Raw genomic sequence first — 54721 nt, 5'->3', positions numbered from 1 at the left:
AGGTAGCGGCGGAACAACCGTTCAAGCTGGCGGGTGGACATCCCGACATCCTGTGCAAGCACCGATGGGCTGATGGGTTCTTCTATGTTGGTCTCCATCATCTGGATCACAAGGCTCAGCTTCGGGTGCCGCACGCCGATGCGGGTCGGCACGGACAAACGCTGGGTGTCCTGATCTGTCCGGATCGAGGAGTAAATCAACTGATCCGCAACCGAATTGGCAAGCTCTTCGCCATGATCCTCAGCAACCAGTTTCAGCATCAGGTCAATTGACGATGTCCCGCCCGCTGTGGTCAAACGGTTGCCGTCCACCACAAACACCGATTTGGTCAGTTCCACGTCTTCGAATTCTTCGGAAAAACTGTCCTGGTTCTCCCAATGGATCGTCGCCTTCTTGCCGTCGAGCAGCCCCGCACGGGCCAGTGTATAGGCGGCAGTGCACAAACCGCCCATGACCAGCCCCTTGCGCGCCTCCCGGCGCAGCCATCCCAGCACTTTTTTGGTAGTGGCGGCCTGCACATCGATCCCGCTGCACACAAGCACAGTGTCGTCGCGGCTCAATTCGCTCAGATCATCGTCGAGTTGAAAGATCGTTCCCGCAGAACAGGCCGCACTTTCACCACCTTCCCCGACAACCTGCCAGGTATACAGCTCACGCCCGCCCATACGGTTGGCAATACGCAAGGCTTCAATGGCCGTGGCGAAACACAGCAAAGAGAACTGATCAAGCAAGACAAAGACAAAGCGCCGGGGCTTTTCTGTGTCCGGATGGATACGTGTGGCGGAGCGCACGTCGGACATGGCCGGGTCCTTCGGGATTCATTCGTTTCCGGACCGAGAACACCCGTCTGATATGGTCCGCACGAAAATCTTTGCGCCTGTCGTTCAGCGAGGTCAATACCCTGTCATTCATGTCTGGCCTTGCCTGCATTGGTTTTGTATAGAAAAGGTCTTTGATAGCGCTGACATAGCGTTCCTGGGACCGGAGAGAAGACGATGAGCGATTGGACAAAATCAAGCTGGCGTAACAAACCACGAATCCAGATGCCTGATTATCCAGATACAGCCGCCCTCAACGCGGTTGAGGCACAGCTGTCGCGCTTTCCACTGCTGGTCTTTGCGGGCGAAGCGCAGCGGTTGAAAAACCACCTTGGCGCCGCCGCGCGCGGGGAGGCGTTTTTGCTGCAGGGGGGCGACTGCGCGGAGAGCTTTGAGCAGTTCAGCTCTGACATGATCCGCGACACCTTCAAGGTGATGTTGCAGATGGCCATCGTGCTGACCCACGGTGCCAAGGTGCCGGTGATCAAACTGGGCCGGATGGCCGGTCAGTTTGCCAAACCGCGCTCCGCCCCGACAGAGGTGGTCGATGGTGTGGAATTGCCCAGCTACCGGGGTGACATCATCAACGAGCTGGATTTCACCGCCAAGGCGCGCATTCCGGATCCTGAAAAGATGCTGCGTGCCTACACACAGGCCGCCGCCACGTTGAACCTGATCCGCGCGTTCTCTACCGGTGGCTATGCCGATGTGCATCAGGTGCACGGCTGGACGCTGGGCTTTACCGACAATGAAAAAGCCGACAAGTACCGCGAGATTGCCAACCGGATTTCCGACACGCTGGATTTCATGGCTGCTGCTGGCGTGACATCCGATACCGCGCATACGCTGCAATCGGTTGAATTCTACACCAGCCACGAATCGCTGTTGCTGGAGTATGAAGAGGCATTGTGCCGCCAGGATTCTCTGTCGCAGCAATGGATTGCCGGGTCAGGCCATATGATCTGGATCGGCGACAGGACCCGTCAGCCCGAGGGTGCCCATGTGGAATTCGCGCGCGGCGTGATGAACCCCATTGGCCTGAAATGTGGTCCCAGCATGACCGCCGATGACCTCAAGAAACTGATGAAAACCCTGAACCCCAACAATGAGCAGGGCCGTCTGACCCTGATCGCCCGGTTCGGTGCCGGATCGGTTGGGGAGCATCTGCCGCGTCTCATCAAGGCGGTCAAAGAAGAAGGTGCGGAGGTCGTCTGGACCTGCGATCCGATGCACGGCAACACGGTCAAGTCTTCAAGCGGCTACAAGACCCGGCCGTTTGATTCCGTGCTGCGCGAAGTGCGGGAATTCTTTGGCGTGCACGCGGCAGAGGGCACCGTGCCCGGCGGTGTGCATTTTGAGATGACCGGGCAGGATGTGACCGAATGCACCGGTGGCCTGCGGGATGTGTCGGATGAGAACCTCAGCGACCGGTATCACACCGCCTGTGATCCGCGCCTGAACGCCAGCCAATCGCTGGAGCTTGCGTTCCTTGTGGCCGAAGAACTGTCCAGCCGCAGGGATGCGGTTGCGGCCAAAGCTGCAGGCTGACCGGCCATCATACTGCATAAAGAAACCCCGCCAAGCATTTGCTTTGGCGGGGTTTTCTTTGGCTACGACTTGTCAGATTTCACAAGGCGCAAATAGGGGGGACGGGGCTTTTTGGCTTTACCGTCAAATGCGACAGCGGGGGCTTCGAAACCGGGTACTTTCGCCTCTACGGGCCGGGGTGGCAGCGGCGCGCGGAGCGTGGGATCATCCACCGGCAGGCTTGCCTCAGGGGGGAGCAGCGTGCGCAGGTTCTGTTCTTGCAGTCCAAAGCGACGCGGCGCTTCGCCGATGTCGCCTTTGCTGACCAGACACCCCAGCGCGCGGCTGACGTCTCCCAGATCGCTTTTCAGCGGCATCAGCAGCATCCGCGCTTCCAGGGAGGGGCGTCCCGCAGCGCCGCCGGAGTCCAACCGTAGGGTAGACACACCCGGCCCCTGAAACACCTCTTCCAGCAGATTTGACACCGTCCGGCGGTCATCTGGCAGAAAGAATGTGGTGAGCGGCATCCCACGGACTTCCATCCCCATCAGTTCGGTCAGATGGCTGCCCGCAACCCGCAAACGGGCGATGCCGGGCGCGATGCGTTCAAGGATAAAGGCGTATTCGAGAGCGGCTTCGATCCCGCGGGGATCGACTTCGGACCGTTTGGGTATCAACCGCGTACCGCGCAGGGCTTCCCAATAGGCCTCGACCTGGGAAATTACCGCATAGCCCGGTTCTGGTTGATACTGGGTCATTGAAATCACATTCTGCGCCTTATCGGGGTGATTGTCCATGAAGCTTCCCTCTTCTCCTTCCCGCCATGCTCCTTTGGACCGCAAAGGCCCACCACAGTCGCAAGGCCCGCGCACACACGCTGTTACCGTTACCAAAGTATTAATAGCCGAACCGGGCAGTGACGGGGGTGATATGTGAAGATGTGGTTAATCGCACAGCGGCCTGCGGGGTTGCTCCTGTGCGGGCTTGGTCCTATGCCAGAGTGGACTGCGCAACGGAGCTCCAAATGATCAGATCCATGACAGGTTTTGCCTCTGCCACCGGCAGCAGCGCGCCCCATAGCTGGAGCTGGGAACTGCGCAGCGTCAATGGCAAGGGGTTGGACATCCGCGTGCGCGCGCCCGACTGGATCGACGGGCTGGAAGCAGGCCTGCGCAAGCGCATCGGGACGGCTGCCGCGCGGGGCAATATCACCTGCAACCTGCGGCTCAGCCGGGAGGACAGCACAGCGGCGATGACGGTAAACGCGGCCCAGCTGCAAAGCGTGTTGTCCGCGCTCAGCCGGATTGAGACCGAAGCCATGGATGCAGGCGTATCGCTTGCGCCCTCCAAAGCCTCTGACATCGTGGCGCTGCGCGGCGTGCTGGAGCAAAGCGTCACGCAGGATGATGGGGCGGCATTGGCCAAGGTCCTGTTGAGCGACTTTGAAGCGGTGGTTCAGGATTTCGACGCCATGCGCGCCAGTGAGGGTGCAGCATTGGTGGAGATGCTGGGCGGGCAGCTTGACGAGGTCGAACAGCTCACCGCCGAAGCCGCCACGCTGGCAGAGGCCCGCAAGGACGAGATGGCCGCGACCCTGCGCAGCAATCTGGCGCGGGTTCTGGACAACGTCGATGGTGTGGACGAAAGCCGCATCGCACAGGAACTGGCGCTGCTGGCGGTCAAAGCGGATGTGACCGAAGAGATCGACCGCCTTGGTGCCCATGTTACTGCCGCGCGCGACCTGATCGCCCAGGGGGGGCCGATTGGCCGAAAATTCGATTTTCTCATGCAGGAGTTCAACAGGGAGGCCAATACCCTGTGCTCCAAAGCGCAAAACAGCGCGCTGACGGCCGTGGGCCTTGCGCTGAAAGCGCTGATCGACCAGATGCGCGAACAGGTACAGAATGTGGAGTAGGGGATGAGCGCGAAGACAACAGACCGACGGGGGCTGCTGATCATCCTCAGTTCCCCCTCGGGTGCCGGCAAATCCACGCTGGCGCGGCGTTTGCGGGAATGGGACAGCGATCTGAAGTTTTCCGTCTCTGCCACCACCCGCGCGCCGCGGGACGGCGAAGTGGACGGGGCGGATTACCATTTCCTTGAGGAAAGCGCGTTCAAATCCATGGTCAATGACGGCGATATGCTGGAACACGCCCATGTCTTTGGCAATTTCTACGGCTCTCCTCGGGGTCCGGTGCAGGCGGCGATTGAGGATGGCAATGACGTGCTGTTCGACATTGACTGGCAGGGCGCGCAGCAGATCCGCAACTCCGCGCTGGGGCAGCACACGCTGTCGATCTTCCTTCTGCCACCGTCAATTTCTGAACTGCACCGGCGGCTGGTGAGCCGTGGCAAGGACGATGCAGAGACCATCGCACGCCGGATGCAGAAAAGCTGGGATGAGATAAGCCATTGGGATGGCTATGATTTTGTGCTGATCAACGACAATCTGGATGAGACGGAAACGCAGTTGCGCTCCATCATCACGGCGACGCGGCTCAGACGCAGCCAACAGCCGGGATTGAACGATCATGTACGCGGCCTGCAAACTGAATTTGAGGATCTGTCATGACACTTTACGCCCTTGGGGATCTCTCCCCCCAGATCGACCCGGACGCATGGGTTGCGCCAGATGCGAATGTGATCGGCAACGTGCGGCTGGGCAAAGGCGCATCGGTCTGGTTCTGCGCGACCCTGCGCGGCGATAATGAGCTGATTGATGTGGGTGCGGGCAGCAATGTGCAGGAAAACTGCGTGTTTCACACCGACATGGGCTTCCCGCTGAGCATCGGCGTGAACTGCACCATTGGCCACAAAGTCATGCTGCATGGCTGCACGATCGGGGACAATACGCTGATTGGGATGGGTGCGACCATCCTGAATGGCGCAAAAATTGGCAAGAATTGCCTCATCGGGGCAGGGGCTTTGATCACCGAAAACAAGGAGATACCCGATGGATCGCTGGTCATGGGCGCGCCGGGCAAAGTGGTGCGCACGCTCGATGCGCAGGCGATTGCCATGCTGACCGCCAGCGCGCTGCACTACACGGAAAACGCCGCACGGTTCGCGCGTGACCTGAAAGCTCTCTGAGCGGTGCCAAACGTTCCTGTCCTGCCTGATGTGCTGGCGGCCCTGCCGTTTCCCACTGTCGGCATTGATCGGGCCGAGCGTATTGTCGCGCTGAATGCCGCTGCCGAAGACCTGCTGGGCGATGGCGCTTTGGGCCGTCACTTCATCACTGTTCTGCGCCAGCCTGCCTTGGTGGAAGCGGTGGAGCAGTGCCTTGCCGACCGTATGCCCCGCACCGCGCGTTTTGTCGCCGGAGAGGTTGAGGCAGAGGTCAACTATGACGTCAGCCTGCGCAAGATCGAAGGAACCGGCGTGCTGCTGATGAGCTTTCAGGACGTCACACATATGACGCAGGCAGGCCAGATGCGCCGGGACTTCGTGGCCAATGTCAGCCATGAATTGCGCACCCCGCTGACCTCGCTCATGGGGTTCATTGAAACCCTCAGCGGACCCGCCCGCGACGATGCGGCTGCCCGCGACCGGTTTCTGGAGATCATGTCGGGGGAGGCGGGGCGGATGAACCGTCTGGTGGGCGATCTGTTGTCGCTCAGCCGGGTGGAGGCGGAAGAACGGGTCAAACCGACCGACCGTGTCGATCTGACAGAGGTGTTGCAGCGGACGTTGCGCAATCTCAACCCGCTTGCGGTGGAAAGCGACGTCACGCTGGTGCCGGAGTTCGGGGAGACACCGCTGATGTTGCTGGGTGATGCCGATCAGCTGTTGCAGGTCTTCACCAATCTGGTGGAGAACGCGATCAAATACGGCGGCGCGGGCAAAGCCGTTGAAATCATAAGCGAAACCAGTCTGCGCGACCCGGCGCTGCGCGGCCCTGCTGTACGGATCACCGTGCGCGACCATGGGCCGGGGATCGACCCGATGCACCTGCCGCGCCTCACCGAACGGTTCTACCGTGCCGACAGCCACCGCAGCCGGGCGTTGGGAGGCACCGGATTGGGGCTGGCGATTGTGAAACACATTCTCAACCGGCACCGGGGCCGGATGAAGATCGCCTCTGATCTGGGGCAGGGCGCTGCGTTTTCGGTGATTCTGCCGCTGGATCAGGATCCCGGTTGAGGCATAGCCCGGAGAGCACGCTCAGGTTGCAGAAAACTGCGTGTTTCTAGACAAATTTTGGCAAACATCCGCTGTGTCACAAAACTGTAACGTAGCTGTCACAAAAGCTCAGCACGGGCTGCCTAGACGGGCGGCAGGATCACCATGGGGGTGATCTTCTGACCAATTTGACAGGAGACATCATGTCCTTGACCAAACTGACCACATCCGCGCTGGCCATTGCGGCCCTTTCTGCCACCACCGCTGCCGCACGTGATCAGGTGCAGGTTGCAGGCTCCTCCACTGTGCTGCCCTACGCCTCTATCGTGGCGGAAGCCTTCGGCGAAAACTTCGACTTTCCGACACCGGTTGTAGAATCGGGCGGCTCCTCTGCCGGTCTCAAGCGGTTCTGCGAAGGTGTGGGCGAAAACACCATCGACGTGGCGAACGCCTCGCGCAAGATCAAGGACAGCGAAGTCGCGGTCTGCGCCGAAAACGGTGTGACCGATATCATCGAAGTGCGCATCGGCTATGATGGCATCGTCTTTGCCTCCGATATCAACGGAAACACCTTTGAATTCACACCCGTGGATTGGTACCGCGCCGTGTCCGACAAGGTTGTTGTCGACGGCGCGCTTGTCGATAACCCCTACACCACATGGGATCAGGTCAACCCTGCGTTCCCCGCGCAGCCCATTCAGGCGTATGTACCCGGCACCAAGCACGGCACGCGCGAAGTCTTTGAAGACAAGGTGATCCTGGCCGGTTGCGAAGAGACAGGCGATTTCGAGGTGATCAAAGCCGCCATGGGCGACGACAAGAAAGCCGCAGAGAAAGCCTGCATCGCGCTGCGCACCGATGGCAAATCCGTGGACATCGACGGTGACTACACCGAAACGCTGGCCCGCATCGACAGCAACAAGGACGGCATCGGCGTCTTTGGTCTGGCGTTTTATGAAAACAACACCGACAAGCTGCAAGTGGCGACCATGTCCGGCATCGTCCCCTCGACCGAGAGCATTGCAACCGGCGAATACCCTGTGTCCCGCCCGCTGTATTTCTACGTCAAGAAAGCGCACATCGGCGTGATCCCCGGCCTGAAGGAATACGCTGAATTCTTTGTTGCAGATGAGATCGCGGGCCCCGATGGCCCTCTGGCGGAATACGGTCTGGTTTCTGATCCAGAGCTGGCCGACACCCAGGGTGTTGTCGCGGACGAAGCGGTTCTGGGCGGTGGTTCCTGAACCCGCAGGTTTGATTTGAAACGGACAGGGGCGCTTCGGCGGCCCTGTTTGCCTGAAAGACGGCACAGCAAAGGACGGGTTGATCTGCGCCACGCGCAGTCAGATCGGGGGATACGTGGGCAGTTTATTGAACGCAGGATCGGTTGGCTTTGTGGTCATCGCGGTACTGGTGTTGACGGCGGCGGGCTTTGTGCTGGTACGGGGCCGGGCGGTGGCTTCGGTCTCCGGCGATGCGCGGCGGTTGCACTCCCTCCCGAACTACTACGGATATTTCGCGGGCATGATGGTCGCAGTTCCGGCACTGTTGCTCACCGCCTTGTGGATGCTGATCCAGCCGATGGTGATCCAGAACACGGTGATCGACCTCATCCCCGCTGATATGGTGGCCGAAGGGTCATCGGTGAACCTGGTGATGAGCGATGTGCGCCGGGTTGCGGATGGGCTGGATGTGGCAGTGGCGCAAGGTGCAATGACGGCCGATGCGGCGGCTGCGCTGGAGGCAGACCAGACCGATGTGCGCGCTTTGCTGGCGGATGTCGGTGTGGCGCTTGGCTCTGATGTGGCCGCTCCGGTGTTGGAGGCCGCGCAGAAATACCGCGTGATGACAGCGCGAGGGACGGGCACCATGGCATTTGTGGTGCTGGCCCTCGCCATACTGGGTCTGATCGCGGCGATGTGGATGAGCACCGGCAACTTCCGCGCACGCAACATGGTCGAACGGGGTGTGCTGGTGCTGCTGATGCTTGCCGCCTCGCTCGCGATTCTCACGACCGTGGGCATCGTGCTGTCGATGCTGTTTGAATCGATGAACTTCTTCCGCATGCACCCCTGGACGGATTTCTTCTTTGGCGGCAAATGGGCACCGAATTTTCGCGGGGACAGTGATCTGTCGATCCTGCCGCTCCTGTGGGGCACAATGTATATCTCGGTCATCGCGCTGCTGGTCGCGGTGCCCATCGGATTGTTTTCCGCGATCTACCTCAGTGAATATGCCTCCAGCAGTGTGCGGTCCTTTGCCAAGCCGCTGCTGGAGATCCTCGCCGGTATTCCCACCATCGTTTACGGGCTCTTTGCCCTGCTGACCGTGGGGCCGTTTCTGGTGAACGTCTTTGGTCGTGGCGACAATGGATTGCTGGGTGTGGAATGGATGAGCGGCGCCACAGCGGTACTGACTGCCGGGCTGGTGATGGGCATCATGCTGATCCCCTTCGTGTCTTCGCTGTCAGACGATATCATCAACGCGGTGCCGCAATCCCTGCGCGATGGGTCTTTCGGGCTGGGCGCCACGCATTCAGAAACCGTGCGCCAAGTCGTCCTGCCTGCCGCATTGCCCGGCATCGTGGGTGCGATCCTGCTGGCGGCGTCGCGCGCCATTGGGGAGACGATGATCGTGGTGCTGGGGGCAGGGGCCATTGCACGCTTCTCTGCCAACCCGCTGGAGGCGATGACCACGATCACCACCCGCATCGTCAGCCAGCTGACCGGAGACACCAACTTTGCCTCGCCTGAGACCTTGGTGGCCTTTGCGCTGGGTCTGACGCTGTTTGTCCTGACCTTGGGGCTGAATGTGCTGGCGCTCTACATCGTGCGCAAATATCGGGAGCAGTACGAATGACCGACATGCCGATTGAAAATGCAGGCGCAGCTCCGGCCCCCCGCAAGGGATCGCTGCTGGAACAGGACGCCCGCACCCGCAAGCGCAACCGGGCAGAGGCGCGGTTCAAAGCCTACGGCATCCTCGCCATTGCGATGGGGCTGCTGATGCTGGTGATACTGCTGACCACCATCGTCGGGCGGGGCACAGGCGCATTTCAGCAGACTTTTCTGACTGTTGAAGTCGAACTGCTGGAAGAGAAACTGGACAAAAAGGGCAACCGCGATCTGGCGGACATCAAGAAGGTGTCCACCTTTGGCTATGCCCCGCTGATGCGCGCGGCACTGGAAGCCAAGGTGGCGGAGATCGGGTTCGAGACCGACCTCAAGTCAAAGGAAATGGCAGCACTCCTGTCAAAGAGCGCTGCCGCTGATCTGCGCAACTTCGTGCTGGAAAACCCTGATATGATTGGGGAAACGGTCGAGTTCAAGTTCCTCGCCCAAAGCCGTGTGGATGGGTATCTCAAAGAGCGGGTCACCCGCGCCTCCATCGCCAATGACAAGAACATCTCTGCCGCCCAGCTCGATCTGGTGGACGCACTGGTGGCCGAAGGCAGCCTGCAAAAGCAATTCAATCTGGCGTTTATCACGGGTGCCGATGCCTCGGATCAGCGGCCCGAAGCGGCGGGCATGGGCGTGTCGATGATCGGATCTCTTTTCATGATGCTGGTGGTGCTGGTGCTGGCTCTGCCGATTGGGGTGGCGGCCTCGATCTATCTGGAAGAATTTGCGCCGAAGAACTGGATCACGGATATCATTGAGGTGAACATTGCCAATCTAGCGGCCGTGCCCTCCATCGTGTTCGGCATTCTGGGTCTGGCGGTGTTTATCAACTACATGCACCTGCCCAACTCCGCGCCGCTGGTGGGTGGGCTGGTGCTGACGCTGATGACGCTGCCGACGATCATCATCTCCACCCGCGCGTCGTTGAAAGCCGTGCCGCCGTCGATCCGCGATGCGGCACTGGGGGTAGGGGCCTCCAAAATGCAGTCGGTGTTCCATCACGTGCTGCCGCTGGCCGCACCTGGCATTTTGACCGGCACGATCATCGGTCTGGCACAGGCTCTTGGGGAAACCGCACCTTTGCTGCTGATCGGTATGGTCGGCTTCATCGCCTCCAACGCGCCGGAGACGATTGGCGAGGGGCTGATGTCACCCAACTCCGCCATGCCTGCGCAGATTTACGAATGGGCCAAACGGGCCGACCCTGCGTTTTACGAACGCGCCTGGGGTGGTATCATTATCCTGTTGGTTTTCCTCATCACCATGAACGCCATCGCCGTCATGCTGCGGCGTCGCTTTGAACGCCGCTGGTAGGAGAGAGACAATGAAAGACGCTGTGAGCTGGGAGAACGACGTGACGACGAACACCGTGAAAATTGCGGCCCGCGATGTGCAGGTCCACTATGGCGACACCCATGCCATCAAAGACGTCAACGTCGATATCGAAGACAAGACAGTGACGGCGTTCATCGGCCCGTCAGGCTGTGGCAAATCCACTTTTCTGCGCTGTATCAACAGGATGAACGACACAATTGATGTGTGCCGCGTGACCGGTGACATCCGCATCGACGGTGAAGACATCTATGACCGCAAGGTCGATCCGGTCCAACTGCGCGCCAAGGTGGGCATGGTGTTTCAAAAGCCCAATCCGTTTCCGAAATCCATCTATGACAACGTCGCTTATGGCCCGCGTATCCACGGGCTTGCGCGCAACAAGGCCGATCTGGACGACATCGTGGAACGCGCCCTGAAGCGTGGCGCGATCTGGGACGAAGTCAAAGACCGACTGCAGGCACCGGGCACCGGGCTGTCGGGTGGCCAGCAACAACGTCTGTGCATCGCGCGTGCCGTGGCCACCGAACCCGAGGTCCTGCTGATGGACGAACCATGCTCCGCCCTTGATCCCATCGCGACCGCTCAGGTGGAGGAACTCATCGACGAACTGCGCCAGAACTACTCCGTCGTGATCGTCACACACTCCATGCAGCAGGCCGCGCGCGTGAGCCAGCGCACGGCATTTTTCCACCTCGGCAATCTGGTGGAATTTGGCGATACCGACAAGATTTTCACCGCCCCCGAAGACCCACGGACTGAAAGCTATATCACTGGCCGGATTGGATAAATCATGAACGACCAACACATTGCATCCGCTTTTGACCGCGACCTGGAGAGCGTGCAGGCCCAGATCATGAAGATGGGCGGTATGATCGAAGACGCCATCCGCATGGCTGCTGAATCGCTGGAAACCCGCGATGAGGAACTGGCGGAGAAAGTGCGGGCAGGGGACAAGGCCATTGACGACCTTGAGAACCTGATCAATGAACGCGCCGCACGCATCATCGCCTTGCGCGCGCCCACGGCCATCGATCTGCGCCTGATCCTGAGCGTGATCAAGATCAGTGCAAGCCTGGAACGTATTGGCGACTATGCGAAAAACATGGCCAAACGGACGGGTGTGCTGTCTCAGATGCAGCCCGTCAGCGACAGCGCCGGCTCCATCCGCCGCATGGCACGCACGGTCGAAGGGATGTTGAAAGATGCGCTCGACGCCTACATCCAGCGTGACGCGGAACTGGCGATGGACATCATCAACCGAGACGAAGATGTGGACCAGATGTACAATGCCCTGTTCCGTGAATTCCTGACCTTCATGCTGGAAGATCCGCGTAACATCACCGCCTGTATGCACCTGCATTTCATCGCCAAAAACACCGAACGCATGGGCGATCTGGTGACCTCGATTGCCGAGCAGGTGGTCTATCTGGTGACCGGCCAACACCCCGAAGAAGATCGGCCGAAGGCTGACAAAACATCATACGTATCAAAGGCTTGAAACGTCATGTCGATCACCCAACCAACGGTTTTGCTGGTCGAGGATGAACCGGCCCAACGCGAAGTTCTGGCCTATAATCTGGAAGCCGAAGGCATGGCCGTCCAGCGCGCGGAAAACGGCGAAGAAGCGATCCTTCTGGTGGCAGAGAGCACGCCGGATCTTGTGATCCTCGACTGGATGATGCCGCTGATGAGCGGGATTGAAGTCTGTCGTCAGCTCAAGACGCGCGAAGACACGAAACATATTCCCATTATTATGTTATCTGCACGTTCCGAAGAAGTGGACACCGTGCGGGGGCTTGAAACGGGTGCGGACGACTACATCGTCAAGCCGTACTCGATGCGGGAACTGATGGCGCGGGTGCGCACACAGCTGCGCCGGACACGGCCTGCGGCATCCGGCAAGGCGCTGACATTCGGTGACATCACACTCGACCCGGAGCGGCACCGTGTAAAACGCGGTGATGCGGAACTGAAGCTTGGCCCAACAGAGTACCGTTTGCTGGTCACGATGCTGGAGAAACCCGGCCGGGTGCTGAGCCGCGACCAATTGCTCGACCACGTCTGGGGCCGCGACATCTATGTGGATACGCGGACGGTGGACGTGCACATCGCGCGGTTGCGCAAGGCGTTGACGAAGTACGGTGGGGATGATCCGATCCGCACGGTGCGCGGCGCAGGGTACGCGCTGGGTTAACCAGCAGGGCCAGACTGCGATCTGCGTGCCAGTCACGTCCAGATACGGGCTGGATGCGGTTATCGGGGGCGTGAGTGTACGTTTTAGTTACATAATACTGATTATAAGATGTGCGGATACCCAAAATCCCAATGCGCCCCTCACGTCACCTCCCGCCAATTTACTGGACATAATCCCTCAGCCACTTGTATCTATGCGCATCCAAACGCGTGCAATTTATGTCCTCTATTCTGATTCTTAACGGTCCAAACCTCAACCTGCTGGGCACCCGGCAGCCCGAAGTCTATGGATCTACCACGCTGGCTGACATCGAAGAGATGTGCAGCGCCCATGCGGCGCGGCTTGGGGTTGAGGTCAGCTTTGCCCAATCGAACCACGAAGGTGTGCTGATCGACCACATCCACAGCGCCAAAGGCACCCATGGCGGGATCATCCTGAATGCCGGTGCCTATACCCATACCTCCATCGCGCTGATGGACGCCGTGGCAAGCGTGGAACTGCCGATGGTCGAAGTTCACTTGAGCAATATCCACGCCCGTGAGAGCTTTCGTCACACGTCCTACATCAGTCGCGTGGCGATCGGACAGGTTTGTGGCTTTGGGGCACGGGGGTATCTGATGGCAATGGACGCACTGGCAGAACGGCTTGCAGCGCCATGAGCCTGCGCGGATACCTTCAGCAAATTGCCCGCTGCCCTACTCTGGAGGAGCTCTGGGAGCACCATGTCGAGAAGATGGACAGCTACGGGTTTGACCGATTGTTCTATGGCTTCACCCGCTACCGGTCCGGCACATCGCTGGGAGATCCCGAAGACTTCGTGATCCTGACCAATCACAGCCGCGCCTACACGGACGAATTTCTGGGTGGCGGCATGTATTATCACGCGCCGATGGTCCGCTGGGCCTTGCAGCATGATGGTGCCTGTAGCTGGACCGTGTTGAACGACATGATGCAGCAAAGTGCGATCACCCCGGCTGAGGAACGTGTGCTTGAATTCAACCGTCAGTTGGATGTGACCGCCGGGTATACGGTCAGCTTCAAGTCGATCTCCGCCCGCTCCAAAGGGGCGATTGCCCTGACTGCGCGGCCTGGGCTGTCTCAGAAAGACGTGGATGATATCTGGTCAGAGCATGGTGCGGACATCCAGTTGATGAACGAAATCGCGCATCTGAAAATCCTCACCCTGCCCTACAGCAACCCCGGCCGCGCCTTGACCAAAAGGCAGCGAGAGGCGCTGGAATGGGTTGGCGATGGCAAGACCATGCAGGACATTGCGGTTCTGATGGGCCTGACCTCTGCCACGGTGGAAAAACACCTGCGGCTGGCCCGCGAAGCGTTGAGCGTTGAGACAACGGCACAGGCGGTTCTGAAAGCCTCTTTTGCCAATCAGATGTTTGTTCTGGACGCCTAAAAAACGTCATATCTGACGTTTACGCGCCAAAGCTCCCCTTGAAAAATTCCAAAGGTAAGGAATCCCTGACTATCCGTTCAGTCACAGATGACGCAAGGTTACGGTGTTCCTGATGAACGGTTTGACCGCAGGAACAAAGGCCTGCAAACCCTTGGAATATCAAGGCTCTTTGTTGGTCCCGGACCCGGCGCGCGTATTTTTCCGCAGCGTCGGCCGGAGCGTTTAGACGCCCTGCTCCGATGTGAGAGCATCCCGTAAGACGGGGCGTATGGGCGGGCCCATCCGGGGGGTTCGGGTCCGCCCATTTTCGTCTTAACAAGTGTCCGCATGTGGCGGAAACGGAAACGGGGCGCACTGGAGGGCGCCCCGTTTCTATTCAGTGATGGAGAGGGCCGTTTAGCCCTGGGCTGCTTTCGCAACTTCGGCAGCGAAGTCTTCCTTGATCACTTCGATGCCTTCGCCCACTTCGAGGCGCACGAAACCGGTGATGGTCGCACCCGCTTCTTTGGCCGCGTCGCCCACGGTGACGTCAGGGTTCACCACAAAAGCCTGGTTCAGCAGGGTCACTTCGGACATGTACTTCTTCATCCGGCCCACGATCATCTTTTCGATCACCGCTTCGGGCTTGCCGCTTTCGCGGGCGATGTCCATCTGGACCTGCTTTTCCTTCTCAACCACAGCCGGGTCGAGATCGTCTTCGGACAGGGAGGCAGGGTTTACGGCGGCGATGTGCATCGCGATCTGCTTGCCAAGACCTTCGTCGCCACCGGTCATGGCGACCAGCACGCCGATCTTGCCCATATCTGGTGCAGCGGCATTGTGGACATAAGAGACGACGGTCTCGCCTTCGATTGCCGCCATCCGGCGCACGGACATGTTCTCACCAATCTTGGCAATCTTTTCGGTCAAAACAGCTTCAACAGTCTTGCCGTCCATCTCAGACAAAAGAAGCGCATCCACGTCAGCAGCGTTCATCGCAACTTTTGCGATCCCAGCAACCATTGTCTGAAACTCAGCGTTCTTACCGACAAAGTCAGTTTCAGAGTTTACTTCAACGGCCACACCCTTGCGGCCAGATACTGCAACAGCCACAAGACCTTCTGCCGCCGTGCGGCCGGATTTCTTCGCCGCTTTCGCCAGGCCCTTGGTGCGCAGCCAATCAACGGCGGCTTCCATGTCGCCGTCGTTTTCGGTCAACGCCTTCTTGGCGTCCATCATGCCTGCGCCTGTGCTGTCGCGCAGCTCTTTAACCATGGATGCTGTAATCGCCATCTCACGTGCTCCTTTTATCAGTAGTCAGAGGGCCCCTGCCCTTGAATAGATCAACCGCGGCAGGACCTGCCTGCCCCCGGTCTCAATCGCGTTTCAATCGCGTACCGGCGATCAGCCTTCGGCTTTTTCAGCCGCTGCTTCTTCCACAGGTGCCGCTTCAGCGGGTGCTGCTGCGTCTTCTGCGGCTTCCGCCAGTGCTTCTTCAACCGGGGCTTCTTCCATCGCGCCCAGATCAACACCTGCCGCGCCCAGCTGAGCGGACATGCCGTCAAGCGCTGCGCGGGAGGCCAGATCGCAATAAAGACCAATCGCACGGGCCGCGTCGTCGTTGCCCGGAATGATATAGTCGATGCCATCGGGGGAGCAGTTGGTGTCAACCACAGCCACAACCGGGATGCCCAGCTTGTTGGCTTCTGCCACGGCCAGCGCTTCTTTCTTGACGTCGATGACGAAGATCAGGTCAGGACGGCCGCCCATTTCGCGGATACCACCCAGAGACGCCTGAAGTTTGCCCTGGTCACGCTCCATGCCCAGACGCTCTTTCTTGGTCAGGCCTTCGAAGCCACGCTCGGACTGCTCGTCGATGTTCTTGAGGCGGTTGATGGACTGGGACACGGTCTGCCAGTTGGTCAGCGTGCCACCAAGCCAGCGGTGGTTCATGTAATACTGTGCGCATTTCTCTGCCGCATCCGCGATGGGCTGTGCCGCCTGACGCTTGGTGCCGACAAACAGAATGCTGCCGCCCTTGGCGACGGTGTCACGGATCGCGTTCAGCGCCTGATCCAGCAAGGGAACGGTCTGTGTCAGATCCATGATGTGGATGCCGTTGCGCGCGCCGTAGATGAACGGACCCATACGGGGATTCCAGCGCTGCGTCTGGTGGCCGAAGTGTACGCCTGCTTCAAGCAGCTGACGCATGGAGAACTCAGGAAGAGCCATGTCTTTATACCTTTCCGGTTTAGCCTCGTCGGGGGTATGACACATCTGGTGCCAACCGGCGGACGCATGGGGATGTCTCCCCCGATACGCCCAACCCCGACTGCGGGATTAAGTAGCGGTGCCTTAGCCGGCAGTGCCGTGTCGCGCAAGGACCAATATGCGTATTTGCACAGGCAAATGCCCTGCCCTCACGTTTTTATGGACTCTCAGTCAAATATCGCGTGAATTTGACGAAAAAGAACGATCGTCTGGGAGGTTGATCATGATATTCCGCTCTTTCGCGGCAGCATTGGTGCTGCTTGCGCCACCTGTCTTCGCCGATGTGTTGACCCTGTCGCCTGCGGACCCGCAGCCCGATGCGGGCAGCCTGACGCCCGGCCTTGCGGTCAGCTATTCCTACACAGGGAATGTGAAGACGCTTGAAGGCGCTGTTGCCGCGCTGGCAGAGGCAGAACCGGGCCCGCCCCTGCCCGGCCTGTCCTACCTCGATACCGAAGCGGGTGAGATGACGATGACATCCACTGCTGAGACCAAGGTATCCGCCGCGATCACCGGGTTCATCCGGTTTGACGCGCCCGGCACCTATTCCCTTGATGTGTGGAGCAATGACGGCATCGCCATGACCATCGGCGGTCAGGAAATTGCGAACTTCGATGAAACGCATCCCTGCGAATCCGCCGGTGTTCAGGAGGTCGACGTGCCCGCCGCTGGCTGGTACGCGCTTGAAGCCACCTATTTCCAGCGCAAAGGCAGCGCATGCCTGTTGATGGATTGGAGCGTTGACGGGGAGATGGGGCCGGTCCCGGATGAGGCTTTCGCCTTCATTCCGTGATCTGTGAGGGCGCATGACCAGCGCGGACGGCCGTCTCCGCCGCCTCCGCCAGCGCCTTGCGGTTCGGGAAATCAGCGACTTTCAAAGGCGGGTGGTAGGTCACTTCAACCCAGCCATGACGTGCGGGCGATAACAGCGTGGGCAGCGATCCGCCAAAGCTCATATCTCCCCACCAGCCATAGTATCGGGGGTCTGCGCCCTCAGGCGCATGAAAGCTGATGGAAACGGGTTGCACCTGAAGGGTATCGCGCAATTCCGGCGCAAAGAACGCCTGAAAAAGCGTTGATTTGAATGGTAAAACCTGCCGCCCATCGGTGCTGGTACCTTCCGGGAAGAACAACAGTTTATGCCCTGCAAGCAACCGCTGCTGGAACACCTTGGTCTGTTCCTGCGCCTGCTTTCGGTCGCGGGCGATGAACACGGTGCCGGTTGCCCGCGCCAGCCAGCCAATGCCGGGCCAGCCCGCCACTTCGGACTTTGCCACAAAGTAGATCCGCTTGGTGGCGTTCAGCACAAAAACGTCCATCCAGCTTGAGTGATTGGCCACAATCGCCCCCTGCCCCTGCATGGGTGCGCCATGAACAACGTGCCGTAACCCTATGATCCGCATGGACAACCAGCACACAGAAACGGTGAGATACGGCGTGATCGGCCTGCGCTGTCCGTAGAGGGGCCGCTCTATCAGGCGCAGCACCAGCAGCACCGCCAGCCCGCCAAACACCAGCAGGATCAGCGCCGCCCCCTTGAGGAGCGTGCGCAGCATCCCCGCGGCCGTGACGCGTGGGAATTCGAACGGGACGTCTGAATTCCACCAGGGCGTGCTCATCCCCGGTCCTTGTCGTAGATGCGCTTTTGCCGGTCGTTCATCTGCGCGGTATCAAGGATCAGACAGACATCCGTCGTGTTGAATTGGTGATCGACAAACGCCCCCTCTCCAACGGTTCCACCCAGGCGCAGGTAGGCTTTGATCAGGCTGGGGATCGCCCGCATCGCGGCCCTGCGGTCAACTTCAGCTTCATCCAGCAAGTCCATGCGGTGAAAGGACTTTGGACGTGCCTTGACCCTGATCTCCGGCGCGGCAAGGTGGCGGTGGTGCAGCAGGGACAGCGACGGGGACAGCGCTGCCACATCCGTGCCGTGAAAGCTCGCCACGCCAAAAAGCACCTCGATCCGGTGGCGTTCGATGTAGTGGGCCAATGCACTCCAGAGTTGGTGCATCGCCATGCCCCCGCGATAATCCGGATGCAGGCAGGACCGCCCCAGTTCCAGCACCCTGCGCCCCGACGACAACAGGCGCGCAAGGTCATATTCACCGTCGGAATAGAACCCCCCTGCGGCCTCGGCCTGATCGGCGCGCATCAGCCGGTAGACGCCCACGGCGCGGGGGCCGTCAAAGGCGATCAGGTGATCGACAAACGGATCGAACCGATCCCGCTCCACCCGGTTGACGTGATCAACAAGCGGGCCGTCACCGCCAAGTTCCTGAACAAAGACGTCATACCGAAGACGCTGCGCGGCGCGTAGGTCCGCGGCGTCCTGCGCAAGTCGCACGTCAAGATCAACTGTGGCCATCAGGGACATTTGCATGCCACCCCTCCCGGAGGTCTGTCAAAGCCACATAAGGACCAGCGCCGCAAAGGGCAATACCTGCAAAAGATGTGCGAATTAGGCACTATCGCCCTCGGGTAGAATTGGCGTATGGTCTTCGCGTGTCCGTATTAGGATAAGGATGTTTTCCCATCAAAGACCGGTATAAGCCCCACACGAAAGCCGTCGATGACGATCTTACCCTCATCGCGGAAATTCACCGTCACCTTTCCCCCGATATTACTTTGAACCTGACCCGTGCCCCATTCCGGGCAGTCGGGATGCTGCACCAGCATGCCTGGTGTCAGGATCGCATTCAGATCATCCATGAGGTGCCCTTCTTAAGCGAGTAGATCAATGAGTCACGATAACACCAGCATTGCCGTTCTGATCGGCAGCCGTATCTGCCACGACCTTATATCGCCCATCGGCGCAATCACAAATGGGCTTGAGCTGCTGAACATGGCCGGAGAAGCCAATGGCCCGGAGATGAGCCTGATCGGGGAGAGCGTTGGCAATGCCAGCGCGCGCATCCGCTTTTTCCGCATCGCCTTTGGCGCGGCCGGGGATCAGATGGTCGGTACGGCTGAAATCACCTCCATCCTGCGCGATCTCTATCACGGCGGGCGGCTTGAGGTTGAGTGGACCCCCACCGACCCCAAACCCCGCGCCGCAGTGCGGCTGGCTTTCCTCGGGATCCTGTGTCTTGAGAACGCCATGCCGTTTGGCGGGCGGCTGACGGCCACTTGCTCAGGCGGGGAATGGACGTTGGATGGGCTGGCGGATCGGCTCAACATCGATGATACGATCTGGCCCCTGCTCGACGGGGTCAAGGCACCGTCCAGCCTGCAACCCGCGCAAGTTCAATTCGCCCTGCTTCCCCTCATTGCGCAGGAAGACGGCCGCAAGATCACCACGCGCATGGACGACACCACGATCTCCATCGCGTTCTAGGGGCGCAAAGTGCCGTCGCCGGTCACAAGGTATTTGAAGCTGGTCAGCTGTGCCGCCCCGACCGGGCCGCGCGCGTGCATCTTGCCTGTGGCAATGCCGATCTCCGCGCCCATCCCGAACTCTCCGCCATCGGCAAACTGGGTTGAGGCATTGTGCATCAGGATCGCGGAATCAAGGCGGTTCATGAAAGTCTCAACAGCGGCAGCGTCCTCTGACAGAATGCAATCGGTGTGGTTCGACCCATAGGTGCGGATGTGGTCAATCGCCTCGTCCACATCCTGCACCACCCGCGCGGCGATGATCATATCAAGGTATTCGCATCCCCAGTCCCCGGCGGTGGCCGGCACAACACCAGGGATCTGTGCAAGGCTGTCGTCCCCGCGGACCTCCACGCCGGCCTGTAGCAATCCGTTGATCACCGACACGCCGATCTGGTCCACAACATCCTTGTGGATCAACAGACATTCCGCCGCGCCGCAAATGCCCGTGCGGCGGGTTTTGGCGTTCAGCACAACATTGAGCGCCTTTTCCGCATCCGCTGCGGCATCAATGTAGATGTGCACGATCCCTTCGAGGTGAGCAAAAACGGGCACGCGGGCCTCTTTCTGCACCAGTCCCACAAGACCCTTGCCGCCCCGTGGCACGATCACGTCGATGGTATCGGTCATGCGCAACATCTCTGACACCGCCGCGCGGTCGCGGGTGGGCACCAGTTGCACCGCGTCTTCGGGCAAGTTCGCATCCCGCAGCCCCTGTTGCAGACAGGCGTGGATCGCACCGGAGGAATGAAAACCCTCCGACCCGCCGCGCAGGATAACGGCATTGCCCGCCTTGAGGCACAGCGCGCCCGCATCCGCTGTCACATTGGGGCGGCTTTCATAGATCACGCCAATGACCCCCAGCGGCGTGCGCACACGTTTGATGTTCAGCCCGCTGGGCTGATCCCAGTCCGCCAGCACTTCGCCCACAGGATCGGTTTGCTCTGCCACGCTGCGCAGCCCGTCGACCATGCCTTGAATGCGGTCCTCATCCAGCATCAGGCGGTCCATCATCGCATCCGACAGCCCCTTCTCCCGGCCATAGACCAGATCCTTGGCGTTGGCTTCCAGAATGGCGTCGCGCTGCGCCCAGACCTGCTCGGCGGCGCCAATCAGTGCGGCGTGTTTGCGCTCTGCACTGGCGGAGGCCAGCACGGCGGCGGCGGCTGTTGCACGGCGCCCGATGTCTGCCATCAGATCTGCGATGTTGTCCATATCTTTCATAGCTTTGCGCCCGCCTATTGAAGTCTTCTGTTCTGTCGCACCTTCAAAGTGCCATATCGTCCCGGTGAATCAAAGCCGCCCGTCCCGGATAGCCCAGCAGCGCTTCGATCTCGGCGCTTTGGTGACCTTTGATCCGCTGCGCTTCGGCGGAGGTATAGCGGCTGAGGCCCAGGCCGACCTGGTGACCTGTGGGGTCAAGCAGCGCTATGGTATCGCCCCGCTCAAAAGGACCGCTGACATCGGTGACGCCCGCAGGCAACAGGGATTTGCCCCGGCTCAGCGCCGCCACCGCACCTGCATCAAGGGTCACGGCCCCGCGTGGCTTCATCGCAGCGATCCAGCGTTTGCGCGCGGCTTGCGGATCGGTCTGCGCGGTGAACCAGGTGGCGTTCGCCCCGTCCTGCAACGCGCGCAGCGGGCGCAGCACCGACCCTTCGCTGATCGCCATCGCACAGCCTGCTGCCGTTGCCGTGCGCGCGGCCATCAGCTTGGTCTTCATGCCGCCTTTGCTGAGGCCGGAACCTGCGTCCCCCGCCATCTCCTCAATCTCGGGCGTGATGGTGTCAATCACGTCAAAACGCTGCGCTGACGGGTCTTCGGCGGGGTTGGCGGAATAGAACCCATCGACATCCGACAGCAGGACCAGCTGATCCGCCCCCACCGTCACCGCGATCTGTGCCGCCAGCCGGTCGTTGTCGCCAAAGCGGATTTCATCGGTCGCCACGGTGTCATTTTCGTTCACAATCGGCACCACCCCCAACGTCAACAGCTGGGACAGCGTTGCACGGCTGTTGAGGTATCGCCGCCGGTTTGCACTATCTTCAAGGGTAACAAGCACTTGCGCGGTGATGATGCCATGGGGGGTTAAGGCTTCTTCATAAGCGCGGGCCAAACGGATCTGTCCGACAGCGGCCGCCGCCTGCGATTGCTCAAGTGCCAATGGGGTATCAGGTAACCCCAAAATGCCGCGCCCCAGCGCAATGGAACCGGAGGACACCAGAACAACATCAGCCCCTAACCCTTTGAGCCACCTGATATCTTCTGCCAGTGCATGAAGCCATTCTGCCCTGAGCGCCCCACTGTGCCGATCCACCAACAAGGCGGACCCGATCTTGACCACAACGCGCCGGGCGGCACTTACGGATGCCACGGCGCGACCTCCTCCTGTGGACGGTGGCGCAGGCGGTCTTCGTCGATCTCTGACCGCAGGGCGCGCAGCACTTCGGTGACCCCTTCGCCTGCCACGCCAGACATCAGCATGACCACACCGCCGCTGGCTTTTTCCAATGCAGAACAAGCCTCTGCCCGCTCTTCATCATCCAGTGCATCAACCTTGTTCAACACCGTGATGCGCGGCTTTTCAGCCAGCTCCCCACCATAGGCTTCCAGCTCGGTAATGATGGTCTGGTAATCCGCTGCCACGTCCTCAGACGTGCCATCGACAAGATGCAGCAAGACCGCGCAGCGCTCCACATGGCCCAGAAACCGGTCGCCAATGCCGCGCCCTTCGTGGGCGCCCTCGATCAGGCCGGGGATGTCGGCCACAACAAATTCCGTGTTGTCCACGCCCACCACGCCAAGGTTGGGGTGCAGGGTGGTAAAGGGATAATCCGCGATCTTGGGCCGCGCATTCGATGTGGCGGCCAGAAAGGTCGACTTGCCCGCGTTCGGCAAGCCCAGCAGACCCACATCCGCGATCAGCTTCAGACGCAGCCACAACGTCCGCTCCACCCCGTCCTGACCGGGGTTGGACCGGCGCGGGGCCTGATTGGTGGCGGATTTGAAATGCAGGTTGCCCCAGCCGCCGTTGCCGCCGCGCGCGAGTTCCACGCGCTGGCCCACTTCGGTGATGTCAGCAATGACCGTTTCCTGATCCTCATCCAGGATCTCGGTCCCGACGGGCACGCGCAGCACAATGTCCTCGCCGTCCTTGCCGGTGCGCTGTTTGCCCATGCCGGGCTGGCCGTTCTTGGCAAAGAAATGCTGCTGGTAGCGGAAATCGATCAGCGTGTTCAGCCCATCCACCGCTTCGGCCCAGACCGACCCGCCGCCGCCGCCATCGCCGCCATCCGGACCACCGTATTCGATGTATTTCTCCCGACGGAAGGACACACAGCCGCCCCCGCCCGCCCCAGAGCGGATGTAGACTTTGGCAAGGTCGAGGAATTTCATCGCGTGTGCTTTCTTATGCCGTCAACGCGCGGCTATAGGTCCAGGTAGGTACGGTGCTGCCGCGGGCCAGACAATAGGTTTCCGCATCGCCCAGATAGATAAACCCCGCATTAGTCAGCACCCGCGCCGAGGCCGGATTGTCATGGTAGACAGAGGCGAACATCGCGTCATTGCCCAGCGGGTTCGCCTGCACAAGCGCCTGCACAGCGTCAGAGGCCAGATGCGTGTTCCAGAAGGCCGGCGCCACCCAGTACCCCACTTCGGACTGATTGCGGTCCAGCCGGGTCAGGGAAATCACGCCCATCACTTCGGCCCCGCCACTTTTGAGGCCGTCCATGACCCAGACGTCTTCCTCACGCGGGTCTGCCATGGCGCGGTTGATAAAGGCCTCAATCGTGCCGGGGGGCAGAGGGTGCGGGATGGACGATGTGTTCTGGGCGACGCGGGGGTCGCCTGCATACATCTCGATCAGGCCCTGATCCGACAGGCGCAAGGGGCGCAGGTCGAACCGGGCGGTCTCGATCACCGGCTGGTTGATGATAGGCTGCATTTCCATCGTCATGTCCCTCCTCCGAACAGTACGAACAGGACAGAGGCGACCGTGAGGCCCGCCAATGTCCACATGAGATAAGGTTCCGCAGGCGTTCCCGCCACGGTTTTCGCGATTCTGTCACCGGCGAAGGTCCACATCGGGTGCAGAATGATCTGGCAGGCCAATAAAACAGCGGCAATCGTTGCAGTCGCTGTCAGCGCAGATGTGCCGGGCGCGACAAAGGCGGTGAAGCCGCCGACGATCATCGCCCAGGCCTTGGGGTTGAGCGGATGCACAATCAGGCCTGCGGCGAAACCGGGTGCCTTCCCGCTGCCCCCGCCCTGCCCCAGCCGCAGATTTGCGACCTTCCAGGCCAGCCAGATGATATAGGCAGCAGAGGCGTATTTGAGCGCCGTGAACACCGCTGGTGCCGCCTCCGCCAGTTCCATCAGGCCAAAGCCGATGGGCCAGATGATCAACTGCTTGCCCAAGGCGACACCTGCCACAAAGGGCAATGCCGCGCGAAAGCCAAACCGCGCGCCGGTGGCCATCAGCGCCATATTGGCAGGACCGGGCGTGCCGACTTGGCTCGCGGCAAAGACCGCGAGGGGGATAAGGGCGACGCTCATGCCGCGCTGACCTGACTGAGAGCACTGTATTCATCGACCATGGTGCCCCTCCCTTCTGGATCATGGGCCCGAGCGGTGAAGCTCAAAAAGAAAAGGGACCGGCGTTTCCGCCGATCCCTGAAATGTCTCATTTATCCGGGTACGGCTTATTCAGCGGCCTCCGCCACCGGCAGGACCGAAATAAATGTGCGGTTTTTCAGGCCTTTGTGGAAGGTCACGGACCCGTCCACTGTTGCAAAGATCGTGTGATCCTTGCCCATGCCAACGCCTTCGGCTGGCCAGAACTTGGTGCCGCGCTGGCGCACGATGATGTTGCCGGGAATGACAGCTTCGCCGCCGTATTTCTTGACGCCAAGACGGCGACCTGCTGAGTCGCGTCCGTTACGGGATGAGCCGCCTGCTTTTTTATGTGCCATTTGGTCTCTCCTTAGCCTTTGGTCTTTTCTTGAGCCTGAGCGATCCAGCCTTCACGCTCGATCCGGCCTTTGAAAGACAGTTTCTCGTCCATATCAGCTACGTCCGCTTTGGTCCATGCTGCGATCTGGGCGAAGGTGGTGACGCCTGCGGCGTGCAGCTTCTTCTCCAGAGCGGGACCAACGCCGCTGAGTTCTTTCAGGTCGTCCGCTGCACCAGCCTCTGCCTTGGGCGCAGCAGCTTTCTTGGGTGCGGCTTTCTTTTCGGCTTTGGGCGCTTCGGCCTTTGGCTCTGCTGTCTTGGCAGGCTTTTCAGCTTTCTTCGCCTTCGCGGGCTTTGCAGCCACTTCAGCGGAAGCGCCGGACAGTGCCGCAACCGCAGCAGCAGACACGGAACCGGTACCAACCGCTGCCATCACCTTGGATTTGCCCGCACCTGTCGCCATGATCTCAGTGATCTTGACGAGGGTCAGCTTCTGACGGTGGCCCTTGGTGCGCTTGGAAGAGTGCTTCCGGCGGCGCTTGACGAAGTTGATGACCTTGTCACCCTTGATCTGGTCGACAACCTCAGCCTGCACGGCTGCGTCTTCGACCAGTGGCGCGCCAACCTGTGGCTTGTCGCCACCGAGCATCAGCACGTCGTTGAATTGAACTGTTTCACCAGCGCTTGCAGCAATCCGTTCCACCCGAAGCATATCGCCTGAGGTTACTTTGTATTGCTTACCGCCAGTCTTGATGACCGCAAACATCGCGTCGTCCTTCATTTTACCGCGTCCTGTGGCCCCCGGATGGGTGTTTCGGGGATATCCCCGCCTCGAACAGCGCGCCCGTTGGGGCGTCATTACATATCAGCCCGCGCAAGGTTCTTGCCGGGATGCGGGCTTATCAGCAGATCAGGCATACAAGTCAAGCGTGTTATGCCGCCCGCGGGCGATTATTGCGCCTAAAGTTCTTCCGCCATCATGTTCAGCGCAACCGCACGGCCCAAAGCATAGGAAATATCCTCGTAAGACCGCCCAAACCCGTCAAAGAGCGCCCGGTTCAACGCTTCGCCCGCCGGCGTGGTTGAGAACGCGAGGTATGTTTCCAGATCTGCCGTCTCAAGCGGCGAATAGGCCAGCAGCATATAGCCGAACAGCCAGCTGCGCGTGTCTTCTGTCATCTCTTCCAGATCGCTGGACACGGACGACAGCATCTCTTCCTCTGTCATCTCCGCCGCATCGCCGTCCACCAGACCGCGCAGGAACTGCACGTTGGCGTTCATCGCGTTGGTCACGTTGCGGTTGATCATGTCGCCGCTGGCCACCAACCTGTCGATCAGCGCCAGCCGGGCATCCGCGCTGCCGTCCACCTCGGCAAAGCGGGCGCGCGCGGCTTCTTCGACGGCGGGGTCTCGGATGGCATCGCGGGCGGTGTTCTCCAGCGTGACGATCCGGGCGCCGGGATTTGCCGCGAAGAACTCTATCACGTCTTCCAGCAACGCGCCCTCCAGCTCCGCATCCAGCGCGCTGCGCACCGTCTCCACCATGCGGTCGGGATCATAGATGGCATCCACCTGTATCTGCCAACTGGCCCCGCCCTGCCCCTCCAGCATGTCGGTGTTCAGCTGTGCCGCTGATTCCACCCCTTCGATGCGCAGGATCTCCGCCGCTTCGCGCAGTTTGAGCACGTCGACCAGCACCGTCATCCGCGCATCCGCTAAGGCGGTCGTCGTCAACAGCGCCAGCAGAACCGGCCAGATCAGGAGGGCGCGGCGCATCACAGGTCCTGGCTGGGTTGCATCACGGCGAGCCGCTCTGCGACGGCCTCGAACCGGTTGGCCATGATCTCATATTGCACGGCATTCATTAGCGCGTAGACCTCTTTCATCTGCGGATGCTCCAGCGCTTCGGCATAGGCTTCGACCTCCGCATCGGAAAAGGCCTGATAGGTATAGGCAGAACTGACCAGCGCATTCGCCGCGATCGAGGCGCGCATGTCGCCTTCCTGCTCCCGCAATGCCTCGCGCAGATCAGGCTCTTCCATCCGCAGCTCGATCACCCCGGCCCCGGCAGCCGCCATCAGGAAACGAATCTGCACCTCCTGAATGGCACGGATGGCGCTGTCTTCGGACCCGCTGGCGCGGGTCAGCCGGTTCAGCAGACCAATGCGCGGGCTGTCGATGCTTTCCAGCCCTGCCAGAATATCCGCGCCGCTTTCGTTTTTCAGGTCGTCTTCCTCTGACATGTGAGAGCGGTTTTCCACCTCAACCAGCCGCTGGCCCAGATCAGAGGCATAAAACCCCGCCGCATGGGCGAGCAGTTCATCGCTGAGCGTCTCGCCCAGAATGTCCTTTGCCATGTCGTGCATGATGTCGGTGGCGAAGACCTCCCTGACCAACCGTGACCATTCGGACCCAAAGTCGTCCGCCTGCAGGCCCAGCATCTGCGGGGCGCTGTCTGCCGACAGCCGGATGCTCTCCAACGCCACATCGAACCCCGTCACCTCCAGAAACGCCTCAAGCCGTTCGGGATCGGCCGCTTGCGCGGGGCGCGTGGTGACGCTGATCGCAAAGAGAAAGGACAGCAGGCCAAGGCGCAGTGCTGTCAGCCAGTGAAACGGGGGAACGGTGGCTTGGGCGGTCATCTCAACTCCTTGTGGCGCGTCTCGTGCGTAAGATAGGTTGAGTTGGGTGTTTCGGGAAGGGAGCGTGTGGAAAAACGGGGGCGCTGCGCCAAAGCACGCACATGCCCCCTTGTCGCCCCGCCCAATCGCGATTATTGCAACGCCGCTGACCCCCGCGGAGAGGTGCCGGAGTGGTCGAACGGGGCGGTCTCGAAAACCGTTGAGGGTGCAAGCCTTCCCAGGGTTCGAATCCCTGTCTCTCCGCCAGCATGTTTTTCAGATGAAGAGCCCCCCAAAAGGCATTGAATAAAATGCCTTTCAGGGATTTTCAGGCGCTTGCGTTACCGCTTGAACAAGATCAGCCTAGAAGAACGCCTCAGCATTGAGGCCAACGGTAATGGCACCGATGACGGCCCCGCTGGCCGGGTCCGTGATCGCGAAAGACGCCTGCCCCTGATAGGTTTGGGTGCTTTCATCCAACTCGATCTCATCCACAAAGACCGCGCCGGAGCCCACGTCATAGGTCTTTTGGAACTTTGCCTCATCCCCTTGCCAATAGTCGGAGGTCACGCCGCTGGACGCGACATTCAGCCCACGGCTGTCCATGACAAACACTTCGGTGATGCGCCCCTGGGATTTTTCAACATGGTCCCGCAGGAAACCCGCAAGGGGGTTATTGACCACGCCGTCGATCATCGGCGTGTCAGACGCCCCCACTTCACCACGCCAGATATTGTCGCGGGCAATGATCTCATCCTCGCTGAGGTCCGATGTGGTGGCGTTCTGCGCAGTGATCCCGGCGACGATCTGCGCATCATTGATCCATGCCTTCAATTCGTCTTCGATGTAACTGGCCATCGCGGGTGGCGCATCAGCGGCGAAAGCAGGGGTTGTGAGGGTCAGGGGCAGAGCGAACAAAGCGGCGCGAAACATGATGGAGTCCTTTCAGATAGAGCACATGGGACGTGCTGGAATACGAAGGAGATTTTATGTTTCGAACCCTAAAGAAGGGTAAAGGTGATAGATTAAGATTATCTTATAAAGCAATGTAATATATTGTAAAAACCAAACTGCACCAAGTTAATACATAACATTAACTTAGGGCCACAACAATCTGATACGATTATATTTTTAATCCTCGCCCTTGAATCCCGTCGCGACCACGAATTTCTCAGAACTGTCAGACCGGCTTGCCGGTGGTTTGATATTGGCAACCTTGGTAAATCGCTGCTTCAGCAACTTCTGCAATTCCCCCTCTGCACCACCTGCCAGAACCTTCGCCACGAAGGTGCCGCCGGGGTCCAGCACATCGAAGGCGAAGTAGGCGGCTGCCTCACAGAGCGCGATGATGCGCAGGTGGTCTGTCTGCTTGTGCCCGGAGGAGGCCGCCGCCATGTCGGACATCACGACATCCGCGCGGCCGCCAAGCAACTCCTTGACCTTCTGATCGGCATCATCCTCCATGAAATCAAGGACATGCAGCTCACACCCGGCAATGGGCTCCATCTCTTGCAGGTCAATGCCCAGGATTGTGCCCTGCGCCTTGCCGGACCGCTCCCCCAGCACATTGCAGCGTTTGACCGCAACCTGGCACCAGCCGCCCGGTGCGGCACCCAGATCAACCACCCGCGCACCGGGGACCAGGAAACGGTATTTATCGTCCAGTTCCATGATCTTATAGGCCGCTCTTCCCCTGTATCCTTCGGCCTGCGCGCGCTTGACATAGGGGTCATTTAACTGCCGTTGCAACCACCGGGTCGACGACAGCTTGCGGCCACGGGCCGATTTGACCTTCACCTTCAACTCACGCTGTCCGCGCCCGGAGGTGTTCTTGCCGCTGGGGGTCTTGGCCATCAGTAGGCTCCTTCTTCAAGCACGCCATCCGCGCTCATCTGTGCATAGAGCAGCCCCTCGCGCAGGCCTCGGTCCGCAACGCTCAGCCGGTCGGTGGGCCAGCAGCGCATGAGCGCTTGCAGGATCGCCGCCCCGGACATGATCAGCGCGGACCGGTCCTGCCCGATCCGCGGATCGGTCTGGCGCCCTTCGGGGCCCATCGCAAGATAGGAATGGATCACCTTGTCGATCTGGTCACTGGTCATCCGCAAACCGTCCACCTTGGTTCTGTCGTAGCGTTTGAGGCCCAGATGGCTGGCCGCGACGGTGGTCACGGTGCCGGAGGTGCCGACGATCTGGAACCGTTCCTGCGGCTGCGCGGACTGGTAGGGCGTGAAATCCGCAAGATTCTCTTCAAAGAACCAGCTCATCAAGGCAAAACGCGCAGCATCATCTTCGACATCGTTGAACTGATCGCGCAGCGTCGCCACACCAAGGGGCACTGAAATCCAGTCGACAACCTTGGCCTGCGGCACCTCGCCCTTGGCTTGTTTGAAACCTGAATGAAGCCTCATAATCGCCTGAGCACGCTCCTTTTTTGGCACTTTGGAGATGTCGATCCAGACCAGTTCTGTCGACCCCCCGCCAATGTCCACCACCAGCAGGTTTTCTGTCTTGCGACTGACCAGCGGCGCGCAGGAGATGACGGCAAGCTGCGCTTCTTCCTCGGGCCGGATGATGTCCAGCCGCAGCCCGGTGTCGCGTTGGATGCGGCGCATGAATTCCGCGCCATTGTGCGCACGGCGGCAGGCTTCGGTGGCCACAAGGCGCATGTTGCGGACCTTGTTGCGCCGCAGCTTTTGTTGGCAAATACGCAGAGCTTGCAAGGTACGGGACATGGATCCGCGCGACAATCGCCCGGTTTTCTCCAGCCCCGCGCCCAGTTGCACGGATTTGGAGAAGCTGTCCACCACATGAAAACCACTGCCCTGCGGACGGGCGATCAACATGCGGCAGCTATTTGTGCCAAGATCGAGCGCTGCGTACAGCTGGTTCGATCCCGGCTTGGCTGGCGCGGGGCTCAGAGCCGGTCTTGCTTCCTTTTCGAGCGCGCCCGCACCTTTGGGACGCTTTGGCGCCATCGTTCGCGCCTTTCATATCGAGTTATCCCCAAGCTAGTCTCGCGGGGCGGTTCGCGCAAGCGTCATCATGCAGGTCAGGCCAATTCTTAACCCGCTGGATAGGTTCGGCGATATTCCGCGATCCACGTGGCAGAGGTATCGTCAGCCAGCTTGCGCGTGCCGGGGGAAACCGTTTTCGCCAGTTCAGGGTCTTTATTCAGGAATTGCAACATCTTGGAAAGAACACCTAAAGTATCTTTGCACAGTGCTTCGTAGCTCACCCGCAGTGGCTTGATCCCTTGATCTGCAAACCACTCCGACCAGGCCACATCATAGGCTTGCAGCATCTCAATCCGCGCGGTGATCCGGTCCGGGTCGTAGCCCTCTGGTTCCGAAGGCGCGATGCGTTCAATGTCGCCCCCATCCGGGTGGGCGTGCCACAGCCCGGTCTGCTCTGCCCGCAGGTAGGACACAGCTTCGGCCAGCTTGTCGCGCCGTGACAGGTGGATATAGCGCGTCGGTCCGAAAGCCGCTTCAAACCGGGCGCGGTCTGTTGGCACGTCTGGATGCAGCCGCGCCAGCCAGTCGCAGGCAAAGGTCAGATCAGGCCCCATCAGGCGCAGCCCGAAGGTCTGCGTGCCCGCCTGCCCCGCCCGTCGCATGGCGTTGAAATAGGCACGGGAGAAACACTCCTCCTCCGGTCGCACCTCACCTTCGATGGCCCAGGATGTGCACCAGTCTGCAAGGCTCTTCTGGCGGAAAAAGGACTCCGGCGCACCAGCCACGCCGGTCTGGCGCAACAGATCACAGGTCAGCGTCGTGCCACTGCGCGGATTGCTGCACAGCACATAGGCGTCGGAAGGGAGCGCGGCTTTCATGGCACCAAGTCCTGCCACAGCCCTGCCGCCCGCTCAACCTCACATTGATGTTGAGAATTATGACGGCGCGCGCCCCTCGCCCCCGTGAAGGATTGCGCATAAAACAGCCGCGTCGTTCGCGAAGTGCGGATTGTCGGAAAAATGCGATGTCCGGGGCATCGCGGATTGTAAGCAGGTCTTCAACGCAACGGAGGAATCATCCCATGCCCGACGTCACAATCGTATACTGGCGCGACATCCCTGCTCAGGTGATCGTGGGCAAGGGCCGACGTGGGTCCAAACGCCCGCTGCCGGAGCGGTTTGAGCAGGCCATCGACCGCGCCGCGATGAAAGTTGGCGCAGAGGATACCGATGCTTATCTGGCAGAGTGGCGCAAGGCGGATCCGTTCACGGTAGAGGGTGATCCGGATGCGATTGCAGACGCAGAAGCCGCACGACTGGACGCGGAATATGACCGCGCGCGGATCAAGACACTGATTGCCAACGACGGCTGGGCGTAACATCCCAGTGCTTTCCATGTTCAAGGAGAACATCATGGCCCTTCTCAATTTCCGCCGTAAAGAGGCGGCCGCGCCCGTGGGTGCCAACGCCGAAGTTGAAGCCTTCCTTCAGGACTATTCCATCGAGGTGATGCCCCGCACCGCAGAGAAGGTCGAGGATTTCCGTGCCCTGCTGCCCGCAGAGACCCGCGTCTACATCGCGCATATCGAGGGCACGCCGATTGAGGATATGGTGGCGACCGCCAAGCGCCTGAAGGACGACGGTTACACCGTCATGCCGCACTTCCCGGCGCGGATCATCAAGGACCGCGCCACGCTGGCCGACTGGATCGCCCGCTATCAGGGCGAAGCGGATGTAAAGCAGGCGCTGTTGCTGGCAGGCGGTGTTGCGCAGCCGCACGGCGATTTCAGCGACTCCATGCAGTTGATGGAAACAGGGCTGTTTGATGAAGCCGGGTTTGAGCGGCTGCACGTGGCGGGCCACCCCGAAGGCAACCGCGACATTGACGCCAAAGGCACGGCGAATGTGGATGCGGCGCTGCGCTGGAAGAACGAGTTCCAGACACGCACCGACGCGCAGATGGCGATTGCCACGCAATTCGCCTTTGACGCAGGGCCAATCATCGCTTGGGCTGACAGTCTGAAGGAGGCGGGCATCACCCTGCCCGTCCATATCGGCATTGCAGGCCCAGCCAAGCTGCAAACGCTGATCAAGTTCGCCATTGCCTGCGGCGTCGGCCCTTCCCTGAAAGTGCTGCAAAAGCGCGCGATGGACGTGACCAAGCTGCTGCTGCCCTATGAGCCGACGGATGTGCTGAACGAACTTGCCGCACACAAGGCGGCCAACCCTGATTTCAACATCGCCTGCGTGCATTTCTTCCCGCTCGGCGGGATCAAGACCAATGCCAATTGGGCCATCGAAAACGGTGGCGCTGCTGCCACTCCTGCCAACGCCTCCTGAAGGACACCTGAATGACCCGCACTATTGTCGAATCCAAGACCAAGACCGCCGTCATCGGCTTTGAAGAGCCGTTCTGCGTCATTGGCGAGCGGATCAACCCCACAGGGCGCAAGATCCTGTCCGAAGAACTGGAGCGCGGCGATTTTTCCCGTGTGGAGGCAGATGCGGTGGCGCAGGCCAATGCGGGGGCGACGGTGCTGGATGTGAACTCCGGCGCCGTGTTCTCCAACAAGATGGCCGAAGACCCGCGTTACGCGGACAACAACTTTGTTGAACCCACGCTGATGCCGGAACTGATCAGACGGGTACAGGCGGTGACGGATCTGCCCATTTGCATCGACAGCTCCGTGCCCGGCGCGCTTGAGGCGGGGCTGGAGGCTTGTGAGGGGCGTCCGCTCCTCAACTCCGTCACGGGGGAGGAAGAGCGGCTGGAAATGGTGCTGCCGCTGGTGAAGAAGTATAACGTGCCGGTGGTGGCGATCTCTAACGACGACACCGGTATTTCCGAAGACCCAAATGTGCGCTTTGCCGTGGCCAAGCTGATCGTCGAACGGGCTGCGGATCACGGCATTCCCGCCCATGACATCGTGGTTGACCCGCTGGTCATGCCGATTGGCGCGATGGCAACGGCGGGCCATCAGGTCTTTACCCTTGTGCGCCGTCTGCGGGAAGAATTGGGCGTGAACACCACCTGCGGGGCGTCCAACATCAGCTTTGGCCTGCCCAACCGGCACGGGATCAACAACGCGTTTCTGCCGATGGCAATGGGCGCGGGCATGACGTCTGCGATCATGAACCCGGTCGCCCTGCCCGTGAACGCGGCCAAAATCGCAGAAAAGCGGGCTGAGGTCGAAGCGCTGGGTGTGGTCCTGCCCGAAGGGATGGACGACGAAGCCTTTGTGCAGCTTTTCGGCATGGGTTCCACCCTGGCCCGCGCGGGCAAGGAAATGGAAGCGATCCGGGCGGCGAACTTCCTGTTTGATCGCGATCCCCATGGCGGGGAATGGATCAAATTTAACAAAACCGCGCCGAAGGCCGGTCAGGAAGGGCGCGGGCGCGCAGGCCGCACCGGCGGACGGCGACGCCGCTAAGCCTTTCATTACAAACCAGTAATTCAGCCCCGCGCCCTCAGGTGCGGGGCTTTTTTGTGGCTGCCGCCCTTGTTGGGTGCAGCGCAATGGGGCTGCCTGCGGGTAACGGAGAATTAACAGACACCCCCCTACAAGATGTCATCCAAGCAAAGGGAGCCCGCCGATGACATCGCTGGATCAACCACGCGCAGAGGCCCGTTATGGCTGATGTACTCAGCCCGAAGGGCAAACTCGACCTGACGGCGGCGTCTGACCTGCACGCGGCTTTTGTGGCCCATCCCGGTGGGGATATGGTGCTTGATCTGGCGGAGGTTTCGCAGATCGGGGCGCTGTGCCTGCAAGTCTGTGTATCAGCCGCGCGAACGCTGCACGAACAAGGGCACCAGTTGGACATCATCAACACGCCCGACAGCGTGCTGGCGCAAATGGGGGCCATGGGGCTGACACCCGAAACACTGGCGGAGGGGGTGTAGATGACCTTGGAAGTTCTTGCGGTCGATGACAGCCGCACAATGCGCGACATGATCAAGATGGCACTTCTGCCGGCCGGCTTCACTGTACACACCGCAGATGATGGTGTGCACGGGATCGAGGTGCTGGAAGGGCTGGAGCCGGACGCGATCATCACCGACATCAACATGCCCCGCATGGATGGGTTCGGCTTCATTGATGCCGTCCGCGATCAGGACCAGCATCGTGCCACGCCCATTCTGGTGCTGACAACCGAAGCGGCACCGGAACTCAAACAGCGCGCCCGCACCGCTGGTGCGACCGGGTGGATCGTCAAACCTTTCGATCCGGAAAAACTGGTCAAAGCCCTGCATATGGTCGCAGGCTGAGGAGCATCAGATGAGCAGCGACATAGATCCAATGGCGGAAATCCGCGCTTCCTTCTTCATCGAATGCGAAGAACTGCTGGAAGCGCTCCAGGACAGCTTGCAAACCATGGACGACGGTGAGGGCGATGGGGAGACGATCAACATCGTCTTTCGCGCCGTGCATTCCATCAAGGGCGGCGCCGGTGCCTTTGGTCTTGAGGATCTGGTGCGTTTTGCACACCGGTATGAAACGGTTCTGGATGAGGTCCGCGCCGGTCGCTTCGACGTGACACCGGAGGCGATGAAGGTCTTTTTTCAGGCGGCGGATCATCTGTCTGATCTTGTGCGCATCAGCCGCGATGGCGATGCGATGCCAGATGACAAAACGGCTGAGCTGCTGGTCGCTCTCGACGCCTTTCTGCCCGACAGCGCCGGAGATGAGGACGACGCACCCGAAGAGGATATCGATTTCCAGCCGATGGGTCTCTCGCTGGACCTTGATCTTGGGGAGGCGGGATCAGATGACGCGCCTGCGTTTGACATATCCGATCTGCCACCGCCTCCGCCCATGCCCGGCCCTTCCGCCGGGGCGTTCGTGATCACCTTCACGCCCACGGCAGAGCTGTTTGAGACGGGCAATGAACCTGCCCTGCTGCTGCGCAACCTGATGGAGCTGGGACAGGGTACAGTTGTCTGTGACACCTCAAATGTTCCCGACCTTGCCGGGCTGACACCGGAAATCCCTCATCTGAGTTGGAAAATCACCCTGGATGCGGATGTGGAGCAGAGCGAGATTGCTTCCATCTTCGAGTTTGTCGATGGGCTCTGCCAGCTGACCATCACCGAGGAGGGCGCGGAGGCCCCCGTGGCCGCCCCAGAAACACCGCCCGCCGCCTCGATCGACGCCGCCCCTCCGCCTGTAGTGGAAGACGAAGCGCCGCCGCCGCCCCCGCAAGAACCGGCCCCCGCTGACCCCGCCCCTGCTGACCCCGCCCCGAAACCCGCAGCGGGCGCGACAAAACCGGCGGCAGGCGGTGGACCCGCCGCTGCCGCGAAGTCCGTTGTCCGCGTCGATCTGGACCGGATTGAGCGGTTGGTGAACCTGGTTGGGGAGTTGGTGATCAATCAGGCGATGCTGAGTCAGAGCCTTGAGCGGTCCGGTCTGTCGCCGCATTCGGATGCCATGAACGGGCTGGAAGAGTTTCAGCGCCTGACCCGTGACATTCAGGATTCGGTGATGATGATCCGCGCGCAGCCCGTGAAATCGCTGTTCCAACGCATGTCGCGTATCGTGCGCGAAGCCTCCTCTGCCGTGGGCAAGGACGTGCGCCTGCATACGTTCGGGGAATCCACCGAAGTGGATAAGACCGTGATTGAACGGTTGGCAGACCCGCTCACCCATATGATCCGCAATGCCGTCGATCACGGGCTGGAAAGCAGGGAAGACCGCATTGCCGCAGGCAAGCCGCCGCAGGGGTCTGTAAACCTGACGGCCGCGCATCGTTCGGGCCGGGTGGTGATCGAAGTGTCGGATGACGGATCCGGGATCAACCGGCCGAAGGTCCTGCAAATCGCCATCGACAAGGGTTTGATCCCACCGGATTCACAATTGAGCGACAGCGAGATCGACAACCTGCTGTTCCTGCCGGGTTTTTCCACGGCCACCGTCGTGTCGGATCTGTCCGGTCGCGGGGTTGGTATGGATGTGGTGCGCACGGCCATTCAAGCCCTTGGCGGGCGGATCACCACCACCTCCAATCCGGGCGAGGGCACTTCGTTCTCGATCTCGCTGCCGCTGACGCTTGCGGTGCTTGACGGCATGGTGGTCGATGTCGCGGGCGAAACGCTGGTCCTGCCGCTCAACCTCGTGATTGAAACGCTGACCTTGCAGGACAGCGATGTTGAGATGGTACGCCCCGGCAATTACGTCATTGAAGTGCGCAGCGGCTTTGTCCCCCTCTTTGATCTGGGGGCCGCCATGGGATACCGCGACCCGCTTGACGGGTTCGGGGATGCGGTTGTCCTGTTGATTGCGCTCGAAGACGGCGGGCGGGCCGCGCTGTTGATCGACAATATCCTCGACCAGCGACAGGTCGTGATCAAGGGCCTTGATGACAGTTTCTACCGCGCGTCAGGCATCGCCGCCGCAACCATCCTGGGCGATGGGCAGATCGCGCTGATCCTTGATCCATCCGACATCATCAACAGCAGCGGCAGCATGCCCCAGACCGGTGCTGCACCCGCCATTCAGACCGCAGGAGCCACCGCATGAGCGATGATACCAAACCCGCCACGATCGAGCTTCTGACCTTCCGCCTCGCGGAGCAGGAATACTCCCTTGATATCATGTCGGTACGGGAAATCCGGGGATGGACCCATGCCACGCCCCTGCCCCACGCCCCGCGCTACATGAAGGGTGTCATCAACCTGCGTGGTACGGTCTTGCCGGTGATGGATCTAGCAGAGCGGCTGGGCCTGCCCCCGCGGGAACAAAGCGACCGCAACGTGATCATCGTGGTGAAACACGAAGACATCATGACCGGTCTGTTGGTGGATGCTGTTTCGGACATCGTGGCGCTCACCTCGGACGACCTGCAACCGCCGCCTGAACTGACCTCTGCCGCGGCAGCGGGCGTGGTCAGCGCGCTGACGCTGATCGAGGAACGGATGATCCGCGTGCTTGATCTGCCCGCCACCATTGATGTGCCCGAGAGTACCGCCGCATGAACAGCCCCGCCCAGGTCAATATGCAGCTGGATGATGCGAGTTTTCGCGCGATTTCGGACCTTGCCTATCGTGAAAGCGGTCTGACGCTCGTTGCTGAAAAAGCGACGATGATCCAATCGCGGCTGCGCCACCGCCTCAGGGCGCTTGGGATCGACAGTTTTCCTGATTATTGCACGCTGATCGGATCTGACGACGGGGTGCAGGAACGCCGGCATCTGATCTCGGCCCTGACCACGAATGTGTCGCATTTCTTTCGTGAGAAGCATCATTTCGAGACGCTGAAGAAGATGCTCGATACCCGGTTGCCGCATCTGCGCGCGGGCGGCCAGATGCGCATCTGGTCTGCGGGATGTTCAAATGGGCAGGAAGCGGTTTCTGCTGTGATGACCCTGCTTGAACACGCCCCCGAGGTGGCGGATCTCGACCTGCGCATTCTGGCGACTGATATTGACCCGGAGGTCGTCAGCTTTGCACGCGCAGGCACCTATGCCGAGCGGTTGATGGGCGGCGTGCCCGATCCGCTGCGCGCCCGATATTTTGAAGCAGGCGCCGGTGCGGAGGGGGAACAGGAATACACCACCAAAGACCTCGTGCGCCGGATGATCCGCTTTAACGAGCTGAACCTGCTCAAACCATGGCCGATGACACGGCCTTTCGATCTGATCATGTGCCGCAATGTGGTGATCTATTTCGATGCGCAGACGCAAACCGCCCTCTGGCCACGTTTTCACAAGACGCTGAAGCCCGATGGGATGCTGTTTCTTGGCCACTCCGAACGGATATCAGACCCATCGACGTATAAGTTCGACTGCGTTGGCCCCACCACTTACGCCCCGACCCCGCCATAAGGCATCACCACAGACCCGTATTTGCGCCACGCGCACCAGCAGCAAGGAAGATGACATGGCATTGCGAGACCAAATCCGCATCATGGTTGTAGACGATATGTCCACCAGCCGGGGCTTGATCACACAAGCGCTGGATGCGTTTGGGGTGCGCAATGTGGCCACTGCCGAAAATGGCAAGGAGGCGTTGCAAGGGCTGGCAAAGCAACCCGCGCATCTGGTGATCTCTGACTATAACATGCCTGAGATGGATGGCTTGCAGCTCTTGCACTATCTGCGCGGCACACCGCAGACCAAGGGGGTCGGGTTTGTTCTGATCACCGGGCGGGCGGAACAGCAGATCATTGATCACGGCAAGAAGCTGGGCATGAACAATTATCTCAAGAAACCGTTCCAGCCGGATCAGCTGCGCAATTGTATTGAGGCGGTCGTTGGCAAGCTCTGATGTCGGCTGAACCTGCGTTCCCACCTGATCAAACCCTTGATGGCGTCCTGCACCGCATGTCAACGCATCTGGACGGCCTTGCGTCGCTTGCCCATGAAGTTGAGCATGCGATTGCAGATGAACGGGGGGCGCAGCCTTCCAATGCCGGGCCCGACCGGATGGCACGCCTACAAAACCTTGATTTCCTCAGACAATATACCGAAGATCTCGCCTTGCTGACCCTCCATTTGAGCCAACTGGATGTGGCCGCAACACGCATACCGGGGCGTCAGATCGTCAAGCTCTCTCAGCGCATCCGGCTTGAACGCACGCGCGCCCTGCTCTTTGCGCAGGCGGAACCCGTGGGCGCGGAGGCGCCGTCGATCACAACAGGTGACATCGATCTGTTTTGAACGCTGCGGTGCGGACAGCTGAAAGGTTTGTCCGCCGTCGTAGTACTTGTGGGGGTCAGACTCTCTGGCGCTTGGCTGAAACACCGTCACTCAAAAAACGCTGGCGCCTCAAGCGAGGATCGGTGTTTTGCACAGCACGTCAAAGGCAAGCGGTTCAGAACAACTCCAACCCGTTTCCAACAGGCGGTGTTGGTGCAGGCGGTGCAAGTTCCGCCAGGGCGGCGTCCTTCTGCATTTTCATTTTCACGGTTCCATCCGTTGGTTTGAACAGCAGATGGCGCGCGGATGCACCGCCCAGAGATTGGGACAGACACGGAATGCCCTCAACCTTGAGAAAATCCAGGATAAAGGCACTGTTCACAGAACCAATGTCGGACAGCCCGGTCACCATTTGCGCACCGCCAAAAGCCTTGGCCTGCAAATGCGACCGCCGCGCGCCCTGCTTCAGGAGGTCGTTGATCAGCAATTCCATCGCATTGACGCCCGCAAAAGCATCCGCAGTTGACTGATTCCGGGTCAGCAGCATGTGGTTCATCCCGCCCACGGACATCTCCGCATCCCACAGACAGCAGGCCACACAGGACCCCAGCAAGGTGGAAATCGTCAGATCCGGGTCAGTGGACACCAGATGCTCCCCTTGCGTGATCACAGCCCGCCGGTTCATTTGTGTGCTCCAATCCTGCTGGCGCGGGCCCAGGTGACGGCCGCTTCATTCACGGCGGCACCGATTTGGGTGACCGGCAGCTGGCGTTTCACAGCGCCCCGTTCGAAAGCGGCGCGTGGCATGCCGTAGACAACGCTGGAGGCTTCATCCTGCCCAAATGTCATCGCGCCATTTGTGGACAGGGTTGCCATGCCTTCGGCCCCGTCCTGTCCAAGGCCGGTCAGGATCACCGCAATGATATCAGCACTATAGGGGGCAGCAGAGGCATACAGCGCATCCACAGAGGGGCAATGAAGCGCGCTTTCCTCCGCCGGAGAAAAGCGGCAGGACCACTGCCCGCCACGGCGGATGATCTGGGTATGGGCCCCTTCCGCAGGGGCAAGCCGGATCTGACCGGGTTCAAGCACCTCATCGGTGGAGACCAGCCGCACATCCTGCGCCAGATGGCGGTCAAGCTGTCTGGAAAAGCTGACCAGAAAGGGACCCGGCATATGCTGGACCACCACCACAGGCGGGCCGCTTGTGTCCAGGCTGCCCAAAACCGTCTCAAGCGCCGCCACCCCGCCGGTGGACGCGCCGATCAAGACCAGCGGCATCGGTCCAGAACTACGGGGTCTGGCGGCCGCCGCTTTGGGCGTGCGATCCACCGCGCTCAGTTGAACCGTACTGCACGCTGCGGAGAACACCCGCCGGGCAATCAGTTGGCGGGCCGCTTCATCATAGGCAGTCGCGGGTTTCAGGATGTAATCCACCGCGCCCAGCGACAACGCCCTGACCGTTGCCTCGGAATGGTTCCGGGTGGAACCGGAAATCATCACCACCGGCATCGGGCGCAGCCGCATCAGCCGCGCCAGAAATTCAAGCCCATCCATGCCCGGCATTTCAATATCAAGCGTCAGGACATCGGGCACTGTCTGTTTGATCACCTCACGCGCTTCGAGCGCGGTTGCAGCCTCTCCCACGACGCAAAGACGGGGGTCTTCTTCGATGACGACACGCAGCCAGGCCCGCAAGGCCCGTGAATCGTCTACGATCACGACCTTCTTCTGGGCCGCAGCCCCGCGGGCGTCCACAGACATCACGCCCACCTTCCGCATAGTCCGGTTAAACGGAACGAGGTGGCGGACGACGCGCGGCAGTGGACAGAATCTATCATCCCGTTTTGTGGCATGGTTTGGATGAACGACCACTTAAGTCAGGTGATGAATTCACCCAAAAATCGGTCTTTGATCACGAATTGGCAACGATGCCGCCCAGGCTTTGGCCATCGTTTCCATCTGCCGGTGAAACAGAATTTATTACTCCCCCATAGGTTACAAAATGTGGCGAATTTGCCTTATTTCAATTGGTGGCCTCACGAATGCGTGATATTCCTGAAGTCATTAAAACGATCACATTTTTTTGGAGATTTTTCCGATGCCAGCTTATCAACAGTCCATTGTCGCGCAATGGAACGAAATCAATTTGGAAGCGATCCGTGAGGGGTCCGCCCTGCCCACGGCAACCACCTATCAACTGCATCTGGTCAGCGCCGCTGTCTATGATGCCTGGGCTGCATTCGATGCCGATGCCAGCGGGCATTATTCCCAGATCGAGACGCCGCTTGCCAACACAGAAGCCAACAAGGCCGAAGCGGTCAGCTTTGCCGCCTATGCAGCACTCAGCGCGCTTTACCCGGCCCAGCAGCACATCTTTGACGACTTCATGGCGGCGCTTGGGTATGACCCCGCAGACGCCAACAGCGACCCGTCAAACCCCGCAGGACTTGGCACACTTGCCGCGCGGAACGTGTTTGAGGCGCGCCAGAATGACGGGTCCAACTCTGAAAACGGGTACGCTGATACAACCGGATATACGCCGATCAACGATCCGGAGCCGGGATCAGACGGGGCACCGGGGGGTATGGATTTCGATCCCAATCACTGGCAGCCACTGCGCGTGCCCACGGGCACGGTCACCAACGAAGCGGGCGTGCCGATCATCGATCCCAATGATCCGTCCAGCTATGTCGATCAGATCGCGCTGACGCCGCATTGGGGCGGCGTGGACAGCTTTGCGATGGATGACAATACCATGTTCCGGCCCGACACCCCGCCGCAGCTCGGGGATTTTTCAGAATATGTCGATGGGGCGGGCAATGTCACCACGAACGATCAGGCCTACCGGGATCAAATCGCGGAAGTAGTTGAAATGTCTTCCGGTTTGACCAATGAACAAAAGGTCATCGCAGAGTATTGGGCCGACGGTCCGCGCACGGAATCCCCTCCCGGACACTGGAACCAGATCGCCCAGGATATTGCACTGCGCGATGGTCACAACCTCGACATGGATGCCAAGATGTTCTTTGCGATGAACGCTGCGATCTTTGACGCAGGGATCGCGACCTGGGAGGCGAAATACCACCACGATTATGTGCGCCCCCAGTCAGCCATTCGCGACCTCTATTACGATCAGGAGATCGACGCCTGGGCCGGTCCCAACCGCGGGACGGAGACCATCCTTGGGCAGTTCTGGCAGCCCTATCAGAACGTGACATTCGTCACACCACCGTTCCCTGAATATGTCTCCGGGCATTCCACCTTCTCCATGGCGGCGGCAAAGACACTGGCGGCCTTCACCGGGTCGGATGCGTTTTATGACGGTGTGACATTGGGCAACTACGACCTGGATACGGTCGAAGGTGTTGATCTGATGGGACAATATGTGACATCCGAGCTTGCCTTTGAAGAATTTGGCGAAACCGATCCACCGGTCGTGTTGCAGTGGGACACCCTTACAGAAGCCGCCGAAGAAGCCGGCATTTCGCGGCTCTATGGCGGCATCCACATCCAGGACGGAAACCTCAACGGCCTCAAGGTCGGTGAGCAGGTTGCCGAGAACGCGCAGGCCTATTGGGAAGCGTTGTTTACGATGGGGGGTGACGATGCCTTCCGCGTGGACATCCGCGGCGGTCTGACACTGGCCGGGGGCGGTGATGACTTCATCCGTGGATGGCGTGGCGATGATGAAATCAAGGGTCAGGCGGGCAACGACACGCTCACCGGCGCTGCCGGGTATGATACGCTGGATGGTGGCTCAGGCGATGACCACCTTGCGGGCGGCTGGCAGAAGGACCTGCTGATCGGTGGCACGGGCGATGATACGCTGGACGGCGGTCAGGCCGGTGACACGATGTTCGGCGGGGACGGCAATGACCGTCTGCTTGGCGGACGCGGCAACGATGTGATGATGGGGGGCGACGGCGACGATCATCTGATCGGCGGCCGGGGTGCCGACACGTTGTATGGCGAAGACGGATCAGACATCCTTGTGGGCAGCCGTGGCCGTGATGTCTTTGTTTTCAATAGCGAAGACACTGGTGTCGATGCGATCAGAGGTTTCCAGATCAACCGGGACGTCATTCAGCTGGACGGATTCACGGGCGCACCGCAGATTGACAGCGAACCCGGTGTCGACGGTGAGGTGGAGCTTGGCCTCTACCGTTCCGGGACGGGCTGGACATTGACCGCCAACGATGTGGACATTGTCGTGATTGAGGTCGAAGTCGGCACGATTTATCGGTTGGATCACATTTCAATCACCACTGGCGAAGAGATCTTCTGAACAAACCTCAACTAAACCTTGATGTGCCGCCTGCGCTTTGGGCGGCACATTTCTTTTGTGCGCCGCTGTAAAGAATGTCTGCCGCATTCAGTGCCGGGAAATGCGCCTGTTTTGCGCTTCCCGGTTCAGCGCCTGTTCCAGCCCCAGCAACACCTCCGTTGGCGGGGGCGCCATGGCGCTGGCCCGGCGTTCAACATAGCGGCGCAGCAGATGGGTCCGAAACTGTATCTCATCGGTTTGCGACGCGATTTTCCGGCCAAATGCGCCCAACATCTCATTGGTGTCTTTCAGCCCAAGCACGGCGGAAGTGCAGATGTTCAAAAGCGGTGCTGCAATGTCTTCCAGCACCTTGGTGGCAATCGCCTGCCCTTCTTCATGCACCGGATCGTCAAATCCGATCTCTGGCGCGAGGGCGTGATTGATCCCGCCGACGAAGGAAAGAAAGCGCATGATGATGTTGATCGCCCCATCCGCCAGACGGGTGGCCATCACATGGATGCCGCGCAGGGTCAGCCCGGCGACTTCGCACAGAAACTCAGGCAGGGAGAGCACCTCGGTCTTGTAGGAGAGTTTTGACAGGCAATCGTCCAGCGCACGCACCAGCGGGGCCGCAAACGCATGGCGCAGTGTCACCCCTTCGCCAAAGGACGTCCGGTTATTGAACGTGCTGCCCTTGATCTCACATGAGCGGACCAAAGTGGGTTCATTCCGGCGCGCGATCAAAGAAATGATGAAGCGGCGGCCGTTTGTACCCGGCTCGCACTGAACCAACGCGTTTTTTTCAACCATAGTGCAATCTTCCCAAAAACTGTCTTGTCTTGCGCAATCTATAGAAAAGAGAGGTTGATAATCCGTGAATGACGATCGGTTAACCAATTGAAAAGGTGTTTTAATAGAGAATGGAAAGGACCGCAGTGCGCCGCGGCGCGGCAGGCTTGCATCAGGCTCAATGGCCCACAATATAAGCGGTATTGTCTTGGCCTGTTTTCAAGTTATGGTAGCACCAATTCATGGGGGGCATATGCCAGATTCAGATACTGACAATCTGACGATTATCGGCATCGGTTCGTCTGCCGGTGGTCTGGAGGCCATTCGGTCGCTTGTCGCAGCACTGCCACCGGATGCACCGGTGTCCTACGTCGTGGTGCAGCACATGTCCCCGCATCATGACAGCCTGATGACTGCACTGGTGTCGCGCGATACCAAACTGGAAGTCCGCGATGTGAGAGACGGCATAAAGCCGGAGCGCAACGTCATCTACATCACGCCGCCCAAGGCGGATGTGCTTTATGAAAAAGGCCGCCTGCGGCTGGTTGACCCCAGCACCGAGGTGGCCAGCCCCAAACCATCCGTTGACCGGTTCCTGACCTCGCTTGCGCAGGAACACGGCGACAAGGCGATGGGGATCATCCTGTCCGGCACCGGCAGCGATGGCGCCTATGGCATTCAGGCGATCCGGGAACACGGGGGCATCACAATCGTACAGGACGTGGAAAGCGCGAAATACGACGGGATGCCACAATCCGCCGTTCAGACCGGCTGCGTTGATCTGGTGCTCAGCCCGCCAGAGATCGGCAGCCACCTGACCAAGATCCTGAACGCCGCGCGTGATTTCAAGGAATTCCGGTCGACCAATCTGCCCGATACGCCGACCTCGGACCTGTTGCAGATCCTGCTGGCCCACACCCGCGTGGATTTTCGCGACTACAAGCAAACCACCATCGGACGTCGCATTCGCCGCCGCATGGTCGCGCTGAACATTGAAAGCGAAGAAGAATACACGGAATTCTGCCGCCACAACCCCTCGGCTGTGGATGCGCTGTTCAAGGATCTGCTGATCTCTGTCACCCGGTTCTTCCGCGACAAGGAGGCGTTCGATCAACTCAAGGCGATCCTGCCGAAACTGGTTGAGCGTCAGGGCAGCACGCAGCTGCGGGTCTGGGTGGCCGGCTGCGCCACGGGGGAGGAAGTCTATTCCATCGCCATGGCCCTGTGCGAAGCGCTGGAATGCATCCCGGCGGAGTTCAAGTCCAAGGTCCAGATATTCGCCACCGACATCGACAACGCCGCGCTGCGGGTGGCGCGGCAGGGGCAATACAACCTCTCTGCGCTCAACGACATTCCCAAAGCGCTGGCGGACAAATACCTGGTGCGATCAGCGGATTCCGTGCGGGTGATTGAACCTTTGCGCTCCGCGATCCTGTTTTCAAACCACAACGTCTGTCAGGATCCGCCATTCCAGCGGGTTGACCTTCTGTGCTGCCGTAACCTGTTGATTTACTTCGGACATGCGCTGCAACGCAAGGTGTTGGGGCGGTTCCATTATGCCATGCGTCCGGATGCGCTGCTGTTTCTGGGAACGGCGGAGAGCGTTGCGGGATCGGATGAATTGTTCGTTCAGCACCGTGAAGCGGCCCATGTGTTTGAGAAACGCAACATCCGTTCAGCAGGTGCAGCAAATTTCAGCATGCCGAACATGGCACCAATGCGCGCCAACCGCGCTGCCACCATTGTCGATCATGGGCCGTCTACGGACAGACAGCTGTTGCAGGCCCTTGCCCAGTCGCTGGGTGACAATTCCATTCTGGTGACCGATGAATACTCCATCGCGCAGGTCTTTGGGGATGTCAGCGCCTATATCTCGGTGAACAACGCCAGCAACCTGCGGATGCACGTCGATCTTCTGCGCAGCCCCCTGCGCGAAGAAGCCCGCAGCCTTGTGGCGATCGCTTTGAAAAGCGGCAAACGCCGGTCGGGTGTGCGCCACTTGCTGGCAGACGGGAACAGCGACCGGCTGCGGCTGGACGTCTACCCGATGATCGCCTCTGAAATCAGCGAAAAAGCCGCGCTGATCGTCTTTACCCCGCTGGAAGCGGAAGAGCCGCTGACCCTGTCGAACACGCAGGAAGCCAACGGCGCCACCGCGCGGGACGAACGCATCTCGATCCTGGAGAACGAAGTTGCAACCACACGGGAAGCCCTGCAGCAAACCATCGAAGAGCTGGAGACCTCGAACGAGGAATTGCAGTCACTGAACGAGGAGCTGCAATCGACCAACGAGGAACTGCAAGCCACCAACGAAGAGCTGGAAACCTCAAACGAGGAATTGCAATCCACCAATGAGGAACTGATCACCGTCAACGAAGAGCTACAGGTGACAACGACTGAATTGACCGAACGCTCAGCCGAGCTTGAATCGGTGTTGAGCAGTGCACCCTTGGTCATCATGGTCACCGACACGGCGTTGCAGGTCACGCAGGCCACCCTTGAGGCGGTTGAGATGTTCGGCCTCAGCTCTCCGGCCAGCGGGCCGCACATCAGCCAATGTGTGCTGCCCGACGGGTTCCCCGCGCTGTCTCACTTGTGCAGTGAAACCATGCAGCGGGGCGAAAAAACGGTCCGCGACTTCGTATCAAACGGGGCACAGGTCACGCTGATCTGCTCTCCTTCGTTCAACACCAATGGCAAGGTGTCGGGTGTGACCCTTGTTGTCTCTACCTTTCCGGGACTTGCGGATGAGATGGATACGCTGCTCAAGACCGAGGGCATCTATGTCATGCAACGGTCCAAGCAGGGTGAAATCCTGCGCGTCAGCAACGCCTTCGCGAAGTTCCTGCATGCCCGACCCGGTGCTTTGATCGGAAAGAAACTGGCCGAGTTCATTGATGAGGCCGAGACGGACGAAATCAGCGCGGATGATCGGGCCTTCCTCAGCAGCGGTATGGCCCATGCCACGGAGCTGCGGCGTATGCAGTCCCATGACGGGCAAGAGATCAAATGGCTGGCAAAGCAGAAGTACCCCTTGTGGAACGACAAGCTTGAAGATCAGACGATCTATACCGTTGCCACCGATGTCACCGAGGTTGTACGGGCCCGCAATGCCGCCGAAGCGGCCACGTCGCAAATCGAATTGCTACAGGATGTGGCGGGCATCGGATACTGGAGCATTGACGTCCTTGAAGGCACGGTCGGATGGTCGCGCGAGGTTCACCGGATCCACCGCACCGATCCGGAGACCTTTGTGCCGACACTTGAGATGGGGTTGAGTTTCTACCACCCTGACGACGTGGACGAGGTCACCAGCATCGTGGAAAAGGCGCTTGAGAACGGCGAAGCTTTCGAATTCAGGAAACGCATCATTGCCGCTGACAAAACCGTTGTGGAGATCGAATCCCACGGGATGGCCATTCAGGACCCCGAGGGGCATACGGTCAAGATTGTCGGGGTTTTCCGGGAAGTTTAGGCTCAAATCGTCCATTGGGGACGCCGCGGTGGCGCCCCCAATAGGATTTTCGATCAGGCCTCAACGGCTTTCATGAAGCGGTCCCGGATCACGACGGGATCCATGGTGATCACGGGCAGCTTGATGTTGCCGCTTTCGCATTTCACCACGATCACGGTCATCTTCTTGCTGTCGATGGCCTCTTGCAGGACTTTGCCGGTATCCACGTCCTGACAGGTCACCACATTCTCACAGCCGCAGGCCGCCGCCACCGCTTCGAGCTTGGTCTTCTTGCCCGCATAGGTCGGCTGATCCCCGGTGGAGCCGTAAGACCCGTTGTCGATGATCATCAGGATGAAGTTATCCGCCACATTGTTGGCAATCGTCGGCAGCGTGCCGAGGTTGGTCAGCACCGAGCCGTCGCCATCGATGGAGATAACGGTCTTGTCTTGGGCCAGCGCCAGTCCCAGACCGATGGAAGACGACAGTCCCATCGTGCCGAGCATGTAGAAATTGCGTTCGTTGTCGTCGATCATGTGCAGCTCCTGGCTGGGCAGACCGATGTTGCAGACAACAAGGTGGGGGTTCAGGATGGGCGCGATCTCGCGCAGGATTTCAGAACGGATCATTGGTCGCCGTAGCCTCCCCAGAAGTTGGCGTCGGTCAGGATCGCGACCGGCTTGTTGCACATGAAGGTGTATTTGAGGATGTTATCAAACTCCTCAACGTCTTTTTGCCAGTGAAAATGGTAGGTTGGGATGTTCATCTGGGCCAGCAGCGCCTTGGTGTGCACCGCCATTTCGACCTGACAGGCCACCGGTTCACGCAGTTCACCCCGGTAGCTGATCAGCATCGGCAGCGGCATGCGGTAGTATTGCGTCAGCGTGGCCAGCGTGTTGATCGTCACGCCAATCGCGGTGTTCTGCATGATGATCATCGGGCGTTTGCCGCCCATCCATGCGCCCGCGCACAGCCCCATGCCTTCGTCTTCCTTGTTGGCGGGGATGTGGAATATCTCGTCGCGTGCCTCAACCTCGTCGATGACACCGGCCAGCTGTTTGCAAGGCACGGTGGTCACAAAAGAGACGTCGTTTGCAATAAGATCATCCGCGATCTTTTTGTCTATGTTCATGTGCTAGGTATCCCCAAGTCCTTGTTTAAGTTGATATCTGTGGTTTCACGACTGCCACGGGAGCAGAATGATCTTTGGTGTTGCGGTGCGGCCTGCACGCAGGTCGGCAAAGGCGGCGGCCCCTGCATCCAGCGGGCGTTCCTCGGTCCAGTCCAGCGGGCCGAGCGCGCCCTCAAAAAGTGCTGCGCAGGTGTCGCGGAAGTCTTGCGCGGTGTAGGTGTAGGTGCCGATGAAGGTGATTTCCTGCAAGGTCAAGCGGCGGATATCCAGACCGCCCAGATCCTCGCCCAGACCGATGTGCACAATCACCCCGCCCGGACGGCACATGGCCGAGGCCGTGGCGCGGGTGGCGGCATAGCCCACCGCATCCACAACAATGCCATGGCTGCCCTGCGCCTCGGCCACGCACTCCAGCCCGCATTCGGTTTCAAGATAGGCCCGCCGGGTTGCGTTGGGTTCCACCACGATGACCCGCGCCACGCCCATCGCCTGCAGGCTGAGCGCTGCGGCCACCCCAATCGCCCCGCCGCCCAGCACCAGCGCGTCGCGGTCGGCCTGGGGGTGCAGCGCCTCCAGCCCAAGTCGGACGGCATGCCAGCTGACAGCCAGCGGTTCGGCCAGCGCGGCTTTGGTCAGGGGCACCGCATCGGGCACGGCAACCAGATTGCCTTCGGGCATGCAGACATATTGCGCGAAGGCCCCCTCGCGGGGCGGCATGGAGATGATCTGTCGCGACGGGCACAGGTTTTCCCGTCCGGTTTCACAGGCCGGGCATGTGCCACAGGTGACCAGCGGATTGATCGTCACCCGTTCGCCGTCACGCGGCCCGCCGATGATGGTCCCTGCCCCCTCATGGCCCAGGATCAGCGGCGCGGGTCGGCGGTCGTCATGACCCAGGTAGGCGTGCATGTCAGAACCGCAGATGCCCACGGCATCAATGCGGATAAGGACTTCACCCGGCTGCGGCGCAGGATCGGCCGCGTCGCGGAAGCCAAGGGTTTCGGGGCCGTCGTAGATGAGCGCTTTCATTTGGCGGTGAATCCTCCGTCTACCATCAGGGTCTGGCCGGTGACATAGGCGCTGGCATCAGAGCACAGGAACAACAGCGGCCCGTCCATGTCAGACATCATACCGTTGCGCCCCACGCAGGTTTGCGCGGCATTGCGCGCGGCCCGGTCGGGGTCGTCGAAGACGGCTGCGGTCAGTTCGGTGGGAAAGAAACCGGGACCGATGGCGTTCACCATGATGCCTTTGGACGACCAGGCTTCGGCCATGGCGCGGGTCAGTTGGCTCACGCCGCCTTTGGTCGCCCCATAGGCAATCCCGCCGGGAAAGGCGCGGGTGGATTGCAGGGAGGCGAAGTTGACCACCCTGCCCCAGCCTTTGGCGGCCATTGCGGGCGCGATCGCTTGCGTCAGGAAGAACGGTGCGGTCAGGTTGATCGCAAGCGTCCGGTCCCAGCCGTCAGGCGTCACGTCATCGGCGGCTTCACGGGTGTTCAGACCCGCCGCGTGGACGATGATGTCAGGCGTGCCAAACGGCGCGGAAATCGCCGCCACCGTCTGGTGCAGCGCGTCGCGGTCAGCCACGTCAGCAGCAACGCCTGCCGCGTTTTCACCGGCCTGCGCTGCCCATTCTGCCAAAGCCTCCGCCCGGCGCGCCGTGCCAACGACGCGCGCGCCTGCCTGCACCAGGACGTCAGCGGCATGTCGCCCCAAACCGGAGCTGGCACCGGTGACGCAAGCCACCCGTCCCTCAAGCCGGAAAAGGGCGGCGGGGTCAGTCATAGGGCGTCAGATCGAAGTTTTCGGTTGGGAAATACTTCGCCAGACGCACATCCGCGGCGCGGGCGTGCCCTTCCATGCCTTCAAGGCGGGAAATACGCGCTGTGGCAAGAGCGACGGGTTTTGAGCCTTCCTGCGTGGCGCGCTGCCAGGTGACGATCTTCATGTATTTGTGCACCGACAGGCCACCGGTGTAGTTCGCCGCCCCGGAGGTTGGCAGCACGTGGTTGGTGCCGGCAGCCTTGTCGCCATAGGACACGGTGGTCTCTTCACCGAGGAACAGAGAGCCGTAGCAGGTCAGGCGGTTCAGCCACCAATCCAGATCAGCCGCCTGCACGGTAAGGTGCTCTGGCGCGTAATCGTCTGATGTGGCTGCCATTTCCTCACGGTCGGCGCAGACGATGACTTCCGCATAATCGCGCCACGCGGCGGTGGCGTTTTCACGGTTCACATCCGGCAGATCATCAATCAGCGCAGGGATCCGGGCCATGACGTCTTCGGCCAGCGCACGGCAGTCCGTGACCAGCCAGACGGGAGAGTTGTAGCCATGCTCTGCCTGGCTGACGAGGTCGGTTGCCACGATATGCGCGTCCGCGTCCTTGTCAGCAAGGATCAGGCTGTCGGTTGGGCCTGCGATCATGTCGATGCCCACGCGGCCAAAAAGGCTGCGCTTGGCTTCGGCGACGAACTGGTTGCCGGGACCGACGAGGATGTTCGCCTTGGGCAGACCAAACAGGCCGAATGTCATCGCGGCTACACCCTGCACACCGCCCATGGCCATGATCTTGTCCGCGCCGCAAATATGCGCAGCGTAAACGATGGCCGGGGCCACACCGACGTCGGGGCGTGGCGGGGAACAGGCGGTGATGTGGCGGCAGCCTGCAACTTTGGCCGTGGTCACTGTCATGATGGCCGATGCGATGTGGCTGTAGCGGCCACCGGGGACATAGCAGCCTGCGGCGTCGACGGGGATGGCTTTCTGACCTGCGATGAGGCCGGGCACCACTTCGTATTCCACATCTGCGACGGTGGATTTCTGTTTTTCGGCAAAGCGTTTGACGTTGTCATGGGCAAAGCGGATGTCGGCCTTGACCTTCTCCGGCACCAGATCGGCGGCAGCGGCGATCTCTTCCTCGGTCAGCAGGATGTTGCCTTCGTATTTGTCGAACTTGGCGGCATATTCCATCGCGGCCTTGTCACCGCCTGCTTCGATGTCCTGAAGGATGGTGTTGACGATGTCGCGTACTTCAGAGGCATCTGATTTCGCGGTAAGCGTGGCTTTCTTGAGGTATTCGCGCGCCATCTGTCGCTGTCTCCCGAATGTTGAACTGTTGGGTGCTGCGGCTTGCCCCTACGTCAGGGCGAGTCGTCTCCTGTCACGTTTAACGGGTGGAAATGGCTGGATGCAAGCGCTTTCATCAGTTATATCCTTCCCATTACAGCAATCCAGGGCTTTTTCGCTAATCGCAAATAAGTCATTCAGGTTTCTGAAAGTCGCAGTATGGTAGACTCCTTATGACCCCCACGCTGGAAGATGTCGCGAAACGCGCAAAAGTCTCAACCGCGACGGTCTCACGGTGTTTGAATACGCCGGAGAAAGTTGTGGAGGCGACCCGTGCGCGGGTGATGGAAGCGGTGGAAGCGCTGGGCTATTCGCCGCACTTTGGCGCGCGGGTCATGGCAGCCAAACGCACCAACACCATTGGTGCAATCATCCCCACGATGGAAAACGCGATCTTTGCCGAAGGGTTGCAGGCCTTTCAGGAAACGCTGAGTGCTGCGGGATATGATCTGCTGCTGGCGTCATCCTCCTATGATCCCGATCAGGAAGCCGCGCAAATCCGGTCGCTGGTGGCGCGGGGGGCGGATGGGTTGTTGCTGATCGGGCATGAGCGGACAGCGGGGATCGAGGGATTTCTGGCGCAACGCGGCCTGCCGGTGATTGTGGCCTGGGCCTATGATCCGGGTGCTGTGCTGCCGTCGGTCGGGTTCGACAACTACGCGGCCATGCAGACGCTGGCGCAGGAGGTTTTGGCACAGGGGCACAGCCGCATCGGCTATATTACCGCACCGGTCGGGCAGAATGACCGCACGCGGGCGCGTATGCAGGCGATCAGGGACGCGGCGGCTGGGGTTGAGGTCACAGTGCGCGAGGCCCCCTACGGAATTGAAGCGGGGGCCGAGGCCTTTGCCGCGCTGATGGACACGGCCCGCCCGCCCACGGTGATCATGTGCGCCAATGACGTGCAGGCGGTGGGCGCCCTGACGCAGGCGCGCGAGATGGGTCTGCGCGTGCCGGAGGATGTATCGATCACCGGGTTTGACGACATGGCCCTGTCACGGGTGGTCCAACCTGCGCTCACCACGGTACGGGTGCCGCATAACGCGATGGGTCGCGCGGCGGCGGAAATGCTGATCGGCATCGTGGAGCGGGGGGAGAGCCCTGCCCCGGTCTGTCTGGAAACACGGATGATGCGGCGCGCGTCGCTCGCGCCGCCTAGCTCTTAGCAGCCTGCGCGTCGCGGGCGGTGCCGTAGGTTGGCAGGTCAGCCACCGTCTTGCCATGAGCCGCCATCAGCGTATCGCGGACGTAGGCGATATGCGCGGTTTCCTCAATGATCTCAGCAAGATACTGCGCTGCCGTCAGGGTCTTGCCGACGCCAATGGTGCCGTGGTTGGCCAGTACAGCAGCCCGGATGCTGGTGTCCTGAAAGAAGGGAGAGATTTCCACTTCGGTCTGCGGCCCGCCGTTGTCTGACAGCGGGATCAGCGGCATGCGGCCAATCTTTTCAATCGTTTGTACCGTCAGGCAGGGTATCTCCAACCCCGCACTGGCAAAGCCGGTGGCCCAGGGGCTGTGGCAATGCACAATCGCATTGATGTCAGGCCGGATGCGGTAGAGATCGAGGTGGAAATCCAGATCCTTGGACGGCTTGAAGGACGACGGCTCAATCCTGCCGTCCAGATGCACCACTTGCAGGTTGTCGCGGCTGCATTCTGCAAACCCCACACCAGAGGGTTTGATCACAATCGCATCACCGCTGGACAGGCGCACCGACAGGTTGCCGCCCGCGTTGGTCTGGAGTTTCAGGTCAAAACACCGCCGCGCGGACCAGATCAGCGCGTCCTTATTGGCTTCGATATCGGAGGGGTCAAGCATCTGGTTTTCCTATGTAATCTCTTGCAGCATATCGGCTGCGGCATGGGCAACGTCCGGGTCGTTGATATGCCCCGGCAGGCGGGTCAGCGGGATGTGAGCCTCTAACCTGTCGGCAAAGGCATGACGCAGTTCTTCGTTCTCTATCGTGCCGCCGGGGCGGTCTTCGGATGAAAAGCCACCCATCGGGATCAGCACCCGCACGGGGGCTGTGGCCGCGATCAGCGCTTCCCCAAGGATGTCGGCGCAGGTGACCATCTCGGCCTCGGAACACTGCACATGGGTGAAGAGCGGCGAATGGGCGTAATGCGGGCGCGCCTTGTAGACGTCCGGCAGCAGCGCCGCTTCGCCCATGCCGATGAAATTGACCCCTCCGGGCAGGATCACCCGCGGCAAGCCGCCCATGGCAGTGAACCGTTCGGGCATGTCCACATGGGCGCCGGCGATGTAGTTGCGCGTCAGCTCATGCGGCGTGTAATCCACCACCGCTTTGAACGCGCCCATCTGCGCCCAACGGGTGAAGGCCGCACCGCCAAAGCCGTTGGCATGGAAAACGGTGACCTCGTCCCCGCCCTTACGCAACCGGGCACAGAGCGCATCCGTCCCCGGCCCCGTCACCCCCAGCGTTGTCACGCCAATGGAGGGGGTCAGCGGGATCGGCCCGGTGGGCAGCGTGGAATGATAAAGCCCCCCGGCAATCGCCGCCGCCTGATCAAGGGCCGTGCGGGTGGTGGCGTTCAACCCGCACAGGTCCGCCACCGTGGGCACCAGCACAATGGAGCTGTCGGCAATGATGTAGCGCGGGTCAAACGGCAGCGTTGTCACCAACACCTTCGGCATGGATATCGGCAGGGAGCGCAGCACCTGCAATGCAATCTGCCCGCCCGTGCCGCCGCCAATGGCCACGACCATACGCCGCCCCTTGGCTTTGGTGGCCGCGATCTCCTCAATGGCGCGTTTGGTGGCGGCTTCCATACCCTTGAGTTTGTCCTCAGGGCCCCATTGCGCGCCTTTGGCGTGAAGGGAGATGTCGATCTTGTCGACA

At 60.4% G+C, this 54721-nt stretch carries 58 protein-coding genes and 1 tRNA gene (2 of these 59 running past the window's edge); 29 read left to right on the top strand and 30 right to left on the bottom strand.

Annotated elements, in window-relative coordinates:
• Nucleotides 1-800: the 5' portion of a GlxA family transcriptional regulator gene (locus Q1A91_RS08540; protein ID WP_299875694.1), read on the bottom strand. It extends 205 nt beyond the left edge of the window; the window shows 800 of its 1005 coding nt (coding positions 1-800); its start codon is at nt 798-800; its stop codon lies beyond the left edge, outside the window.
• Between the two features lie 195 nt (nt 801-995).
• Here Q1A91_RS08540 and Q1A91_RS08535 point away from each other — a divergent pair, with 195 nt between their 5' ends.
• Nucleotides 996-2366: a class II 3-deoxy-7-phosphoheptulonate synthase gene (locus Q1A91_RS08535; RefSeq protein WP_299875692.1), complete on the top strand. Its 1371-nt coding sequence runs from the start codon at nt 996-998 to the stop codon at nt 2364-2366.
• A gap of 62 nt (nt 2367-2428) precedes the next feature.
• On the opposite strand, the gene Q1A91_RS08530 is transcribed toward Q1A91_RS08535, so the two are convergent.
• Entirely contained in the window at nt 2429-3142 is a 714-nt protein-coding gene (locus tag Q1A91_RS08530; RefSeq protein WP_299875690.1) for a PAS domain-containing protein, read from the bottom strand.
• A gap of 227 nt (nt 3143-3369) precedes the next feature.
• Here Q1A91_RS08530 and Q1A91_RS08525 point away from each other — a divergent pair, with 227 nt between their 5' ends.
• From Q1A91_RS08525 to Q1A91_RS08470, 12 genes are all read left to right on the top strand, one after another.
• A complete protein-coding gene (locus Q1A91_RS08525) occupies nt 3370-4260 on the top strand; it encodes a YicC/YloC family endoribonuclease (protein ID WP_299875688.1) in 891 nt (296 codons plus the stop codon).
• A 3-nt stretch (nt 4261-4263) separates the two neighbouring features.
• Nucleotides 4264-4917 carry a guanylate kinase gene (gene gmk / locus Q1A91_RS08520; protein ID WP_299875686.1) on the top strand — a complete coding sequence of 218 codons (654 nt, stop codon included), beginning with the start codon at nt 4264-4266 and terminating at the stop codon, nt 4915-4917.
• A complete protein-coding gene (locus Q1A91_RS08515; RefSeq protein WP_299875684.1) occupies nt 4914-5435 on the top strand; it encodes a gamma carbonic anhydrase family protein in 522 nt (173 codons plus the stop codon). Before gmk ends, Q1A91_RS08515 begins: the two co-directional genes overlap by 4 nt.
• A gap of 3 nt (nt 5436-5438) precedes the next feature.
• The gene (locus Q1A91_RS08510; protein ID WP_299875682.1) at nt 5439-6488 is read left to right on the top strand and encodes an ATP-binding protein; all 1050 of its coding nucleotides are present in this window, start codon (nt 5439-5441) and stop codon (nt 6486-6488) included.
• Between the two features lie 182 nt (nt 6489-6670).
• Nucleotides 6671-7711: a substrate-binding domain-containing protein gene (locus Q1A91_RS08505; protein ID WP_299875680.1), complete on the top strand. Its 1041-nt coding sequence runs from the start codon at nt 6671-6673 to the stop codon at nt 7709-7711.
• Between the two features lie 115 nt (nt 7712-7826).
• Entirely contained in the window at nt 7827-9326 is a 1500-nt protein-coding gene (pstC, locus tag Q1A91_RS08500; RefSeq protein WP_299875678.1) for a phosphate ABC transporter permease subunit PstC, read from the top strand.
• Nucleotides 9323-10681, top strand: a complete 1359-nt coding sequence (gene pstA, locus Q1A91_RS08495) for a phosphate ABC transporter permease PstA (protein ID WP_299875676.1) — start codon at nt 9323-9325, stop codon at nt 10679-10681. The genes pstC and pstA overlap by 4 nt, the downstream gene beginning before the upstream one ends.
• 10 nt (nt 10682-10691) lie before the next feature.
• Nucleotides 10692-11489, top strand: a complete 798-nt coding sequence (pstB, locus tag Q1A91_RS08490) for a phosphate ABC transporter ATP-binding protein PstB (RefSeq protein ID WP_299875675.1) — start codon at nt 10692-10694, stop codon at nt 11487-11489.
• 3 nt (nt 11490-11492) lie between these two features.
• Complete coding sequence (phoU, locus tag Q1A91_RS08485; protein WP_299875673.1) at nt 11493-12200, top strand: phosphate signaling complex protein PhoU; 708 nt, start codon at nt 11493-11495, stop codon at nt 12198-12200.
• Nucleotides 12201-12206: 6 nt separating this feature from the next.
• Nucleotides 12207-12896 (top strand): phosphate regulon transcriptional regulator PhoB, encoded by a 690-nt coding sequence (gene phoB, locus Q1A91_RS08480; RefSeq protein WP_299875671.1) that lies wholly within the window; start codon nt 12207-12209, stop codon nt 12894-12896.
• Nucleotides 12897-13114: 218 nt separating this feature from the next.
• Nucleotides 13115-13555, top strand: coding sequence for a type II 3-dehydroquinate dehydratase (gene aroQ / locus Q1A91_RS08475; protein WP_299875668.1), 441 nt, complete (start codon nt 13115-13117; stop codon nt 13553-13555).
• A complete protein-coding gene (locus Q1A91_RS08470) occupies nt 13552-14307 on the top strand; it encodes a LuxR family transcriptional regulator (RefSeq protein ID WP_299875664.1) in 756 nt (251 codons plus the stop codon). Before aroQ ends, Q1A91_RS08470 begins: the two co-directional genes overlap by 4 nt.
• A 396-nt stretch (nt 14308-14703) precedes the next feature.
• Here Q1A91_RS08470 and tsf read toward each other — a convergent pair whose 3' ends face one another.
• Together tsf and rpsB are read right to left on the bottom strand one after the other, a co-directional pair.
• A complete protein-coding gene (gene tsf, locus Q1A91_RS08465; protein ID WP_299875661.1) occupies nt 14704-15579 on the bottom strand; it encodes a translation elongation factor Ts in 876 nt (291 codons plus the stop codon).
• 111 nt (nt 15580-15690) lie between these two features.
• Entirely contained in the window at nt 15691-16518 is an 828-nt protein-coding gene (gene rpsB, locus Q1A91_RS08460) for a 30S ribosomal protein S2 (protein ID WP_299875658.1), read from the bottom strand.
• A gap of 262 nt (nt 16519-16780) precedes the next feature.
• Between rpsB and Q1A91_RS08455 the strand changes: the two genes are divergently transcribed.
• Nucleotides 16781-17350 (top strand): PA14 domain-containing protein, encoded by a 570-nt coding sequence (locus Q1A91_RS08455; protein ID WP_299875655.1) that lies wholly within the window; start codon nt 16781-16783, stop codon nt 17348-17350.
• On the opposite strand, the gene Q1A91_RS08450 is transcribed toward Q1A91_RS08455, so the two are convergent.
• From Q1A91_RS08450 to Q1A91_RS08440, 3 genes are all read right to left on the bottom strand, one after another.
• The gene (locus Q1A91_RS08450; RefSeq protein ID WP_299875652.1) at nt 17340-18176 is read right to left on the bottom strand and encodes a 1-acyl-sn-glycerol-3-phosphate acyltransferase; all 837 of its coding nucleotides are present in this window, start codon (nt 18174-18176) and stop codon (nt 17340-17342) included. The genes Q1A91_RS08455 and Q1A91_RS08450 overlap by 11 nt on opposite strands.
• On the bottom strand, nt 18173-18931 hold the full coding sequence (locus Q1A91_RS08445) for a GNAT family N-acyltransferase (protein WP_299876165.1): 759 nt from the start codon (nt 18929-18931) through the stop codon (nt 18173-18175). The genes Q1A91_RS08450 and Q1A91_RS08445 overlap by 4 nt, the downstream gene beginning before the upstream one ends.
• Before the next feature lie 137 nt (nt 18932-19068).
• A complete protein-coding gene (locus Q1A91_RS08440; RefSeq protein ID WP_299875650.1) occupies nt 19069-19266 on the bottom strand; it encodes a DUF3553 domain-containing protein in 198 nt (65 codons plus the stop codon).
• Nucleotides 19267-19294: 28 nt separating this feature from the next.
• On the opposite strand from Q1A91_RS08440, the gene Q1A91_RS08435 reads away from it, so the two are divergent.
• Nucleotides 19295-19891 (top strand): histidine phosphotransferase family protein, encoded by a 597-nt coding sequence (locus Q1A91_RS08435; RefSeq protein WP_299875647.1) that lies wholly within the window; start codon nt 19295-19297, stop codon nt 19889-19891.
• Here the strand turns inward: Q1A91_RS08435 and Q1A91_RS08430 are convergent.
• The 9 genes from Q1A91_RS08430 to Q1A91_RS08390 form a co-directional block, all read right to left on the bottom strand.
• Nucleotides 19888-21153 (bottom strand): glutamate-5-semialdehyde dehydrogenase, encoded by a 1266-nt coding sequence (locus Q1A91_RS08430; protein ID WP_299875644.1) that lies wholly within the window; start codon nt 21151-21153, stop codon nt 19888-19890. The two genes, Q1A91_RS08435 and Q1A91_RS08430, sit on opposite strands and share 4 nt — an antisense overlap.
• Before the next feature lie 43 nt (nt 21154-21196).
• Complete coding sequence (gene proB / locus Q1A91_RS08425) at nt 21197-22303, bottom strand: glutamate 5-kinase (RefSeq protein WP_299875641.1); 1107 nt, start codon at nt 22301-22303, stop codon at nt 21197-21199.
• Nucleotides 22291-23325, bottom strand: a complete 1035-nt coding sequence (gene obgE, locus Q1A91_RS08420; RefSeq protein WP_299875638.1) for a GTPase ObgE — start codon at nt 23323-23325, stop codon at nt 22291-22293. Before obgE ends, proB begins: the two co-directional genes overlap by 13 nt.
• Before the next feature lie 13 nt (nt 23326-23338).
• Nucleotides 23339-23881: a GNAT family N-acetyltransferase gene (locus tag Q1A91_RS08415; RefSeq protein ID WP_299875635.1), complete on the bottom strand. Its 543-nt coding sequence runs from the start codon at nt 23879-23881 to the stop codon at nt 23339-23341.
• 2 nt (nt 23882-23883) lie between these two features.
• A complete protein-coding gene (locus tag Q1A91_RS08410; RefSeq protein ID WP_299875632.1) occupies nt 23884-24486 on the bottom strand; it encodes a LysE family translocator in 603 nt (200 codons plus the stop codon).
• A gap of 146 nt (nt 24487-24632) precedes the next feature.
• Nucleotides 24633-24902, bottom strand: a complete 270-nt coding sequence (rpmA, locus tag Q1A91_RS08405) for a 50S ribosomal protein L27 (protein ID WP_025046312.1) — start codon at nt 24900-24902, stop codon at nt 24633-24635.
• A gap of 11 nt (nt 24903-24913) precedes the next feature.
• Nucleotides 24914-25648, bottom strand: a complete 735-nt coding sequence (locus Q1A91_RS08400) for a 50S ribosomal protein L21 (RefSeq protein ID WP_299876163.1) — start codon at nt 25646-25648, stop codon at nt 24914-24916.
• 194 nt (nt 25649-25842) lie between these two features.
• Nucleotides 25843-26658 carry a hypothetical protein gene (locus Q1A91_RS08395; RefSeq protein ID WP_299875628.1) on the bottom strand — a complete coding sequence of 272 codons (816 nt, stop codon included), beginning with the start codon at nt 26656-26658 and terminating at the stop codon, nt 25843-25845.
• Nucleotides 26658-27524, bottom strand: a complete 867-nt coding sequence (locus tag Q1A91_RS08390) for a DUF2059 domain-containing protein (RefSeq protein WP_299875626.1) — start codon at nt 27522-27524, stop codon at nt 26658-26660. Before Q1A91_RS08390 ends, Q1A91_RS08395 begins: the two co-directional genes overlap by 1 nt.
• 156 nt (nt 27525-27680) lie before the next feature.
• On the opposite strand from Q1A91_RS08390, the gene Q1A91_RS08385 reads away from it, so the two are divergent.
• A tRNA-Ser gene (locus tag Q1A91_RS08385) sits at nt 27681-27770 on the top strand.
• Nucleotides 27771-27866: 96 nt separating this feature from the next.
• Here the strand turns inward: Q1A91_RS08385 and Q1A91_RS08380 are convergent.
• From Q1A91_RS08380 to Q1A91_RS08365, 4 genes are all read right to left on the bottom strand, one after another.
• Nucleotides 27867-28436 (bottom strand): hypothetical protein, encoded by a 570-nt coding sequence (locus Q1A91_RS08380; protein ID WP_299875623.1) that lies wholly within the window; start codon nt 28434-28436, stop codon nt 27867-27869.
• A gap of 198 nt (nt 28437-28634) precedes the next feature.
• Complete coding sequence (locus Q1A91_RS08375; RefSeq protein WP_299875620.1) at nt 28635-29357, bottom strand: RlmE family RNA methyltransferase; 723 nt, start codon at nt 29355-29357, stop codon at nt 28635-28637.
• On the bottom strand, nt 29357-30478 hold the full coding sequence (locus tag Q1A91_RS08370; RefSeq protein ID WP_299875617.1) for a Ppx/GppA phosphatase family protein: 1122 nt from the start codon (nt 30476-30478) through the stop codon (nt 29357-29359). Before Q1A91_RS08370 ends, Q1A91_RS08375 begins: the two co-directional genes overlap by 1 nt.
• A gap of 86 nt (nt 30479-30564) precedes the next feature.
• Nucleotides 30565-31335: a Stf0 family sulfotransferase gene (locus tag Q1A91_RS08365; RefSeq protein ID WP_299875614.1), complete on the bottom strand. Its 771-nt coding sequence runs from the start codon at nt 31333-31335 to the stop codon at nt 30565-30567.
• A 203-nt stretch (nt 31336-31538) separates the two neighbouring features.
• Between Q1A91_RS08365 and Q1A91_RS08360 the strand changes: the two genes are divergently transcribed.
• The 10 genes from Q1A91_RS08360 (at nt 31539) to Q1A91_RS08315 (ending at nt 39114) form a co-directional block, all read left to right on the top strand.
• On the top strand, nt 31539-31835 hold the full coding sequence (locus Q1A91_RS08360; protein ID WP_299875611.1) for a virulence factor: 297 nt from the start codon (nt 31539-31541) through the stop codon (nt 31833-31835).
• A 34-nt stretch (nt 31836-31869) separates the two neighbouring features.
• A complete protein-coding gene (locus Q1A91_RS08355) occupies nt 31870-32796 on the top strand; it encodes a methylenetetrahydrofolate reductase (RefSeq protein WP_299875608.1) in 927 nt (308 codons plus the stop codon).
• 11 nt (nt 32797-32807) lie between these two features.
• Nucleotides 32808-33887: a methyltetrahydrofolate cobalamin methyltransferase gene (locus Q1A91_RS08350; RefSeq protein ID WP_299875606.1), complete on the top strand. Its 1080-nt coding sequence runs from the start codon at nt 32808-32810 to the stop codon at nt 33885-33887.
• Nucleotides 33888-34087: 200 nt separating this feature from the next.
• The gene (locus Q1A91_RS08345; protein ID WP_299875603.1) at nt 34088-34360 is read left to right on the top strand and encodes an STAS domain-containing protein; all 273 of its coding nucleotides are present in this window, start codon (nt 34088-34090) and stop codon (nt 34358-34360) included.
• Nucleotides 34361-34726 (top strand): response regulator, encoded by a 366-nt coding sequence (locus Q1A91_RS08340; protein ID WP_299875600.1) that lies wholly within the window; start codon nt 34361-34363, stop codon nt 34724-34726.
• A gap of 10 nt (nt 34727-34736) precedes the next feature.
• Complete coding sequence (locus Q1A91_RS08335) at nt 34737-36977, top strand: chemotaxis protein CheA (RefSeq protein WP_299875597.1); 2241 nt, start codon at nt 34737-34739, stop codon at nt 36975-36977.
• Nucleotides 36974-37432, top strand: coding sequence for a chemotaxis protein CheW (locus Q1A91_RS08330; RefSeq protein WP_299875593.1), 459 nt, complete (start codon nt 36974-36976; stop codon nt 37430-37432). The genes Q1A91_RS08335 and Q1A91_RS08330 overlap by 4 nt, the downstream gene beginning before the upstream one ends.
• Nucleotides 37429-38280 (top strand): protein-glutamate O-methyltransferase CheR, encoded by an 852-nt coding sequence (locus tag Q1A91_RS08325; protein WP_299875590.1) that lies wholly within the window; start codon nt 37429-37431, stop codon nt 38278-38280. The genes Q1A91_RS08330 and Q1A91_RS08325 overlap by 4 nt, the downstream gene beginning before the upstream one ends.
• 55 nt (nt 38281-38335) lie before the next feature.
• Complete coding sequence (locus Q1A91_RS08320) at nt 38336-38722, top strand: response regulator (protein ID WP_299875588.1); 387 nt, start codon at nt 38336-38338, stop codon at nt 38720-38722.
• Between the two features lie 56 nt (nt 38723-38778).
• Complete coding sequence (locus Q1A91_RS08315; RefSeq protein WP_299875585.1) at nt 38779-39114, top strand: hypothetical protein; 336 nt, start codon at nt 38779-38781, stop codon at nt 39112-39114.
• Between the two features lie 154 nt (nt 39115-39268).
• On the opposite strand, the gene Q1A91_RS08310 is transcribed toward Q1A91_RS08315, so the two are convergent.
• Both Q1A91_RS08310 and cheB read right to left on the bottom strand, forming a co-directional pair.
• The gene (locus Q1A91_RS08310; RefSeq protein ID WP_299875582.1) at nt 39269-39778 is read right to left on the bottom strand and encodes a chemotaxis protein CheD; all 510 of its coding nucleotides are present in this window, start codon (nt 39776-39778) and stop codon (nt 39269-39271) included.
• The gene (gene cheB / locus Q1A91_RS08305; protein ID WP_299875579.1) at nt 39775-40857 is read right to left on the bottom strand and encodes a chemotaxis-specific protein-glutamate methyltransferase CheB; all 1083 of its coding nucleotides are present in this window, start codon (nt 40855-40857) and stop codon (nt 39775-39777) included. The genes Q1A91_RS08310 and cheB overlap by 4 nt, the downstream gene beginning before the upstream one ends.
• Nucleotides 40858-41194: 337 nt before the next feature.
• Between cheB and Q1A91_RS08300 the strand changes: the two genes are divergently transcribed.
• On the top strand, nt 41195-43381 hold the full coding sequence (locus tag Q1A91_RS08300) for a DUF6851 domain-containing protein (protein ID WP_299875577.1): 2187 nt from the start codon (nt 41195-41197) through the stop codon (nt 43379-43381).
• 87 nt (nt 43382-43468) lie between these two features.
• On the opposite strand, the gene Q1A91_RS08295 is transcribed toward Q1A91_RS08300, so the two are convergent.
• Nucleotides 43469-44170: a hypothetical protein gene (locus Q1A91_RS08295; RefSeq protein WP_299875574.1), complete on the bottom strand. Its 702-nt coding sequence runs from the start codon at nt 44168-44170 to the stop codon at nt 43469-43471.
• 232 nt (nt 44171-44402) lie between these two features.
• On the opposite strand from Q1A91_RS08295, the gene Q1A91_RS08290 reads away from it, so the two are divergent.
• Nucleotides 44403-47624, top strand: a complete 3222-nt coding sequence (locus tag Q1A91_RS08290; RefSeq protein WP_299875571.1) for a chemotaxis protein CheB — start codon at nt 44403-44405, stop codon at nt 47622-47624.
• Nucleotides 47625-47677: 53 nt separating this feature from the next.
• Here Q1A91_RS08290 and comE read toward each other — a convergent pair whose 3' ends face one another.
• The 5 genes from comE to hisD are packed head-to-tail and all read right to left on the bottom strand — an operon-like array spanning nt 47678 to nt 51822.
• Nucleotides 47678-48232 carry a sulfopyruvate decarboxylase subunit beta gene (gene comE, locus Q1A91_RS08285; protein WP_299875568.1) on the bottom strand — a complete coding sequence of 185 codons (555 nt, stop codon included), beginning with the start codon at nt 48230-48232 and terminating at the stop codon, nt 47678-47680.
• A complete protein-coding gene (gene comD / locus Q1A91_RS08280) occupies nt 48229-48735 on the bottom strand; it encodes a sulfopyruvate decarboxylase subunit alpha (protein WP_299875565.1) in 507 nt (168 codons plus the stop codon). Before comD ends, comE begins: the two co-directional genes overlap by 4 nt.
• Before the next feature lie 45 nt (nt 48736-48780).
• The gene (locus tag Q1A91_RS08275) at nt 48781-49764 is read right to left on the bottom strand and encodes an alcohol dehydrogenase catalytic domain-containing protein (protein WP_299875561.1); all 984 of its coding nucleotides are present in this window, start codon (nt 49762-49764) and stop codon (nt 48781-48783) included.
• Complete coding sequence (locus Q1A91_RS08270) at nt 49761-50522, bottom strand: SDR family oxidoreductase (RefSeq protein ID WP_299875558.1); 762 nt, start codon at nt 50520-50522, stop codon at nt 49761-49763. Before Q1A91_RS08270 ends, Q1A91_RS08275 begins: the two co-directional genes overlap by 4 nt.
• Nucleotides 50515-51822: a histidinol dehydrogenase gene (gene hisD, locus Q1A91_RS08265; protein ID WP_299875555.1), complete on the bottom strand. Its 1308-nt coding sequence runs from the start codon at nt 51820-51822 to the stop codon at nt 50515-50517. Before hisD ends, Q1A91_RS08270 begins: the two co-directional genes overlap by 8 nt.
• 212 nt (nt 51823-52034) lie before the next feature.
• On the opposite strand from hisD, the gene Q1A91_RS08260 reads away from it, so the two are divergent.
• A complete protein-coding gene (locus Q1A91_RS08260; RefSeq protein ID WP_299875552.1) occupies nt 52035-53027 on the top strand; it encodes a LacI family DNA-binding transcriptional regulator in 993 nt (330 codons plus the stop codon).
• Here Q1A91_RS08260 and Q1A91_RS08255 read toward each other — a convergent pair.
• Together Q1A91_RS08255 and Q1A91_RS08250 are read right to left on the bottom strand one after the other, a co-directional pair.
• On the bottom strand, nt 53017-53679 hold the full coding sequence (locus Q1A91_RS08255) for a class II aldolase/adducin family protein (protein WP_299875549.1): 663 nt from the start codon (nt 53677-53679) through the stop codon (nt 53017-53019). The genes Q1A91_RS08260 and Q1A91_RS08255 overlap by 11 nt on opposite strands.
• A 9-nt stretch (nt 53680-53688) precedes the next feature.
• Nucleotides 53689-54721: the 3' portion of a Tm-1-like ATP-binding domain-containing protein gene (locus tag Q1A91_RS08250; protein ID WP_299875546.1), read on the bottom strand. It continues 80 nt past the right edge of the window; 1033 of the gene's 1113 nt are visible here — the last part of the coding sequence; its start codon lies beyond the right edge, outside the window — the gene reads right to left on this strand; the stop codon is at nt 53689-53691.

The organism is uncultured Sulfitobacter sp., from assembly GCF_947500075.1.
Lineage (GTDB): Bacteria > Pseudomonadota > Alphaproteobacteria > Rhodobacterales > Rhodobacteraceae > Sulfitobacter.
This window is presented reverse-complemented; position numbering and strand designations above follow the sequence as displayed.

Excerpts from the sequence above, each read along its gene's own strand:
- Q1A91_RS08505 (WP_299875680.1), top strand. The coding sequence starts at position 6,671 with ATGTCCTTGACCAAACTGACCACATCCGCGCTGGCCATTGCGGCCCTT.
- Q1A91_RS08355 (WP_299875608.1), top strand. The coding sequence starts at position 31,870 with ATGGCCCTTCTCAATTTCCGCCGTAAAGAGGCGGCCGCGCCCGTGGGT.
- Q1A91_RS08260 (WP_299875552.1), top strand. The coding sequence starts at position 52,035 with ATGACCCCCACGCTGGAAGATGTCGCGAAACGCGCAAAAGTCTCAACC.
- Q1A91_RS08330 (WP_299875593.1), top strand. The coding sequence starts at position 36,974 with ATGAGCGATGATACCAAACCCGCCACGATCGAGCTTCTGACCTTCCGC.
- comD (WP_299875565.1), bottom strand. The coding sequence starts at position 48,735 with ATGAACATAGACAAAAAGATCGCGGATGATCTTATTGCAAACGACGTC.
- Q1A91_RS08275 (WP_299875561.1), bottom strand. The coding sequence starts at position 49,764 with ATGAAAGCGCTCATCTACGACGGCCCCGAAACCCTTGGCTTCCGCGAC.
- Q1A91_RS08345 (WP_299875603.1), top strand. The coding sequence starts at position 34,088 with ATGGCTGATGTACTCAGCCCGAAGGGCAAACTCGACCTGACGGCGGCG.
- Q1A91_RS08395 (WP_299875628.1), bottom strand. The coding sequence starts at position 26,658 with ATGCGCCGCGCCCTCCTGATCTGGCCGGTTCTGCTGGCGCTGTTGACG.
- comE (WP_299875568.1), bottom strand. The coding sequence starts at position 48,232 with ATGATCCGTTCTGAAATCCTGCGCGAGATCGCGCCCATCCTGAACCCC.
- Q1A91_RS08415 (WP_299875635.1), bottom strand. The coding sequence starts at position 23,881 with ATGGAAATGCAGCCTATCATCAACCAGCCGGTGATCGAGACCGCCCGG.
- pstA (WP_299875676.1), top strand. The coding sequence starts at position 9,323 with ATGACCGACATGCCGATTGAAAATGCAGGCGCAGCTCCGGCCCCCCGC.
- Q1A91_RS08310 (WP_299875582.1), bottom strand. The coding sequence starts at position 39,778 with ATGAACCGGCGGGCTGTGATCACGCAAGGGGAGCATCTGGTGTCCACT.
- rpsB (WP_299875658.1), bottom strand. The coding sequence starts at position 16,518 with ATGGCTCTTCCTGAGTTCTCCATGCGTCAGCTGCTTGAAGCAGGCGTA.
- aroQ (WP_299875668.1), top strand. The coding sequence starts at position 13,115 with ATGTCCTCTATTCTGATTCTTAACGGTCCAAACCTCAACCTGCTGGGC.
- Q1A91_RS08365 (WP_299875614.1), bottom strand. The coding sequence starts at position 31,335 with ATGAAAGCCGCGCTCCCTTCCGACGCCTATGTGCTGTGCAGCAATCCG.
- obgE (WP_299875638.1), bottom strand. The coding sequence starts at position 23,325 with ATGAAATTCCTCGACCTTGCCAAAGTCTACATCCGCTCTGGGGCGGGC.
- Q1A91_RS08435 (WP_299875647.1), top strand. The coding sequence starts at position 19,295 with ATGAGTCACGATAACACCAGCATTGCCGTTCTGATCGGCAGCCGTATC.
- cheB (WP_299875579.1), bottom strand. The coding sequence starts at position 40,857 with ATGTCTGTGGACGCCCGCGGGGCTGCGGCCCAGAAGAAGGTCGTGATC.
- hisD (WP_299875555.1), bottom strand. The coding sequence starts at position 51,822 with ATGGCGCGCGAATACCTCAAGAAAGCCACGCTTACCGCGAAATCAGAT.
- Q1A91_RS08350 (WP_299875606.1), top strand. The coding sequence starts at position 32,808 with ATGACCCGCACTATTGTCGAATCCAAGACCAAGACCGCCGTCATCGGC.
- Q1A91_RS08270 (WP_299875558.1), bottom strand. The coding sequence starts at position 50,522 with ATGACTGACCCCGCCGCCCTTTTCCGGCTTGAGGGACGGGTGGCTTGC.
- Q1A91_RS08450 (WP_299875652.1), bottom strand. The coding sequence starts at position 18,176 with ATGAGCACGCCCTGGTGGAATTCAGACGTCCCGTTCGAATTCCCACGC.
- Q1A91_RS08380 (WP_299875623.1), bottom strand. The coding sequence starts at position 28,436 with ATGTTTCGCGCCGCTTTGTTCGCTCTGCCCCTGACCCTCACAACCCCT.
- Q1A91_RS08290 (WP_299875571.1), top strand. The coding sequence starts at position 44,403 with ATGCCAGATTCAGATACTGACAATCTGACGATTATCGGCATCGGTTCG.
- Q1A91_RS08445 (WP_299876165.1), bottom strand. The coding sequence starts at position 18,931 with ATGTCCCTGATGGCCACAGTTGATCTTGACGTGCGACTTGCGCAGGAC.
- Q1A91_RS08515 (WP_299875684.1), top strand. The coding sequence starts at position 4,914 with ATGACACTTTACGCCCTTGGGGATCTCTCCCCCCAGATCGACCCGGAC.
- Q1A91_RS08340 (WP_299875600.1), top strand. The coding sequence starts at position 34,361 with ATGACCTTGGAAGTTCTTGCGGTCGATGACAGCCGCACAATGCGCGAC.
- Q1A91_RS08535 (WP_299875692.1), top strand. The coding sequence starts at position 996 with ATGAGCGATTGGACAAAATCAAGCTGGCGTAACAAACCACGAATCCAG.
- Q1A91_RS08410 (WP_299875632.1), bottom strand. The coding sequence starts at position 24,486 with ATGAGCGTCGCCCTTATCCCCCTCGCGGTCTTTGCCGCGAGCCAAGTC.
- Q1A91_RS08320 (WP_299875588.1), top strand. The coding sequence starts at position 38,336 with ATGGCATTGCGAGACCAAATCCGCATCATGGTTGTAGACGATATGTCC.
- Q1A91_RS08530 (WP_299875690.1), bottom strand. The coding sequence starts at position 3,142 with ATGGACAATCACCCCGATAAGGCGCAGAATGTGATTTCAATGACCCAG.
- rpmA (WP_025046312.1), bottom strand. The coding sequence starts at position 24,902 with ATGGCACATAAAAAAGCAGGCGGCTCATCCCGTAACGGACGCGACTCA.
- phoU (WP_299875673.1), top strand. The coding sequence starts at position 11,493 with ATGAACGACCAACACATTGCATCCGCTTTTGACCGCGACCTGGAGAGC.
- Q1A91_RS08335 (WP_299875597.1), top strand. The coding sequence starts at position 34,737 with ATGAGCAGCGACATAGATCCAATGGCGGAAATCCGCGCTTCCTTCTTC.
- Q1A91_RS08295 (WP_299875574.1), bottom strand. The coding sequence starts at position 44,170 with ATGGTTGAAAAAAACGCGTTGGTTCAGTGCGAGCCGGGTACAAACGGC.
- Q1A91_RS08440 (WP_299875650.1), bottom strand. The coding sequence starts at position 19,266 with ATGGATGATCTGAATGCGATCCTGACACCAGGCATGCTGGTGCAGCAT.
- Q1A91_RS08360 (WP_299875611.1), top strand. The coding sequence starts at position 31,539 with ATGCCCGACGTCACAATCGTATACTGGCGCGACATCCCTGCTCAGGTG.
- Q1A91_RS08375 (WP_299875620.1), bottom strand. The coding sequence starts at position 29,357 with ATGGCCAAGACCCCCAGCGGCAAGAACACCTCCGGGCGCGGACAGCGT.
- gmk (WP_299875686.1), top strand. The coding sequence starts at position 4,264 with ATGAGCGCGAAGACAACAGACCGACGGGGGCTGCTGATCATCCTCAGT.
- Q1A91_RS08325 (WP_299875590.1), top strand. The coding sequence starts at position 37,429 with ATGAACAGCCCCGCCCAGGTCAATATGCAGCTGGATGATGCGAGTTTT.
- Q1A91_RS08455 (WP_299875655.1), top strand. The coding sequence starts at position 16,781 with ATGATATTCCGCTCTTTCGCGGCAGCATTGGTGCTGCTTGCGCCACCT.
- pstB (WP_299875675.1), top strand. The coding sequence starts at position 10,692 with ATGAAAGACGCTGTGAGCTGGGAGAACGACGTGACGACGAACACCGTG.
- Q1A91_RS08300 (WP_299875577.1), top strand. The coding sequence starts at position 41,195 with ATGCCAGCTTATCAACAGTCCATTGTCGCGCAATGGAACGAAATCAAT.
- Q1A91_RS08525 (WP_299875688.1), top strand. The coding sequence starts at position 3,370 with ATGATCAGATCCATGACAGGTTTTGCCTCTGCCACCGGCAGCAGCGCG.
- Q1A91_RS08400 (WP_299876163.1), bottom strand. The coding sequence starts at position 25,648 with ATGTTTGCGGTCATCAAGACTGGCGGTAAGCAATACAAAGTAACCTCA.
- Q1A91_RS08315 (WP_299875585.1), top strand. The coding sequence starts at position 38,779 with ATGTCAACGCATCTGGACGGCCTTGCGTCGCTTGCCCATGAAGTTGAG.
- tsf (WP_299875661.1), bottom strand. The coding sequence starts at position 15,579 with ATGGCGATTACAGCATCCATGGTTAAAGAGCTGCGCGACAGCACAGGC.
- Q1A91_RS08430 (WP_299875644.1), bottom strand. The coding sequence starts at position 21,153 with ATGAAAGATATGGACAACATCGCAGATCTGATGGCAGACATCGGGCGC.
- Q1A91_RS08390 (WP_299875626.1), bottom strand. The coding sequence starts at position 27,524 with ATGACCGCCCAAGCCACCGTTCCCCCGTTTCACTGGCTGACAGCACTG.
- Q1A91_RS08470 (WP_299875664.1), top strand. The coding sequence starts at position 13,552 with ATGAGCCTGCGCGGATACCTTCAGCAAATTGCCCGCTGCCCTACTCTG.
- Q1A91_RS08255 (WP_299875549.1), bottom strand. The coding sequence starts at position 53,679 with ATGCTTGACCCCTCCGATATCGAAGCCAATAAGGACGCGCTGATCTGG.
- phoB (WP_299875671.1), top strand. The coding sequence starts at position 12,207 with ATGTCGATCACCCAACCAACGGTTTTGCTGGTCGAGGATGAACCGGCC.
- Q1A91_RS08370 (WP_299875617.1), bottom strand. The coding sequence starts at position 30,478 with ATGGCGCCAAAGCGTCCCAAAGGTGCGGGCGCGCTCGAAAAGGAAGCA.